Annotated in this window: 51 protein-coding genes (1 of these 51 running past the window's edge); 21 read left to right on the top strand and 30 right to left on the bottom strand. The window is 67.8% G+C overall.

The genetic code is table 11. From position 1 onward, the window contains the following. Positions 1 to 98, top strand: the 3' portion of a protein-coding gene (locus AC5RUH_RS00255) for a DUF1918 domain-containing protein (protein ID WP_494025179.1). It extends 91 nt beyond the left edge of the window; only the last 98 of its 189 coding nucleotides appear in the window; the start codon falls outside the window, past its left edge; the stop codon is at positions 96 to 98. 119 nt (positions 99 to 217) lie between these two features. Here the strand turns inward: AC5RUH_RS00255 and AC5RUH_RS00250 are convergent, their stop codons facing one another. After that, positions 218 to 859 (bottom strand): SAM-dependent methyltransferase, encoded by a 642-nt coding sequence (locus AC5RUH_RS00250; protein WP_494127585.1) that lies wholly within the window; start codon positions 857 to 859, stop codon positions 218 to 220. Positions 860 to 1,020: 161 nt separating this feature from the next. Here AC5RUH_RS00250 and AC5RUH_RS00245 point away from each other — a divergent pair, with 161 nt between their 5' ends. Beyond that, entirely contained in the window at positions 1,021 to 2,007 is a 987-nt protein-coding gene (locus tag AC5RUH_RS00245) for an LLM class flavin-dependent oxidoreductase (protein ID WP_494127584.1), read from the top strand. A 71-nt stretch (positions 2,008 to 2,078) separates the two neighbouring features. On the opposite strand, the gene AC5RUH_RS00240 is transcribed toward AC5RUH_RS00245, so the two are convergent. Beyond that, the gene (locus tag AC5RUH_RS00240; protein WP_494127583.1) at positions 2,079 to 3,167 is read right to left on the bottom strand and encodes a class I SAM-dependent methyltransferase; all 1,089 of its coding nucleotides are present in this window, start codon (positions 3,165 to 3,167) and stop codon (positions 2,079 to 2,081) included. Positions 3,168 to 3,375: 208 nt separating this feature from the next. Further along, complete coding sequence (locus tag AC5RUH_RS00235) at positions 3,376 to 5,010, bottom strand: LuxR C-terminal-related transcriptional regulator (protein ID WP_494127582.1); 1,635 nt, start codon at positions 5,008 to 5,010, stop codon at positions 3,376 to 3,378. A 153-nt stretch (positions 5,011 to 5,163) separates the two neighbouring features. Here AC5RUH_RS00235 and AC5RUH_RS00230 point away from each other — a divergent pair, with 153 nt between their 5' ends. Together AC5RUH_RS00230 and AC5RUH_RS00225 are read left to right on the top strand one after the other, a co-directional pair. Then, the gene (locus tag AC5RUH_RS00230; protein WP_494000884.1) at positions 5,164 to 5,766 is read left to right on the top strand and encodes a biotin transporter BioY; all 603 of its coding nucleotides are present in this window, start codon (positions 5,164 to 5,166) and stop codon (positions 5,764 to 5,766) included. A 588-nt stretch (positions 5,767 to 6,354) separates the two neighbouring features. Next, positions 6,355 to 6,816, top strand: coding sequence for a uracil-DNA glycosylase (locus AC5RUH_RS00225; RefSeq protein ID WP_494127581.1), 462 nt, complete (start codon positions 6,355 to 6,357; stop codon positions 6,814 to 6,816). A gap of 166 nt (positions 6,817 to 6,982) precedes the next feature. Here AC5RUH_RS00225 and AC5RUH_RS00220 read toward each other — a convergent pair whose 3' ends face one another. The 3 genes from AC5RUH_RS00220 to AC5RUH_RS00210 are packed head-to-tail and all read right to left on the bottom strand — an operon-like array spanning position 6,983 to position 9,625. After that, positions 6,983 to 8,173, bottom strand: coding sequence for an acetyl-CoA acetyltransferase (locus tag AC5RUH_RS00220; protein ID WP_494127580.1), 1,191 nt, complete (start codon positions 8,171 to 8,173; stop codon positions 6,983 to 6,985). Next, complete coding sequence (locus AC5RUH_RS00215; protein ID WP_494127579.1) at positions 8,173 to 8,883, bottom strand: CoA transferase subunit B; 711 nt, start codon at positions 8,881 to 8,883, stop codon at positions 8,173 to 8,175. The genes AC5RUH_RS00220 and AC5RUH_RS00215 overlap by 1 nt, the downstream gene beginning before the upstream one ends. Before the next feature lie 25 nt (positions 8,884 to 8,908). Continuing rightward, positions 8,909 to 9,625, bottom strand: a complete 717-nt coding sequence (locus AC5RUH_RS00210; protein ID WP_494049327.1) for a CoA transferase subunit A — start codon at positions 9,623 to 9,625, stop codon at positions 8,909 to 8,911. Positions 9,626 to 9,888: 263 nt separating this feature from the next. On the opposite strand from AC5RUH_RS00210, the gene AC5RUH_RS00205 reads away from it, so the two are divergent. Then, entirely contained in the window at positions 9,889 to 10,650 is a 762-nt protein-coding gene (locus AC5RUH_RS00205; RefSeq protein ID WP_494013716.1) for an IclR family transcriptional regulator, read from the top strand. Between the two features lie 53 nt (positions 10,651 to 10,703). After that, positions 10,704 to 11,750, top strand: a complete 1,047-nt coding sequence (locus AC5RUH_RS00200) for a Gfo/Idh/MocA family protein (RefSeq protein ID WP_494127578.1) — start codon at positions 10,704 to 10,706, stop codon at positions 11,748 to 11,750. Between the two features lie 191 nt (positions 11,751 to 11,941). On the opposite strand, the gene AC5RUH_RS00195 is transcribed toward AC5RUH_RS00200, so the two are convergent. The 3 genes from AC5RUH_RS00195 to AC5RUH_RS00185 all read right to left on the bottom strand — a co-directional run bounded on the left by AC5RUH_RS00195 (position 11,942) and on the right by AC5RUH_RS00185 (position 15,210). Continuing rightward, positions 11,942 to 12,574 carry a trimeric intracellular cation channel family protein gene (locus AC5RUH_RS00195; protein WP_494000878.1) on the bottom strand — a complete coding sequence of 211 codons (633 nt, stop codon included), beginning with the start codon at positions 12,572 to 12,574 and terminating at the stop codon, positions 11,942 to 11,944. A gap of 109 nt (positions 12,575 to 12,683) precedes the next feature. After that, positions 12,684 to 13,340, bottom strand: coding sequence for a response regulator (locus AC5RUH_RS00190; protein ID WP_494000877.1), 657 nt, complete (start codon positions 13,338 to 13,340; stop codon positions 12,684 to 12,686). Further along, entirely contained in the window at positions 13,333 to 15,210 is a 1,878-nt protein-coding gene (locus tag AC5RUH_RS00185) for a sensor histidine kinase (protein ID WP_494127577.1), read from the bottom strand. The genes AC5RUH_RS00190 and AC5RUH_RS00185 overlap by 8 nt, the downstream gene beginning before the upstream one ends. 160 nt (positions 15,211 to 15,370) lie before the next feature. On the opposite strand from AC5RUH_RS00185, the gene AC5RUH_RS00180 reads away from it, so the two are divergent. Both AC5RUH_RS00180 and AC5RUH_RS00175 read left to right on the top strand, forming a co-directional pair. Next, complete coding sequence (locus AC5RUH_RS00180; protein WP_494127576.1) at positions 15,371 to 16,873, top strand: CitMHS family transporter; 1,503 nt, start codon at positions 15,371 to 15,373, stop codon at positions 16,871 to 16,873. 317 nt (positions 16,874 to 17,190) lie between these two features. Beyond that, the gene (locus tag AC5RUH_RS00175) at positions 17,191 to 17,385 is read left to right on the top strand and encodes a hypothetical protein (protein ID WP_494013782.1); all 195 of its coding nucleotides are present in this window, start codon (positions 17,191 to 17,193) and stop codon (positions 17,383 to 17,385) included. Positions 17,386 to 17,559: 174 nt separating this feature from the next. On the opposite strand, the gene AC5RUH_RS00170 is transcribed toward AC5RUH_RS00175, so the two are convergent. The 5 genes from AC5RUH_RS00170 to AC5RUH_RS00150 form a co-directional block, all read right to left on the bottom strand. Then, on the bottom strand, positions 17,560 to 18,528 hold the full coding sequence (locus AC5RUH_RS00170) for an AEC family transporter (RefSeq protein WP_494024209.1): 969 nt from the start codon (positions 18,526 to 18,528) through the stop codon (positions 17,560 to 17,562). A 120-nt stretch (positions 18,529 to 18,648) separates the two neighbouring features. Further along, complete coding sequence (locus AC5RUH_RS00165; protein ID WP_494127575.1) at positions 18,649 to 19,977, bottom strand: enolase C-terminal domain-like protein; 1,329 nt, start codon at positions 19,975 to 19,977, stop codon at positions 18,649 to 18,651. A gap of 3 nt (positions 19,978 to 19,980) precedes the next feature. Beyond that, positions 19,981 to 21,582, bottom strand: a complete 1,602-nt coding sequence (locus tag AC5RUH_RS00160) for an aldehyde dehydrogenase (NADP(+)) (protein ID WP_494127574.1) — start codon at positions 21,580 to 21,582, stop codon at positions 19,981 to 19,983. A 93-nt stretch (positions 21,583 to 21,675) separates the two neighbouring features. After that, positions 21,676 to 22,620 carry a 5-dehydro-4-deoxyglucarate dehydratase gene (gene kdgD / locus AC5RUH_RS00155; RefSeq protein WP_494000869.1) on the bottom strand — a complete coding sequence of 315 codons (945 nt, stop codon included), beginning with the start codon at positions 22,618 to 22,620 and terminating at the stop codon, positions 21,676 to 21,678. Positions 22,621 to 22,775: 155 nt separating this feature from the next. Further along, positions 22,776 to 23,660, bottom strand: a complete 885-nt coding sequence (locus tag AC5RUH_RS00150) for a LysR family transcriptional regulator (RefSeq protein WP_494076476.1) — start codon at positions 23,658 to 23,660, stop codon at positions 22,776 to 22,778. A 160-nt stretch (positions 23,661 to 23,820) separates the two neighbouring features. Here AC5RUH_RS00150 and AC5RUH_RS00145 point away from each other — a divergent pair, with 160 nt between their 5' ends. From AC5RUH_RS00145 to AC5RUH_RS00130, 4 genes are all read left to right on the top strand, one after another. Next, a complete protein-coding gene (locus AC5RUH_RS00145; protein ID WP_494013724.1) occupies positions 23,821 to 24,825 on the top strand; it encodes a tripartite tricarboxylate transporter substrate binding protein in 1,005 nt (334 codons plus the stop codon). Positions 24,826 to 24,874: 49 nt separating this feature from the next. Then, entirely contained in the window at positions 24,875 to 25,426 is a 552-nt protein-coding gene (locus tag AC5RUH_RS00140; RefSeq protein WP_494076475.1) for a tripartite tricarboxylate transporter TctB family protein, read from the top strand. 87 nt (positions 25,427 to 25,513) lie between these two features. Then, entirely contained in the window at positions 25,514 to 27,040 is a 1,527-nt protein-coding gene (locus AC5RUH_RS00135; RefSeq protein ID WP_494000866.1) for a tripartite tricarboxylate transporter permease, read from the top strand. After that, the gene (locus tag AC5RUH_RS00130) at positions 27,037 to 27,432 is read left to right on the top strand and encodes a universal stress protein (RefSeq protein ID WP_494000865.1); all 396 of its coding nucleotides are present in this window, start codon (positions 27,037 to 27,039) and stop codon (positions 27,430 to 27,432) included. Before AC5RUH_RS00135 ends, AC5RUH_RS00130 begins: the two co-directional genes overlap by 4 nt. Before the next feature lie 108 nt (positions 27,433 to 27,540). Here the strand turns inward: AC5RUH_RS00130 and AC5RUH_RS00125 are convergent, their stop codons facing one another. The 5 genes from AC5RUH_RS00125 to AC5RUH_RS00105 form a co-directional block, all read right to left on the bottom strand. Continuing rightward, entirely contained in the window at positions 27,541 to 28,236 is a 696-nt protein-coding gene (locus AC5RUH_RS00125; RefSeq protein ID WP_494127706.1) for a FadR/GntR family transcriptional regulator, read from the bottom strand. Positions 28,237 to 28,316: 80 nt separating this feature from the next. Beyond that, entirely contained in the window at positions 28,317 to 29,450 is a 1,134-nt protein-coding gene (locus tag AC5RUH_RS00120) for an L-talarate/galactarate dehydratase (protein WP_494013725.1), read from the bottom strand. A gap of 157 nt (positions 29,451 to 29,607) precedes the next feature. After that, positions 29,608 to 30,594: a 2-hydroxyacid dehydrogenase gene (locus tag AC5RUH_RS00115; protein ID WP_494076472.1), complete on the bottom strand. Its 987-nt coding sequence runs from the start codon at positions 30,592 to 30,594 to the stop codon at positions 29,608 to 29,610. 120 nt (positions 30,595 to 30,714) lie between these two features. Next, positions 30,715 to 30,978 carry a PLD nuclease N-terminal domain-containing protein gene (locus AC5RUH_RS00110; protein ID WP_494127573.1) on the bottom strand — a complete coding sequence of 88 codons (264 nt, stop codon included), beginning with the start codon at positions 30,976 to 30,978 and terminating at the stop codon, positions 30,715 to 30,717. Between the two features lie 147 nt (positions 30,979 to 31,125). Then, positions 31,126 to 31,704, bottom strand: coding sequence for a DUF1697 domain-containing protein (locus AC5RUH_RS00105; RefSeq protein ID WP_494127572.1), 579 nt, complete (start codon positions 31,702 to 31,704; stop codon positions 31,126 to 31,128). 557 nt (positions 31,705 to 32,261) lie between these two features. Here AC5RUH_RS00105 and AC5RUH_RS00100 point away from each other — a divergent pair. The 5 genes from AC5RUH_RS00100 (at position 32,262) to AC5RUH_RS00080 (ending at position 41,706) form a co-directional block, all read left to right on the top strand. Next, positions 32,262 to 34,199, top strand: a complete 1,938-nt coding sequence (locus tag AC5RUH_RS00100; protein WP_494127571.1) for an Hsp70 family protein — start codon at positions 32,262 to 32,264, stop codon at positions 34,197 to 34,199. Beyond that, the gene (locus tag AC5RUH_RS00095; protein ID WP_494127570.1) at positions 34,196 to 36,775 is read left to right on the top strand and encodes a LuxR C-terminal-related transcriptional regulator; all 2,580 of its coding nucleotides are present in this window, start codon (positions 34,196 to 34,198) and stop codon (positions 36,773 to 36,775) included. Before AC5RUH_RS00100 ends, AC5RUH_RS00095 begins: the two co-directional genes overlap by 4 nt. Before the next feature lie 194 nt (positions 36,776 to 36,969). After that, entirely contained in the window at positions 36,970 to 38,190 is a 1,221-nt protein-coding gene (locus AC5RUH_RS00090) for an IniB N-terminal domain-containing protein (RefSeq protein WP_494127569.1), read from the top strand. 112 nt (positions 38,191 to 38,302) lie between these two features. Continuing rightward, entirely contained in the window at positions 38,303 to 40,132 is a 1,830-nt protein-coding gene (locus AC5RUH_RS00085) for a dynamin family protein (RefSeq protein WP_494127568.1), read from the top strand. Further along, a complete protein-coding gene (locus AC5RUH_RS00080; protein ID WP_494127567.1) occupies positions 40,129 to 41,706 on the top strand; it encodes a dynamin family protein in 1,578 nt (525 codons plus the stop codon). The genes AC5RUH_RS00085 and AC5RUH_RS00080 overlap by 4 nt, the downstream gene beginning before the upstream one ends. On the opposite strand, the gene AC5RUH_RS00075 is transcribed toward AC5RUH_RS00080, so the two are convergent. The 5 genes from AC5RUH_RS00075 to AC5RUH_RS00055 form a co-directional block, all read right to left on the bottom strand. Then, positions 41,611 to 42,066 (bottom strand): hypothetical protein, encoded by a 456-nt coding sequence (locus AC5RUH_RS00075; RefSeq protein ID WP_494127566.1) that lies wholly within the window; start codon positions 42,064 to 42,066, stop codon positions 41,611 to 41,613. The genes AC5RUH_RS00080 and AC5RUH_RS00075 overlap by 96 nt on opposite strands. A gap of 294 nt (positions 42,067 to 42,360) precedes the next feature. Continuing rightward, positions 42,361 to 44,226 (bottom strand): APC family permease, encoded by a 1,866-nt coding sequence (locus AC5RUH_RS00070; protein WP_494127565.1) that lies wholly within the window; start codon positions 44,224 to 44,226, stop codon positions 42,361 to 42,363. Positions 44,227 to 44,543: 317 nt separating this feature from the next. After that, on the bottom strand, positions 44,544 to 45,293 hold the full coding sequence (locus AC5RUH_RS00065) for a ZIP family metal transporter (protein WP_494013734.1): 750 nt from the start codon (positions 45,291 to 45,293) through the stop codon (positions 44,544 to 44,546). 133 nt (positions 45,294 to 45,426) lie between these two features. Continuing rightward, positions 45,427 to 46,062 carry a uracil-DNA glycosylase family protein gene (locus AC5RUH_RS00060; RefSeq protein ID WP_494001311.1) on the bottom strand — a complete coding sequence of 212 codons (636 nt, stop codon included), beginning with the start codon at positions 46,060 to 46,062 and terminating at the stop codon, positions 45,427 to 45,429. Between the two features lie 212 nt (positions 46,063 to 46,274). Continuing rightward, a complete protein-coding gene (locus tag AC5RUH_RS00055; RefSeq protein ID WP_494127564.1) occupies positions 46,275 to 47,846 on the bottom strand; it encodes a molybdopterin-dependent oxidoreductase in 1,572 nt (523 codons plus the stop codon). A gap of 257 nt (positions 47,847 to 48,103) precedes the next feature. On the opposite strand from AC5RUH_RS00055, the gene AC5RUH_RS00050 reads away from it, so the two are divergent. Beyond that, a complete protein-coding gene (locus AC5RUH_RS00050) occupies positions 48,104 to 48,646 on the top strand; it encodes a YceI family protein (protein ID WP_494000850.1) in 543 nt (180 codons plus the stop codon). A 184-nt stretch (positions 48,647 to 48,830) separates the two neighbouring features. Continuing rightward, on the top strand, positions 48,831 to 49,778 hold the full coding sequence (locus tag AC5RUH_RS00045) for a D-2-hydroxyacid dehydrogenase family protein (protein ID WP_494127563.1): 948 nt from the start codon (positions 48,831 to 48,833) through the stop codon (positions 49,776 to 49,778). A 65-nt stretch (positions 49,779 to 49,843) separates the two neighbouring features. Here the strand turns inward: AC5RUH_RS00045 and AC5RUH_RS00040 are convergent, their stop codons facing one another. Continuing rightward, positions 49,844 to 51,055, bottom strand: coding sequence for an ROK family protein (locus AC5RUH_RS00040; RefSeq protein ID WP_494024228.1), 1,212 nt, complete (start codon positions 51,053 to 51,055; stop codon positions 49,844 to 49,846). Positions 51,056 to 51,137: 82 nt separating this feature from the next. Here AC5RUH_RS00040 and gap point away from each other — a divergent pair, with 82 nt between their 5' ends. Continuing rightward, complete coding sequence (gene gap, locus AC5RUH_RS00035) at positions 51,138 to 52,157, top strand: type I glyceraldehyde-3-phosphate dehydrogenase (RefSeq protein WP_494024229.1); 1,020 nt, start codon at positions 51,138 to 51,140, stop codon at positions 52,155 to 52,157. Between the two features lie 173 nt (positions 52,158 to 52,330). On the opposite strand, the gene AC5RUH_RS00030 is transcribed toward gap, so the two are convergent. The 5 genes from AC5RUH_RS00030 to hpaH all read right to left on the bottom strand — a co-directional run bounded on the left by AC5RUH_RS00030 (position 52,331) and on the right by hpaH (position 56,209). Next, positions 52,331 to 53,083, bottom strand: a complete 753-nt coding sequence (locus AC5RUH_RS00030) for an ArsR/SmtB family transcription factor (protein ID WP_494000846.1) — start codon at positions 53,081 to 53,083, stop codon at positions 52,331 to 52,333. Positions 53,084 to 53,129: 46 nt separating this feature from the next. Continuing rightward, positions 53,130 to 54,197, bottom strand: a complete 1,068-nt coding sequence (locus AC5RUH_RS00025; RefSeq protein WP_494127562.1) for an alcohol dehydrogenase catalytic domain-containing protein — start codon at positions 54,195 to 54,197, stop codon at positions 53,130 to 53,132. 79 nt (positions 54,198 to 54,276) lie between these two features. Then, the gene (locus AC5RUH_RS00020; protein WP_494127561.1) at positions 54,277 to 54,489 is read right to left on the bottom strand and encodes a hypervirulence associated TUDOR domain-containing protein; all 213 of its coding nucleotides are present in this window, start codon (positions 54,487 to 54,489) and stop codon (positions 54,277 to 54,279) included. 131 nt (positions 54,490 to 54,620) lie between these two features. Further along, entirely contained in the window at positions 54,621 to 55,439 is an 819-nt protein-coding gene (locus AC5RUH_RS00015) for an HpcH/HpaI aldolase family protein (protein ID WP_494127560.1), read from the bottom strand. Next, a complete protein-coding gene (gene hpaH, locus AC5RUH_RS00010; RefSeq protein WP_494127559.1) occupies positions 55,424 to 56,209 on the bottom strand; it encodes a 2-oxo-hept-4-ene-1,7-dioate hydratase in 786 nt (261 codons plus the stop codon). The genes AC5RUH_RS00015 and hpaH overlap by 16 nt, the downstream gene beginning before the upstream one ends. A 250-nt stretch (positions 56,210 to 56,459) precedes the next feature. Here hpaH and AC5RUH_RS00005 point away from each other — a divergent pair. Then, positions 56,460 to 57,071 (top strand): MFS transporter (locus tag AC5RUH_RS00005; protein WP_494127558.1); only part of this gene is annotated, 612 nt, incomplete at its 3' end.

Genomic DNA, 57,071 nt, shown 5'->3' with positions numbered 1-57,071 from the left:
ACGGCGGAGCTCCGCCCTACTTCGTGAGGTTCGACGACGGCCATGAGAGTGTCGTCTTCCCCGGCACGGACTGCAGCATCGAGCACGCTGCCGGGTAAGAAGCCGCTGCCGGGTCAGAAGCCCGCTGCAGACGGGGCGCGCTGCCGGGTCAGAAGCCGCCTGCAGGCCAGGCCAGATGCGGGGTCAGAAGCCCGCTGCGGGCCAGGCCCGATGCCGGCTAAACGAGCCGGCGGGCGCGCAGGACGCTGTCCGTGATCGTGGCGGTCTGCCCGTCCGGGCCCGTGACCTCGCGGGGGACGGAGTCGAGCGTGTCGAGGGCCCAGTCCGGGGAACCTAGTCCGAGTGCATCGGCCAGCTCCCCGGCCGTGGGCAGCGGTTCCTCGGGTTCCGGATGTCCCGACCAGGGCGGAAACGATTCGTGGCCGACGACCAGCAACGTGCCGCCGGGTGCTACCGCGCGGGCCGCCGTGGTGAGAATGGCGTTCCGCGGCAGCTCGACCGGCGAGTGCAGGAATTGGGCGCAGACCAGATCGTAGCTTTCCTGCGGTTCCCAGCGGGCCAGGTCCTGTTGGAGCCACCGGATGCGGTCCGCAACACCGGCCTCGTCGGCGTGTTTGGCCGCCCGTTGCAGCGCGAGCCCGGACATGTCGAGGCCGGTGACCGTCCACCCCTTGCCGGCGAGCCAGATGGCGTCTGCGCCCTCGCCGCAACCCAGCTCCAGGGCGGTGCCGGACGGCAGGCCGGAGACCTCGCGGACCAGCATGGCGTTCGGCCGGCCGCTCCACACCTGGTCCCTTTGGCTGTAAAAGGACTCCCAGAACTGGTCGGGCTCTTCCCGGCGGTCGTGATGATGCTCCATGCCTGCAGACTCTACGCCCGCGAGGTGACGGCGGCGACGGCCCTGCAGCCGGTCCCCACGGGCGGGGAGGGAAGAAATAAAGACGGGCACCGCCGTCGTTGTGCAGGATGTGTGCCCGCGGCAACCACCCCGGGCGTCCCGCGACGAAAGGCCCCGCCGACGTGAACGTACCTCTGTCCATCCTTGACCTGGCAACCATCGGCCCGAACGAAACCGTGGGTGAAAGCCTGGCCGGCAGTGTGTCCCTGGCGCAGCGGGCGGAGGAACTGGGCTACCGGCGGGTGTGGTACGCCGAACACCACAACATGGCGTCGATCGCGTCCTCGGCCACCAGCGTGCTGATTGCCCACGTGGCGGCGCACACCAACAGCATCCGCCTGGGCGCCGGCGGCATCATGCTTCCGAACCATGCCCCGCTGACCATCGCCGAGCAGTTCGGCACGCTGGAGGCGCTCCATCCGGGACGGATCGATCTTGGCCTGGGCCGTGCGCCGGGCAGCGACCAGAACACCTTGCGGGCGCTGCGCCGCGATCCGATGAGCGCCGAATCCTTCCCACAGGACGTGCTGGAGCTGCAGGGCTACCTGACCGGACAGTCGCGCATCAAGGGCGTGGATGCGACACCGGGCAAGGGCACCAACGTGCCGCTGTACATCCTGGGCTCCTCGCTGTTTGGCGCGAAGCTGGCCGCGGCGCTGGGGCTGCCGTACTCGTTTGCCTCGCACTTCGCGCCCAATGCGCTGCAGGACGCCGTGTCCGTCTACCGCCGCGAGTTCCAGCCGTCGGAGCAACTCGCCGAACCGTACGTGATCGCCGGTGTGAACGCCATCGCCGCGGACAGCAACGAGGAAGCGCAGGAGCAGTTCCGGGTTGTCCGGCGCAGCCGCGTCTCGCTGCTGTTCGGCCGCGAACGGACCTTTACCGACGAGGAAGCGGACCTCATCCTGGACTCGCCGCAGGGCCAGCACGTGGAGCAGATGGTCAAGTACTCGGCCGTCGGGACGCGCGAGGCGGTGGCGGAGTACCTGGAAGGCTTCGCCAAGCATGCCGGCGCCGACGAGCTGATTGTGGCGTTCCAGGCGCCGACCGTCGCGCAGCGGCTGCGCGCGCTGGAGCTGACGGCCCAGGCCGCCGGGCTGGCCGCTTGAGCCGCCGGCTGCGCGCGCTGGAGCTGACGGCCCAGGCCGCCGGACTGGCGGCCTGAGCCGCCGTCGTCGGGTTACCGTTTGGCCGCGATGTAGTAGGCGTTGAACGGGTCCTGCTCGACGTCCTTGACGACCGTCCCGGAAAAGCCCGCATCCGCCAGCATGGACAGGGCAAGCTGCCGGCCCCATGCGGTGCCCAGTCCCGCGCCACCCTGGCCCAGCGAAACACTCATGCAGTGCATCACCGAAATGGTGTAGAGGAAGCCCGCCCAGGGCAGCGACAAGTTGTCCTCCACATTGCTGGAGGCCTTCATGTCCACCATGAGGAAGGTTCCGCCGGGCCGCAGGGCCGCATGGATCTCGCCGAGCACGCGCGCCGGCTGGGCCTGGTCGTGGATGGTGTCGAAGGCGGTGACCAGGTCGAACCGTCCCGGTTCATTCAGCTCGGCGACGTCCCGGACCTCGAACGAGGCATTGTGCAGGCCCATGCGCGCCGCTTCCTGCCGTGCCCGGGCGATTCCCTCCGGCGAGAAGTCGTAGCCGGTGAACCGGCTGGCGGGAAACGCCTGCGCCATCAGGTTGATGGCGTGCCCGCTGCCGCAGCCGACGTCGGCCACGTCGATGCCCCGGCGCAGGCGTTCGACCAACCCGTCGGCCAGCGGCAGGATCTCCTCGATCAGCTCGGCGTCGAAAACCGCCGAGCTTTCCTCCGACATCAACTGGTGGAAGCGCGGATAGTCGGCATAGGACAGCCCGCCGCCCTGGCGGAATGCGGCGACGACCCCCTCCTCCACGCCGCCGAGCAGCGGGATGTACTGAAGCAGCCGCGCCAGGTTGTCCGGGCCGGCGGCCCTGGTCAGCGAGGCGGCGTGTTCGGCCGGCAGCCGGTAAGTGCGGGCGACCGGGTCGTAGGCCACCACTTGCGACGCGGCCAGGCCGTTGAGCCATTCGCGCACGTAGCGCTCGTCCAGCTCCGCGGCGTCCGCGATCTGCTGGCTGGTGGCCGGCGGCAACGCCGCCAGTGTGTCGAACAGCCCCGTCTGGTGACCGATGCTGGCCAGCATGGCCAAGGCGCCGTCGTTCAGGATGGTCAGGCAGCGCTGCGCGAAGGCTTCGGCGGTCTCGGTGTCGAACTGTCCGGCAGCTTCCTGGATGGTGGTCATGGCTTCTCCCGTGGTCTGGAAGCAGGCACCTGTTGCCTGCTTCAATCCCACGGTAGGGAGCCGGCGGCACCGGGAACATCGGGCAAGTTCTGTGGATTCGGGCGGCGCGGATGGGGCAAAAGATGCAGGCGTCAGGCTCGGGCCAGCCATGCGGGTGTCAGTGCCTGCCTACGTTGCAGGCGTCAGGGTCCAGCCAACGATGCAGGCGTCAGCGCCGGGTCAAGGGAGCGGTAACGCCGTGCTCGTGGGCCCACGCGGCGGCCGCGGTGCGGGACGAGACACCGATCTTGAGGAAAATATTGGCCAGATGCCTACCGACCGTCTTCTGGCTGATGAACAGTGCGGCTGCCGTTTCCTTGTTCGTGGCACCGCGGGCGATGCAGGCAAGTACCTCCGCTTCCCGATCCGTCAGGCCGCCCGGGGACCTTTGGCCGTCCAGGCGGCGCACATCCGGCTCCGCCCCGAGCTCCCGGTAGATGGCCAGGGCCGTCGCCTCTTCCGACGCCGCGGTCTCCGGCTGGCCCAGCTTGCGGTGCACGGCGGCGAGCAGTTCGTACACCCGCGCGGTGTCGTGCCGGTGATGCAGGGAACGATAACCCTGCAGCGCGGACCTCAGCACGGGGAGGGCCTGCGCGGCCTGGCCGCCGGAAAACAGCAGGACCCCGCGGGCATGCCGTGCCCAGGCCAGGAAACCGGGGCTGCTGAAGTCACCGGCAGATTGCTCCAGTTCGCGGCAGTATTCCTCGGCTTCCGCCGTCAACTTCAGCTGCACGGCGAGTTCTACCGCGGGGAGCAGCATTTGTGCCCGGGTCAGCCGATCGTCGGACTCCAGCGCTGCCGACAGGCCGGCCCACGCGGCGTCGAGATGTCCGCGCGCGGCCAGCAGTTTGGCCTCGCCGGGCTGTGGCTCAACACCCAAGTCCCGCGCCCTGGCGTAGGAGTCGGTGGCGCCCTGCAGGTCGCCGCGCAGCCGGCGCAGCTCGCCGAGTTGGTAGTACCCTTCACCGGCGGCCCACACGTTTCGGTCCGCCAGTTCCGAGCTGCTTTGGGCGATCTCGCGTTCCACTCCGTCCCAATTGCCTTCTATGCTGCGGATTTGGAGCCGGTGGATGTGGCACACGCCGGAAAAGACCATGCCGCCCGCCAATTGCTCGCACCAGCGCTCGGTAGCTTCGGTCCATGCCCGCATCCGCGGCAGGTCGGCCAGCTGGTAGCAGGCGTGGAGTACCGTGCAATAGATGTCTCCCGACCAGGTTGGGGGCACCTGCCCGGCGAGGACCGGGAGCATCGCCTCGTCCAAGGCCGCGAAGCCCGAGGCCGTCCGCCCGGCCCGCAGATCGGCCAAACCTGTCAGGGTGAGGCTGAAGGAATGCAGCACGGGCGCGTTGAACCTCCGCCCCATCTGTTGCAGCTCCTCGGCGGCGGCCAAGGCCGGCTCCGGGTCTTCGGCAAACAGCAGCGCGTTGACGGTGTCCAGATACAGCAGGTAACCGTGGACCGGGCTCTGCGGGGCATCCAGCAGCATGCGCCTGGCGCGGTTGATCCAGCCGGAGGCGATCATCAGGTCCCCGCGCAGCGTCCACAGCAGTCCCAGATCCAGGGCCTTCATGGCGGCAGCGAGTTTTTCGCCGTCGTTCTCGTAGCGGTGGAAGACTTCCTCGGAGTCCATTACCGATTCGCGAACATCCCCCACCCACCAGGCGGCGTCGCCCAGCCGGGCCAGATCCTCCACGTCCAGTGGCGAGAGGCTGCGGGCCTGCTCGAATCCGTCATAGGCTGGGCGCCATTCCCCGCGCGCGTAGGCATCGCGTGCAGTAGCCAGCAGTGTTTCGATTGGCTCCATAGCGCTCCTGCATTTCAGGGTAGTCCTCCCGCAGCCGGCAGGGAACTGCGTAATCATCGCCATAATCGGGTTTGCAGCGGAGGGCTGCCGGTACAGTGGTGCCGAAACCGGACCACAGTTTCCGCAAGGAAATGTCCCCAAGAAGGAGCAAACATGAGTTCAGCCGCCGTTGCGCGACAGGGTGTCCTGGCCGACGCCCTGGTCCCCAGCACCGCCTTGGCCAACACCGCGCTGGTTGTGGGCGGGGCAGGCCTGACCGCCGTCATGGCGCAGCTGGCCGTGCCGCTGTGGCCGGTCCCGATCACCGGCCAGACCCTGGCCGTCCTGCTGGTCGGCAGCACGCTGGGCCCGGTCCGCGGCATGCTGTCGATGGCACTGTACTGGGTGGCCGGCGTGGCCGGCATGCCGGTGTTCAGCGACGCCTCCTCCGGCCTGGCCGCCGCCGTTGGCCCGACCGGCGGCTACCTGGTGGGCTTCATCGCCGCCGCGGGGCTGACCGGCTGGCTGGCCAAGCGCAACTGGGACAAGAAGTTCCTGGGCGCCACCGTTTCATTCTTGGCGGGCACCGTGATCACCTTCGTCTTCGGCATGGCCTGGCTGGCCATTTCCCTGGGCGCCGACCTGCAGCAGACGCTCGAGTGGGGCCTGTACCCGTTCATCATCGGCGGCATCGTGAAGTCGCTGATCGCGGCAGCCGCCATGCCGGCAGCGTGGAAGCTGGCGGCCCGACTGCCCAAGGACTCCGCCCGCGCCTAGCGGCTGGGTGGCTAAGCGCCTGGGCGGCGGGCGGCGGGCTTTCGCGCCCGCTGCAGCCTGACAACTTCACAGCGCGACGCCGGTGCCCGGGTGGGGATTCTTCCTCGCCCGGGCACCGGCGTCGTTGTCTGTGGTGTCGGCCGGCGGGCCGGGTGACGCCGGTTGTCTCTCTCCCACGCCTGGTCCCACCAGCGTTCACCGACATGATTCCCATGCGCACTCGACACGCATTCCCCCGCACTGGGACACGTATTCTCCTGCGCATTCGAGTGGTGAGAAGATGCAGCGAACAGGGCCGTTTCGCTGCATCTTCCCGCCACTGGATGGTGAGCGATCCGGGTTCGCGGGTCCAGGTTCCACCGTCGCCTCGCTGATCGCATAGGTTGGGATGGTGACGGCGCAGCAGGAAATCAGGGACTTTGTGGTGCGGCTGGGGGAGTTCGAGACGGGCCCGGCGAGCCGCAACTTCTTCTCGGCATCGGTGCCGGCGAACGCACCGCGCCGGCACAACATCGCCAGGTACTTGGAACAGATGCTGGAACGCCGCCCAAGGTCCTGCTGGTCGGGGAGGCCCCCGGGTACCGCGGCATGACGGTGACCGGAGTCCCCTTCACTAACAAGGCGCTGATTTCAGGGCGTGACCCGTTCGGCATGTTCGGCCCGGGCAACGGTTACGTGGTTCCGCCGGAGGTCCTGACCGTGCCGGCGGAGCCGACGGCAACGGTGATGTGGAACGTGCTGGCTGAACTGGACTTCCTGCCGCTGCTGTGGAGTGCCTACCCGTTCCATCCGCACCAGCCCGGGCGGCCGCAGTCCAACCGCACCCCATCGGCGCCGGAGATCGCGGCCGGCACGCTCTACTGGCAGGATCTGGCCCGGCTGTTCAGCATTGACGCAGTCGTCGCAGTGGGGAACATCGGGCACCGGAGCGTGACCGCCAGCGGGTTGGACGTGCCCAAAATCCGCCACCCCGCCCATGGCGGCAAGGAACTGTTCCGGCAAGGCCTGCAGGACCTGCTGGACACCGGCGTCATCCGGAGGAACCAATGACACCGTCGGCAGCTCCGGGCCCGGATGCTCTGCGGGCGCTCCGGCGCTGCGGTCAATGAATCGGCCGCCCGGGTGACGACCAAAAGGACTGCGCCGATCTGGCCCATCCAGGGCTTCCGGAAGGGCCAGATCGGCGCAGTCAATGGATGGGGGACTGCCGGTCGGGCTAGACGGCTTCGAGCACGCTGACGTAGTTGGCGATCGCCAGGCCGCCCATGTTGTGCACGGCCGCCCGCCGGGCGCCCGGGAGCTGCATGTCGCCGGCAGTGCCGGACAGCTGCATGGCGGCCACCACGTGCTGCGAGACGCCGGTGGCGCCGACCGGGTGGCCCTTGGCCTTCAGCCCGCCGGACAGGTTCACCGGCAGCTTGCCGTCCCGGTACACCCAGCCTTCCTCGATGGCGCGGCGGCCCTCGCCGGCCGGGGTCAGCCCCATGACCTCATACATGATCAGCTCGGCGATGGTGAAGCAGTCGTGCACCTCCGCCAGGTCCAGGTCCTCCAGCCCCACCCCGGCCATATCCAGGGCGCGCTGCCAGGCGGCGCGGCTGCCGGCGAAGGCGGTGGGATCGCGCTTTTCGGCCGGCATGAAGTCGTTCGCGTGGCCGAACCCTGCCAGCCGGACTGCAGCCGCCGCGGCACCGGAACGCGGCGACTCGGTGCTGAGCACCACGGCGGCGGCACCGTCCGAGACCGGAGAGCAGTCCGTGCGGCGCAGCGGCTCGGCGACCACGGGGTTCTTGTCCGAGACCGTCCGGCAAAACTCCTCACCGAGATCCTTGCGCAGCTGCGCGTAGGGGTTGGCCACACCGTTGCGGTGGTTCTTCGCGGCAATCGAGCCGAGGACGTCGCCCACCTCGCCGTAGCGCTTCTGGTAGTGCTTGGCGGTCTCGGCAAACAGGCCGGCAAACCCGGTGGAGCTCGGCTTGCCGGCGGCCTCGTAGTCGGCGCCCAGCAGGGCAGCGCCCACCACGTCGGCGCCGGCATGGGTCATCTTCTCGGCGCCGATCACCAGCACGTTGTGCGCCGTGCCGGCCAGCAGCGACTTGGCACCCTGCTGAACGGCCGCCGAACCGGACGCGCAGGCGTTCTCCACCCGGGTTGCCGGCACGTTCGCCAGATCGTCGGAGACCTGCAGGGCCAGCGAGGACGCAAAGCCCAGCGGCACCATGCCGGAGTTGAACTGGCCCAGGTAGATCTCGTCGATCTGCCCCGGCTCCAACCCGGCGTTGGCGATGGCCTCCCGGGCCACCCCGACAATCAGCGATTCCAGCGTCTCGTCGGCCAGCTTGCCGAAGGGGGAGTGCCCCCAGCCGGTCAGCAGGATGTCCCGGCCGAAATGTTGCTTCAGGCTCATCAGTGAGTTCCTTCCAGCGCTGTTTCCCGTGCGCCGGCCGGTTCGGCGGCGGCTTCGTCCAGTTCAGGGGCGACGGCGAAGTCCGGCTCGGTCTTCTCCCGCACCTCGGCCACGGTGACCCCCGGCGCCAGGCGGACCAGCCGCAGCGGGAGGGCACCGCCGTCGTCGTCAATGTCGAAGACGGCGAGGTCCGTGATGATCCGGTTGACCACCTTCACTCCGGTCAGCGGCAGCGAGCATTCGTTGACGATCTTGGGCGTGCCGTCCTTGGCGACATGCTCGGTGAGCACCACCACGCGCGGGGTACCGGCGACCAGGTCCATGGCGCCGCCCATGCCCTTGACCATCTTCCCGGGGATGGTCCAGTTGGCCAGGTCGCCCACGGCGGAGACCTGCATGGCGCCCAGGACAGCGGTCTTCACGTGGCCGCCGCGGATCATGCCGAAACTGGTGGCCGAATCGAAGATGGAGCCGCCGGGCAGCACCGTGACGGTCTGCTTGCCGGCGTTGATCAGGTCGGCGTCCTCGTCGCCCTCGTACGGGAACGGGCCCATCCCCAGCAGGCCGTTTTCGCTCTGCAGCACCACCCGCACGCCTTCCGGCAGGTTGTTGGCCACCAGCGTGGGGATGCCGATGCCCAGGTTGACGTAGTCTCCGTCGTTCAGTTCGGCGGCCGCGATGGCCGCCATCTCGTCACGTGTCCAAGCCATGATGTGCTCCTTCTGGTCTGAAATCTCAGGCGCCGACGGCGGCGGGGCGGGGGCGGACGGTACGCTGCTCGATGTCCTTGGCGCGGTCCGAGGCCTGCACGAGGCGCTGGACGTACACGCCCGGGGTGACGATGTGGTTCGGGTCCAGCTCTCCCGGCTCCACGATCACCTCGGCCTCGGCGATGGTGACGCGGCCGGCGGTGGCCACCACCGGGTTGAAGTTGCGGGCGGTGTAGCGGTAGACCAAGTTGCCGTCCGTGTCGGCGGTGTGGGCGTGGACGAGGGACAGGTCGGCTACGATCCCGCGCTCCTGCACGTAAAGCTCGCCGTCGAACTCCTCGTGCGGCTTGCCTTCGGCGATCACCGTGCCCACCCCGGTCTTGGTGTAGAAGGCCGCGATGCCCGCGCCGCCGGCGCGGAGGCGCTCGGCGAGCGTGCCCTGCGGGTTGAACTCGACCTCCAGCGTGCCGGCCAGGAACTGCTGGGCGAACAGCTTGTTCTCGCCCACGTAGGAGGCCAGCACCTTGCGGACCTGCCCGGCCTCGATCAGCACGCCCAAACCCTTGCCATCGACGCCCATGTTGTTCGAGACCACCGTCAGGTCCTTGACGCCGGAATCGCGCACCGCGTCGATCAGGTCCGCGGGGATGCCGGAGAGCCCGAATCCTCCCACCGCGATCGTCATCCCGTCATGCAGTACGCCGGCCAGCGCGGCGGCCGGTCCTGCCGTCAGTTTGGACATTGCTTCCTCCTCGTTGAGTGCCGTCCGCAGCCACTCGTCCTGACCTGGCGCGGAACTTGTCCATCTTGTGGACAGCTGTTATCCGGCAGACTAGTGGTGCCGCGGCGCAACCGTCAACGGGCGGCCAAGAACTGCATTCACAGTGTGGACAGCGGCGGGTAGACTGTCCACATTGTGGATCGGCGGGGCGGCATAACCGACCCGGCCCGGCCGCCAGACCGCCAGGAGGACAATTGCCGGACAAGCAGGTACAAGGAGCCCAAGTGGTCGGCCGGGTAGCCCGGCTGCTGCGGATCGTCGGACGCGCCCCGGAGACCGGCGCGGCCCTGGCGGACATCGTCCGGGCCTCGGGCCTGACCCGGCCCACGGTCTACCGGCTGCTGAACTCCCTCGCCGCCGAGGGCCTGCTGGACCATCATGCGGAGACCGGCACCTGGCATCTGGGCCCGGAGCTTTATGTGCTCGGGTCGGTGGCCGCTGGCCGCTTTGCGATCGAGGACCTGGCCCGGCCGCGCCTGCAGCGGTTGGCGGACGAAACGGGCGAGAGCGCCTTTCTGTCCATCCGGCGGGGCGACGAAACCGTCTGCCTGGTCCGGGTGGAAGGCAGCTTTCCGGTCCGCTCCTTTGTGCTGCACGAAGGCGTCCGCTTCCCGCTGGGCATCGCTTCGGCCGGGCTGGCCATCATGGCCTTTCTGGAGGACGGGGAAATCGACCGGCTGCTCGACGACGGCGGTGCCCGGGTTGAGCGCTTCGGCCCGGCGCATGCGCCGGACAAGATCCGCGCGAACCTGGCCGAAACCCGGCAGCGGGGCTATACCGTCAACCCGGGGCTGATCCTGGAGGGCAGTTGGGGGATGGGCGCGGCCGTCTTCGACCGGCACGGCCAGCCGGCCTGGGCGCTGTCGCTGACCGGCATCGAACAACGGTTCCGGTCCGACCGGCAGGAGTTCCTCGGCAAGCTGCTCCTGGAGGAGGCGCACATCCTCACGCAGCAGTTGCGTGAACAGCCCCAGGTCCGCCGTTAGGCTCGAGGCAGCCGGGCACTTTCGGCCGGCACCAGAACACCCTAGGAGCAACGATGGCCGGGCACCACCCGCTGCGCACCGCCGTGATCGGCTACGGACTCTCCGGCAGGGTCTTCCACGCGCCGTTGCTGGAGGCCGCGGGCGGGTACTCGCTGGACGCGATCGTCACGGCCAACCCCGAGCGGGCCGCACAGGCGGCGGCCGGGCACCCGCGCGCCCGGATCGTGGCAACGGCGGAAGAACTCTTCAACGCGCCGGAGCCGCTCGACGTCGTGGTGGTGGCCACCCCGCCGGCCAGCCACTACGCGCTCGCCGACGCCGCGATGGACCGCGGCCTGCACGTGGTGGTGGACAAGCCCTTCGTCCCCGCATCCGCCCAGGGCGACGCCCTGCTGGCCAAGGCCGGACGGGCCGGCGTGGTGCTCTCCGTCTTCCACAACCGCCGCTGGGATTCGGATTTCCTGACCCTGAAACAGCTGATCGGCGACGGCGAACTCGGCCGGGTCCACACCTTCGAGTCCCGCTTTGAGCGCTGGAAGCCGGAGGGTCTGCGGGCCTGGAAGGCAACGGCCGGCGTCGCCGGTGGCGGCGGCATCCTCTTCGACCTCGGCGTCCACCTGATCGACCAGGCGCTCACGCTCTTCGGGCCGGCCGCCACGGTCTACGGCGAAACCGCGCGCCACACCGCCCCCGCAGCATCCGCCGCCGACGAGGATGCCTTCGTCTCCCTGCTGCACGAATCTGGGGTGCGCTCGCGGTTGTCGATAAACCTCATCTCAGCGCTGCCCGCGCCGCGGTTCCATGTGCTCGGCTCGGCCGCCGCCTTCACCTCCTGGGGGCTGGACAGCCAGGAGGCCGCGCTGGCGGCGGGCGCGGTTCCCGGAGCAGCCGGATACGGCGAGGAGCCCGAAGAGCGCTGGGGAACCCTCGGCACGCCGGGCCACACCCGCAGGGTTCGCTCCGTCGCCGGCGCCTACCCGGAGTACTACCGGCAGCTGGCCGCGGCCATCCACGAGGGCGCCCCGGTTCCCGTCGAGCCCGCGGACGCCGTGGCAGCCATCCGCATCATCGAGGAGATCCACCGGCAAAACCGGACATAAGGGCGGGCAGCGGCGCCGACACAAGATGCCCCAGAGCGGCCGTGGGCCCCCAGCCGCGGCTTCCGTCCGGCCGCCGCGTGGGGCCAGGGCCGCCGCTTCCGTCCAGCCGCCGCAGCCGTCCCGCCGCGGCTTCCGCCCAGCCGCGGCTTCCGCCCAGCCGCGGCTTCCGCCCAGCCGCGGGTGTTCCCTGATCAGCCGTCGTCCTGCGGCAGGCGCGATACCGGGGCCGCGTGCGGAATGTGCCAGCCATAGTGCAGGGAGACCACACGGAGCCCGAACACCACCGCGGCCACGCCCACGGCGGCCAGCGTTCCGTAGACCCCGGCAAACCACAGCACCACCACCAAGGCCGAACCCAACATGGCGGGCACGGCATACAGATCGTCCGGGCTGAACAGTTGGGGCACCCGGTTGGCCACGACGTCACGCAGTATGCCGCCGCCCACGGCAGTGGTCAGGCCCAGCAGCGCCGAGGCGACAGGGTTCATGCCCAGGCTCAGGGCCTTGACCGTCCCGGTGATGCAGAACAGTGCCAGCCCGCCGGCGTCGAAGATCAGCAATGGACGCTGCATGCGTTCCACGCTGCGGAACAGGAAGAAGACCACCAGCGCTGCCACCACCGGCGGGACGAAGTACAGCGGATTGTTAAAGGCACTGGGGACGGTATCCAGAATTACGTCCCTGATGATGCCGCCGCCCAGACCGGCCAGGGAGCCAAGGAACACGGAACCGATGATGTCGAATTTCCGGCGGGCCGCCAACAGGCAACCGGACATGGCAAAAAAGAAGGTGCCGAAAAGATCCAGTACCAAGCCAACGGTCATGCCTGCCATCCAATCATTGCCCGCCCCTGTTCCTGCCTTTGCCCGCCGTTGCGCGGCCACAAAAACCAGTCCGGTGGTGCCCCGGACCGGCCGACGGCCCCGCCCTGAGTCACCCGGCCCGGCCGTAACGGTGCTCTGGGCGCCCGGTGCTGCCATAGCGCAAATGGATTTCGACGGCGCCGTCGTCCGCCAAAGCAGACAGGTACCGCTGGGCAGTGGCCCGGGAGATGCCAACCGTCTGCGCTACTTCCGCCGCGGACCGCTGCAGCCCGGGTGCCAACGACTCCAGTACGGCGGCCTCCGTGGCCGACCGGGTCCGGGCCGCCACGGCGGCCTCGGCCGGGTGCAGGGCGTGCAGCGCGCGGTCCACCGTATCTTGGTCCACGGCCGGCTGCTCAGCCAAGAGGCGGCGGTAGCGCGCGTAGGCACGCAGTTTTCTCGCCAGCTGCTCCGACGTGAACGGCTTGATCAGGTAGCCGAGCGCGCCGCGGCGCAGTGCTTTGCGGATGGACGCTGCGTCAGCTGCGGCGGTCAGCATGATCGTGTCCACGTCGACTTTCCGCAGCAGGTCCAGTCCCAACGCATCGGGAAGGTACACATCCAGCAGCATCAGGTCCGGTGCCTGGCCGTGAGCCGAGCGCAACGCCTGCTCGGCGCTTCCGACAGGCGCCAGCGCGCTGAACCCGGGGACGGAATCAACGTATCCGGCATGCAGGCGCCCCACGTGAAAATCGTCGTCGACAATCAGCACCTGTAGATCAGTCATGGTTCCCTCCTGGTGGTACAGGTTCGACCGTGCCCGGCAGCCTCGCGCAGAATACGGCTCCCGGCCCGAACGTGCGCCCTGGATCTGCCACCCAGACGTCCCCGCCGCGGCGCCGAGCCAGCCGGCGGCTCAACGACAGCCCGAAGCCTTGGCCGTGGATGTCGGGCAGGCCCGACACGTCGTCCGGCGGCGCGGTCTTGATCGATGGGTGGTCTCTCGAAGGGTCTGCCGTCGAGTAGCCCTCGGCGAAGATCTGGTCAATGCCGGCGGCCGCTTCTCCGGCGGCCGGGTGGTCGGCGGCGAGGCCGGACAGCCCGTCTCCTGAATCTGCCACCACCAGGTGCAGCGTTCCACCGTCTTCCGTTAACTCGTCCATGACCTCGACTTCCACCCAGCGGTCCGGGTTGCTCCCGAGCACAGCGGCCCGGACGGCGTTGTCCACCAGATTCCCGATCACCGTGGTGACATCCTGCGGGTCGGTGACCCGGCCGCGCACCAGCGTCTCGGGACCGACCCGGAGCACCACGCCGCGCTCGGCCGCCTCCATGCTCTTCGCTCCGATGAAAGCCTGCAGGTAGGCGTCCCGCAGCAGGTCGGCCTGTTCGGCCGGGTAGTTCAGCGGTCCGGTCTGCATGATGGACGTGAGGTATTCCTGGGCGCGGTCCGGGTGCCCCGTGGCGAGCAGGCCGGAAATGGTGTGCAGCCGGTTGGCGAATTCGTGCCGCTGTGCCCGCAGCGCGGTGCTCAACGCGCCTACGGCGTCCAGCTGGCGGGTCAGCGACTGGACGGCCGTGCGGTCGCGCAGCATGATCACCCAGCCCAGTTCGGGTGCACGCGGAACTACGGCGCCGGTGCCCGTTCCGGGACGGTAGCCGCGCCTGCCCGGGGTGCGGCTGGCCTGGACTTCGCGCGCGGATAGGATCAGCACCCGGGAACCAACCACCAGCTCCACGGTGGGCGATTGCGGATCGGCGGCGTCCAGCAGCCCGGCCAAGGCATCGGGCAGCACAGATGCCCCGGCGCCGGGGATCTCCAGCTCGGCCAGCGGCCGGCCGACGAGGTCCGCGTCGATGGGAAAGCCCAGCAGCCGTTTGGCCTCGCGGTTGAACACGGTGATCCTGCGGTCCGCGGAAACACCGATGACGCCCTCGTCCACGCCGCGAAGCACCGCCTCCTGGTCCTGGGCCAGCGCCGCGATCTCCTCCGGTTCGAGTCCGAGAGTCAGGCGCTTGAGCCTGCGGCCCAGCAGCAGGGAAGCGGCCATCCCCAGCGCCAGAGCCCCGGCAGTCGTAAGCGCGATGGGCAGGATGCTCCGGGCCAGGGACTGCAGCACGTCCTGGCTGGAGAAGCCCACACTGACTTCGCCCACCACGGATGCGGACCCGGGAGCGTACACGGGAACCTTGGCCCGCGCGGAATGCCCCAGCGTGCCCTGTTCCTGTTCGGTGACCTCGCGGCCGGCCAGTGCTTCCGATGGGTCGGTGCTGACCATGCGGCCCAGCTCGGCCGGATTGGGGTGGGCCAGCCGCAGGCCTGTGTCGTCGGTGATCACAACGAACAGGGCTCCGGTCCGGAGCCGGACGTCCTCGGCCAGTGCTTGGAGCGGTCCGTTCTCCAGCGCCCTTGCGGACAGCTGATCGGGCCCGGCATCGACCAGCGCGGCGGTCTCGGCGCGGACGTCGCCGGACGCCGCGACGGCCTGTGCCGCGGCGAGGGCCTGGCCTTCGGCGTCTTCGCCCAGCCGCTGGTAGGTCAGCCAGCCCAGAACGGCGGCGGAGAGAAGGAGCACCACGGCCACGACGGCCAGTTGGAGGAACAGCATGCGGGCCGAAAAGCCCATCCGGGGCGGTCGCCTGCCCCCGTTCTCCATGGTGCCTCCCGGGTGCGGCCCTCGGCCTGTGAGCTAAATGAGCAAAACGTGCTCAATAAGCAGTATGCACCTGAAGGGCGTTTAACCGCCATTCGTGACCCGGACCACCCTAATGTCTGTAAAGCCGGTCACACCGGCTGCATTAGACAAAGGAGTTGCTGTGCTGGTTTTCCTCGGCTTCGCAATGATCGCGGTCTTTATGGCGCTGATCATGACCAAGAAACTGACGCCTGTTTTAGCCCTGATCATTGTGCCGACTGTTTTCGGCCTCTTCGCAGGGGCCGGCCTCGGCCTGGGCGACATGATCCTCGAGTCGATGAAGTCGTTGACATCCACAGCGGCGCTGCTGATGTTCGCCATCATCTTCTTCGGCCTGATGATCGATGTCGGACTGTTCGACCCACTGGTGCGCTTCATCCTGCGCACGTTGGGCAACGACCCGGCCAAGGTTGTGCTCGGCACCGCGGTGCTGGCCGCCGTCGTCTCGCTGGACGGCGATGGTTCCACCACCTTCATTCTGACGACGGCGGCCATGCTGCCGATCTACCTGCGGCTGGGCATGAGCCCGGTGGTGCTCACCTGCGTCGCCGGCCTAGCCAACGGCACCATGAACATTGTTCCATGGGGAGGTCCGACGGCACGCGCTGCTGCCGCCCTGGATGTCTCCCCGACCGACGTGTTTGTGCCGATGATTCCATCCCTGCTGGCAGGCATCCTTGTCGTGATGGTCTTCGCCTGGACGCTCGGTTTGAGCGAGCGCAAGCGGTTGGCGGGCGGCAATCCCAAGGCCACCGCCAAGGGCAAGCCCGATCTGTGGACGGATGCTGCCCGGGACGACGACGGCGGTGCCGGCAGCTCCGCTGGAAACTCCGGCGTTGGCAGGGGCCGCGGCAGGCGCGGAGCCGGGTCCGGGAAGCCCGTCCCGGGTACCTCGCCGGTCGGCGCTCCGGCCGGTGGCTCTGTCGCTGTTCTGGAGGCTCCAGAGGAAGGCCCGGTGGGCGGATCCCTGACCGACTCCGCCCTGGACCCCAACCGGGCCACCCTGCGTCCGCATCTGTTCTGGTTCAATCTGGCCCTGACCGTGGCCGTCATGGTGATCCTGGTGCTGGACGTCGTTCCGCTGGCCTACGTCTTCATGGTCGGGGCCGCCATTGCCTTGGTGGTCAACTTCCCGAACGTCAAGGAACAGGCCAACCAGTTGGTCGCGCACAGCAAGAGCATCGTCGCCGTCGTCTCCATGGTGATGGCAGCCGGGGTCCTGACCGGCGTGCTGAACGGCACCGGCATGGTCGACGCCATGGCAGCCTGGCTGGTGGACATCATTCCGGACTCGATGGGGCCGTTCATGGCCGTGATCACCGGGGTGCTCAGCATCCCCATGACCTTCTTCATGAGCAACGACGCGTTCTACTTCGGTGTGCTGCCGGTGCTGAGCGAAACTGCCGCCCACTTCGGCATCGCCCCCGCCGAGATGGCACGGGCCTCCATCACAGGCCAGCCCGTACACATGCAGAGCCCGCTCGTCCCTGCGATCCTGCTGCTGGTGTCGCTGGCCAGCGTGGAACTGGGCGACCACCACAAGAAGGTGCTGTGGCGTGCCACCGTCGTTTCGCTGGTGATGCTGGCCGTCGGTGTCCTGCTGGGCGCCATCCCCTGGGGCTGAGCCGCCAGCCAAATACGACGCGGCGCCGCCGTCTGGTTTCGACCACCGGACAGTGGGCGCCACCGCTCAACCTTGCAGAAAACCGGTCCCGATAATTGTCCGGAAAACCGGTTCCGCGGCCGCAATGAAGGAGGCCCCCCAACCAAGAAAAGGAGAAAGCCGAGAAGTGGGCCGCTGTGACCACGGTGAAGGCTACACGGGCGTTGGCGAGCAAAGACCAGACGCAGCTGAGGTAGGGACCGCTGGCCTGGAGTGCCTAAGGTTCCGGCCCGTCTTGAGCCGCTGCTCGCCGACGCCGGGATAGACCAGACCATGACATCAAGGTCTATCCCGGCGCCGGCCGCGGCTTTCTCAACAACCATGGCCCGTCGGAGCTGACATTCGGGGACAAGGTGCTCGCCAAGCTGGTTGCCGCTGGCTATCACGAGCCGTCTGCCGAGGACGCGCGCAGGCGCATCCTCGCCTTTTTCCAGGAACGCCTGCACCCTGGCCTGAGGGGGGAAGCGCGATGACATACCGCAGCCTGAAGGGAGCGCTACGGGCAGCGCGGGCTGCAGCCGGTTTCACCGCCGGCTACCCGTCAGTTGTGCGGCCACGCCGGCTCCCCTTGGGTCATGCAGACCCGTCAGGTCTTGAACCTCCAACGCCTCGCCGAGTCCACGAGCGTCCGAGTTCCGCCGGAGGGCTCAGCCCAGCAGCAGGGCGACCAGCAGGACGGCGGGCAGCGAGAGCAGGGAGCTCAGGAAGATGATGTCCCGCACCAGCGTGGACTGCATGCGGAACTGGCTGGTGAACAGGAAGACGTTCTGCGCCGTCGGCAAGGCCGCCATGACGACCACGCCCAGCAGCGGGACGCCGCCGACATCGAACACGAAGTGCGCCAGCGCCCACGCGATGGCCGGCATCAGGGCCAGCTTGACCACGGAGCCCAGCGCGACGTCGGCCCGCAGGGCGCGCTGGGTCAGCGGCTTTTGCCCGCGCAGGCTCATGCCGAACAGCATCAGCAGCAACGGAATGGACGCGTTGCCGAGCATTTCCACCGGCGTCCAGAGCACTTCCGGCAGGCGCAGCCCGGTCACGGAGATGAGCGCCCCGACGGCGGTGGCGACGGTGACCGGATTGAGGATGGACTTGATCACGGTGCGCCAGAGCGGGACAGCCGCGGCAGCACCGCCGTCGTCCGGTGAAAGCTTTCCCGCAGCCGCCTTCCGCTGGCACCAGGCGAAGACGGTCAGGTACACGGGCGCGATGACCAGCAGCTGCGCCAGCAGCACCGAAACGACCGGGTCGGCGCTGCCCACGGCGTAGAGGGCGATCGGCACCCCGATGTTTCCCGCGTTGACGTAGGTGGAGGCCATGGCGCCACCGGCCGTCTGCGCTGCCGGGCGGCGCAGCACGAAGCGGCTGAACAGCGCATAGACCGCTCCCGCGAGGGCGGCGGTCATCAGCGCGATCGGAGTGTAGACGCCGACGACCGACGCGAGATCCGCCTCGGACAGCAGCACCAGCATCAGCGCCGGATTGGTGATGTAGTAGATCACCGGCGTCAGTCCGCGCTGCATCTCCGGCGCCTTCTGCGGGACGATGGCTGCGGCGGCAAAGCCGACGGCAACAATCACCAGCACCACGCCGAAGCCGAGCAGCACACCTTCCACGGAACCTCCAGAACTCACGGCTCTGCCCGGGCCGGCGCAAAACGCGCGGCCGGGCAGAGGTCAAACGGCGGGACACAAGAAGACCGCCCGCCCCGCAGGGTGCGGAGCGGGCGGCGGGTACTAGCGGACCAGGCAGGGGCGCTTGGGATCGAACTCCCAGCCGGGCACCAGGTACTGCATGGAGACGGCATCGTCGCGGGCGCCGAGGCCGTGTTCCAGGTACAGGGCGTTGGCCTCGGCCAGGCGTTCGCGGTCCAGTTCGATCCCGAGGCCGGGGGCCTGCGGGACCTTGATCTCGCCGTCGCGGATCAGCAGCGGTTCCTTGGTCAGGCCCTGGCCGTCCTGCCAGATCCAGTGCGTGTCCAGCGCGGTGATTTCGCCCGGGGCGGCGGCGCCGACCTGGGTGAACATGGCCAGTGAGATGTCGAAGTGGTTGTTCGAGTGCGAGCCCCAAGTCAGACCGAACTCGTGGCACAGCTGCGCGACGCGGACGGAGCCGGCCATGGTCCAGAAGTGCGGATCGGCCAGCGGAATGTCGACGGCGTTGGTGCGCACCGCGTGGGCCATTTCGCGCCAGTCGGTGGCGATCATGTTGGTGGCGGTCTGCAGGCCGGTGGCGCGGCGGAACTCGGCCATCACTTCGCGGCCGGAGAACTTGCCTTCGGCGCCGCAGGGGTCTTCGGCATACGCCACCACGCCCTGCATGCGCTGGCCCAGCCGGATGGCGTCCTGCAGCAGCCAGCCGCCGTTCGGATCCAGGGTGATGCGGGCGTCCGGGAAGCGCTGTTTGAGCGCGGTGACCGCGTCGACTTCCAAGTCCCCGGCCTGCACCCCGCCCTTGAGCTTGAAGTCCTGGAAGCCGTAGCGGGCCTGCGCGGCTTCGGCCAGGCGGACCACGGCGTGCGGGGTCATGGCTTCTTCGCGGCGCACCCGTTCCCAGTCGTCGGCGCCGTGGGGTTCGCGCAGGTACGGCAGGTCGGTGGCGTCCGGGTTGCCCACGTAGAAGAGGTAGCCGAGCATCGGCACCGCGTCACGCTGCTGGCCGTCGCCCAGGAGTTCGGCCACGGGAACGCCCAGGAACTGGCCGTGCAAATCCAGCAAAGCGGATTCGATCGCGGTCACGGCGTGCACGGTGGTGCGCAGGTCGAAGGTCTGCAGCCCGCGGCCGCCGGCGTCGCGGTCGGCGAAGGCCGCGGCGATTTCCCGCAGCAGGCTGCGGAAGCGGGCCACCGGGCGGCCGGTGATCAGGGCGCCGGCGTCTTCGATGGTGGTGCGGATTTTCTCCCCGCCGGGGACTTCGCCCAGGCCGGTGCGGCCGTCGGAGTCGGTCACGATGACCACGTTGCGGGTGAAGAACGGCCCGTGCGCGCCGGAGAGGTTCAGCAGCATCGAGTCGTGTCCGGCGACCGGGACCACTTCGACGGCGGCAATGGTGGGTTGGTTGCTCATGCGCTACTCTCCGGCCAATTCCAGCGCGCCGTCGATCCGGCGGTTCAGCTTCCAGGGGTTCTCCTGCTGCACCGGTGCCGGCAGCAAGGCATCGGGAATGTTCTGGTAGGCCACCGGGCGCAGGAACCGCTCGATCGCCAGCGTGCCCACCGAGGTGGTGCGGGTGTCGGAGGTGGCCGGGAAGGGGCCGCCGTGGACCATCGCGTGCCCGACCTCGACGCCGGTCGGCCAGCCGTTGGCCAGGATGCGGCCTGCCTTGCGCTCGAGCACCGGCAGCAGCGGGGCCACGGTGGCGTGGTCCTCGTCGGTCATGTGCAGGGTGGCGGTCAGCTGCCCCTCGAGCCGCTTGGCCGCAGCCAGCAGGTCCTCGGTGGAGGTGTAGCGGACCAGCAGCGAGGCCGCGCCGAAGATTTCCTCGTGCAGCACCTCATTGGTCAGGAAGGTGCGGACGTCGGTGCCGAAAACCGCCGGCGCGGGGGCGTTCTGCGTGGCGCCTTCCTGGCCGCGGGCCACCAGGTCCACCCCGTCCTGCTTCCCGAGGGAGTCGACGCCGGCGGTCCAGGAGTCGGCGATGCCGCGGGTCAGCATGGTCTGGCCGGCGGCCGGGGCCAGGGCCCGTCCCACCGCGGCCGCGAACGCGTCCCCGGCCTCCCCGGCGGGCACGAAGGCAAGCCCGGGAGCGGTGCACAGCTGGCCGCTGGAACCGGTGACCGAGCCGACGTAGGCCGCGGCCAGGGCGTCCAGGTCGCCCTTGAGCGCGCCGTCGAAGAAGAAGACCGGGTTGATCGAGCTCATTTCGGCGTAGACCGGGATGGGTTCCGGCCGTGCCGCGGCCGTGGCCACCAGTGCGGTGCCGCCGGAGCGGGACCCGGTGAACCCGACGGCCTTGATGGCCGGATCGGCGACCAGTGCCTGCCCGATGCTGGCGCCTGGGCCGTAGACCAGGGAGAACACGCCCGGGTGCAGGCCGGCGTCACGGACGGCGTCGGCAATGGCATGACCGACGATTTCGCTGGTGCCCGGGTGGGCGTTGTGGGCCTTGAACACCACCGGGCAGCCCGCGGCCAGCGCGGAGGCGGTGTCTCCGCCGGCGGTGGAGAAGGCCAGCGGGAAGTTGCTCGCACCGAAGACGGCAACCGGGCCCAGCGGGACCTTGCGCTGCCGGATGTCCGCCCGCGGCATCGGCTGGCGGTCCGGCTGGGCCGGATCAATGCGCACACCACGGTGGTCGCCCTGGCGTACCACTGCAGCAAAGAGGCGCAGCTGGCCGGTGGTGCGGCCGCGCTCCCCGTTCAGCCGGGCAGCGGGGAGACCGGTTTCGGCCATCGCGCGTTCGACCAGCTCGTCACCGACGGCTTCGATGTTCTCGGCGATCTTCTCCAGGAAGGCGGCATGCGTTTCCGGCTCCAGCGTGCTGAAGGAGGCGAAAGCTTCCTCCGCCGCGGCAGTGGCGGTCGCCAGCTGGGCCGCGTCGATCAGGCTGTAGGCCGGTTCGAGGACTTCGTTGGTGGCAGGATCGAAACCGTTGACAGTGCCGCCGGTACCGGTCACGGCTTCGCCGGCGATGATCGAATGGCCTGTCAGAGTTGTCTGCGTGCTGGGCATCGGATGCTCCTTCTGGACTGGGGATGGTCTGCGGTGGCTGCTGGGCGGAAAGCGGCCGCCCCGTGGAGGGCGGCCGCTTCCCTGGCGTGGAACCTAGGCGTTCTGCCGGACGTCTGCCGGGCGGATGCCGGCGGCCTCAATCAGGGCCGACAGGTCGGCGATGTCCTTCTCGGTCAGGTCCTGCAGCGGCGGGCGGACGAAGCCTGCGTCGCGGCCGACGGCCTTCAGGCCGCCCTTGACGATGGATACACCGTATCCTTTAACCCGGTCGCGGATGTCCAGGTAGGGGAGCACGAAGCGGTTCAGCTTCTCGGTCACGGCATCGCGGTCTTGGTTGCGGACGTCGCGGTAGAAATCCAGGGCGAACTCCGGCACGAAGTTGTACATCGCCGAGGAGTAGGTGCTCATGCCCAGCTGCAGCAGCGGCAGGGCAAAGGTCTCAGCCGTCGGCAGCCCGCCCAGGTAGAACAGCCGGTCGCCGTTCTTGGCGTAGACCTTGGTGAGGTGCTCGATGTCGCCCAGGGCGTCCTTGAAGCCGATGAAGTTCGCGTGCCGGTCGGCCAGGGCCGCCACGGTGTCCGCGGCGTAGATGGCGTTCGCCCTGTTGTAGACGATGACGCCGATGTTGGTGGCGGCGCATACGGCCGAAACGTGCGCCAGCAGGCCGGCCTGGTCGCATTCGGTCAGGTACGGCGGCAGCAGCAGCAGGCCCTCGGCTCCCGCGGCCTCCGCGTCCTTGGCGTTCTGGATGGCTTGGGCGGTGGAGCCGCCTGCCGAAGCAAGCACCGGAACCCGGCTGCCGGCTTCCTCAACGGCCATCCGGACCACGCGGGCGGACTCGGCCGGAGTCAGGCTGAAGCCTTCGCCGGTGCCGCCGGCGGCAAACAGGCCTGCGACATCGAAGCTGGACTGCCAGTCCAGGTGGTTGCGGTAGGCGGCTTCGTCGATGTTCAACTCCGCATCAAACGCCGTCACTGGGAATGACAACAGCCCGTCCTTGAGCTTGTCTGCGAGTTCATGGGGCGTGTACTGGGCCACGTGCATCTTCCTTTGCGATGGTGCCGCGGGCGGCGGGTTGAATGCGTTGGCTCCACCCTAGGAAGACAACGTGATGCCTGTCCAAGCCCTCTTTTGTATGGATTGATGCACTAAGAGTATTGACGTTCGGAGACGCGGTGGTGGTCGGCTGGCAGCTAGGAGGCTTTGGCCCACACGCTCTCCAGCATCCTGCGTAGCGCGGGGTTGTGCGAGTTCCGGCTCCAAATGGCATGCAGTTCCACCGAGTCCGGCGCGAGTTCGGGCAGATGCAAGTAGCTGACGCCATCGACTCCCAGCAGTTGTGCCGATTCGGGCACGAAGGCCACACCTCGGCCGGCCGCCACCAGCGCCACCATGGTCAGGATCTGGCTGACGGTGTGCACGACGTTGCCGTGCTCGATCGGGATTTGGCGCACCACCAGATCGTAGAAATAGCGCGCCTTGATCGGTGAATGCATGATGAGCGGCACGTCTTTGAGGTCGGCCACGGCCAGCGGACGTGCCAGTTGATCCAGCGGGTGCCCGCTGGGAACTGCGAGCATCAGGTTTTCCGACAGCATCAGGTGCGATTCGAAGAGGTCTGTGTCGAAGGGCGGGCGGGCCAGCCCCAGATCAAGGTCGCCGTCCATAATGGCTTGAACCTGCTCCCCGGTCACCAGTTCCTCGAGTTCGACGTCGACATCGGGCAGTTCCAGTGCAATCTCGGCGAGCAGGGGTCCGAGTACGCTGAAGGCGGTGGCGGCAGTGAAGCCGATCCGGATCTCACCCGCCCGGCCGGCGGCGATGCGGCGTGCCGTTCGGGGCGCCCGGTCTGCCGACACCACCAGCTTCCGCGCCTCGGAGAGAAAGGCGTGTCCGGCGGCGGTCAATGCCACCTTGCGGTTGTCCCGCTCCAAGAGTTCGACGCCGATGCTGCGCTCCAGTTTCTGGATCTGCCTGCTGAGCGGGGGCTGGGTCATGCTCAGCCGTTCGGCGGCGCGGCCGAAATGCAACTCTTCGGCGACAGCGATGAAACTTCGGGCCTGGTCCAGGGTGAACATGATGCCTTTCAAGTATCATTCAATGCACTAATGGGCTTGGACATGCATCATAGTCTCTTTCTAAGCTCGATGTCCGAGCCACTAGTGACCTGTCTCATATGAGTCGGGTCACGGCCGAGACCCGTTCGAACATCGCTGTTCATCGAGCAAGGAGCCCGAAGTGAAAGCACTCTCCATCCGCCGGACCGTTCTAGGTCTGACCGCTGCCTCTGCTGCGCTGGCGTTGACCGCTTGCGGCGGCAACGTTGGGGGCGGCACTGCCGCCGAGGGGGACAGCTTCCCCAACGGCCCCATTACTCTGACCGTCGGCCAAGCTCCGGGCGGGTCGACCGACCTGATCGCGCGCACCGCGGCCGAAGGTATGGCCGACGAGCTCGGCGTCGCTGTTCCGGTGGTGAACAAGCCCGGTGCCAACGGCGCCCTGGCAACGCAGGAAGTCGCGGCAATGGAGCCCGACGGACAGAACCTCGTCCTGCTGAATGCCTCGCTGATCACGATCACTCCGCTGGCAGTATCTGAAGACGAAGCCGTCAGCCTTGACGACCTGGATGTCATCAAGGGCCTCTCTCAGGACGACTACGTGTTGGTTGCCAGCGCCGAATCCGGTTTTGAAAACCTGGACGATATCAAGAACAGCTCCAAGAAGCTGACCTTCGGCACCACCGGCGTGGGCACCGGCTCGCAGCTGTCCCAGGCCATCCTGTTCGCCCAGGCCGAGATCAAGGGCACCGCGGTGCCGTTCGATTCGGGTTCCCCCGCGCTGACCGCTGTCATGGGCAACCAGGTCCAGCTGGCCACCATCCAGCTGGGTGAAGCAAAGCCGCAGATCGACGCCGGCAAAGTCAAGCCGATCGTTGTCTTCTCCGACGAGCGCAACACCTTCCTGCCGGACGTCCCCACCGCCATCGAAGAAGGCTACGAAGTCCCGGTCTCCCAGTACCGCGCCCTGGCTGCCCCGAAGGGACTGCCCGAGGATGTGAAGGCCAAGCTGGTCGAGTCGGTCGAGGCCGCCCAGGCCACCGACACGTACAAGGCCTTCAACGAGAAGAACATGCTGACCCCCAAGGAAATCTCCGGCGAGGAAGTCGTCCAGCAGTGGAACGACTTGGCTGCCAAGTACAAGGAGCTCACCGAGAAGTACGACATCTCGCTGGCCGGCGAGTAGCAACACCCACGTGAGGCCGTCCGGCCTCCACAGCGAATCGAGTTAAACCATGACGCCCCACCGCGAGACGCCAGCAGAAGGCACTGAGTCAGTCGACGTCGTCGACGATGACCTGACACCGGAGGAACTGGCTGCCCAATGGGAAGCCGAGGCCGCGCCGCCGGCAGGGCCCATTGCCAACCTCGCATCATCCCTCGTGGTGCTCGCGCTGGGCGTGGCGGGGCTCGTCATGTCGCTCGGTCTGGGGCTGGGAACGCCCTCCCAGCCCCGGCCCGGCATGTGGCCGTTCGTGGTCAGCCTGATCATCGCTGTCCTCGCGCTCGCCCAACTGGTTGTTGGGCGGCGTGGGGGCCGCGACGGGGAAAAATTCTCCAAACTGTCCTGGCTTGCGGCCATTGGGTTTGCGACCCTGCTGATCATGGTGTTGCTGATGCCGCTGATCGGCTTCGAGGTCCCTGCACTGCTCCTCTGCCTGGTCTGGATGAAGTTCCTCGGCGGTGAATCCTGGCGTGGCGCCATCATCTACTCGCTGCTGATTGTTGCCGCGTTCTACGCCATCTTCATCCTTGCCCTGGGAACGTCGATTCCCCACCTGTTCTAGCGGGTTGTGCACTCCCACGGTGTCGGCTTTGCCGCCAACGTGGGACCCTCGCGCCCCACCCTCGCCCACTGATCCAAAGGTTCTCGCATGGATTTCCTGCAACCGGTCATGGACGGCTTCGGCGTCGTCCTAGAGCCCTCCAACCTGCTGTACTGCCTGCTGGGCGTTGTTATCGGCATGCTGATCGGCGTACTGCCTGGCCTCGGTCCGGCAGCCACCATCGCCATCCTGCTGCCGCTGACCTACGGGATCGAGCCCGTCACGGCCATCATCATGTTGGCGGGCATCTTCTACGGCGCACAATACGGCGGCACTATCACCTCGGTGCTGTTGCGACTTCCGGGCGAAGCCAGCTCCGTCGTCACCGTCTTCGACGGCTACCAGCTCGCCAGGAAGGGCAAAGCCGGAACGGCGCTGGGCATCGCCGCCATCGGCTCCTTCATCGGCGGCACGGTGGCCATCATCGGTTTGACCTTCCTCGCCCCGCTGGTGGCAGGCTTCGCATTGGACTTCGGCCCGCCCGAGTACGCAGCCTTGGCCATGGTCGGCATCCTGCTGGTCGCCACGATCAGCAACGGCGCCAAAATCAAGGCATTGATCGCCGCCGCCTTCGGACTTCTGCTGGCCACCGTGGGCCGCGACATTTTCACCGGTGCCGAACGCTTCACGTTTGGCAACCTGAGTCTGGCCGACGGCATCGACTTTGTCCCGGTGGCCATGGGCTTGTTCGGCGTCGGCGAGATTCTCTACAACCTGGAAGAACGCCACCGCGCGGCCCAAGCGCCGGCAACAGTGGCAAACGTTTGGCCGTCCAAGAAGGACCTCAAGCAGTCGGCCGGGGCTATCGGGCGCGGCTCTGTGCTCGGCTTCTTCCTGGGCATCCTGCCTGGCGGCGGCGCCACGATCTCCTCGCTCGCCGCCTACGCCGTGGAGAAGAAGCGCGCCAAGAACCCGGAACGCTTCGGCAAGGGCGCCGTGGAGGGTGTTGCCGGTCCGGAGACCGCCAACAACGCCGCGGCGACAAGCTCCTTTATTCCGCTGCTGACCTTGGGTATTCCCGCCAATGCCACCATGGCGATCATCTTCGGCGCGCTGCTCATTCAGGGCGTGACCCCGGGCCCGCAGCTCATTGTCGAGAACCCGGATCTGTTCTGGGGTGTGGTCAACTCGATGTACATCGGCAACATCCTGCTGCTGATCATGTCCATCCCGCTGGTCGGCTTGTTCGTCCGCATCCTGCGGGTGCGCGCCGCCATCCTCGCTCCGATCACCGCACTGATCACCTTGCTTGGCGCCTACACCATCCGCAACTCGATGTTCGACGTGCTGCTGGTGGTCCTCTTCGGCGCCGTCGGGTACCTGATGAAAAAATTCGGATTCGAGCCTGGACCGCTGGTGTTGGCCTTCGTGCTCGGTGCGCTGCTCGAGTCCAGCTTGCGGCGTTCGCTGTTGGTGCTCGACGGAGACGTCGCCGGATTCATGGGCCGGCCGATCTCCGGCACGCTGGTAGTTCTGTTCGTGCTGGTCGCTGTCTGGCCGATGGTCAAGTCCGCCATAGAGCGCCGGAAAAACTCCCGTACCCAAGCTCGCACCGAAACCAAGGAGAACGCATGAGCATCCTCGTCGGCTATGTACCCACCCCCGTGGGAGAGGCAGCCGTGTCCGCCGCCATCGCGGAAGCCAAGCTCCGCGGTGAAGACCTGCTGATCGTCAACTCCACCCGTGAAGGGGTGCTGGTGGATAAAACCGTGGCGTCGGAGAACGACCTCCTCCGCCTGAAGTCGGCAGCCAATGAGGCGGGCGTGGCCGCAGAAGTGCTTCGCCCCACCCACCGCGACGACCTGGCCGACGAGATCCTTGAGCTCGCCAGCGAACGCGAGGTCTCGCTCATTGTCATCGGTCTGCGCCAGCGCACGCAGGTGGGCAAATTCATCATGGGTTCGCACGCTCAGCGCATCCTGTTGCAGGCAGACCGGCCGGTGTTGGCCGTCAAGGCAGCCGAGTAGCCACAGCCGGTTCACCCCCGCAACAGCGAAGCGGCAGCAGACTTTGGTCTGCTGCCGGTTCCGTATCCGGACCCAGTGACCTTACGGCGGGTGCAGTTCCCGGGGTAATCAGTGCCCGGATTCGCTCTCCAACCGCAGCCGCGAATTGACCAGGTGGGTGCGCATGGCGGCAGCCGCGGCCAGTGCATCGCCGGCTTCCACTGCGGCCAGCACCGCCGCATGTTCGGACGCCACGGCCGAGAGGCGGGACGTTTCGGCTTCGGATCCGCTGGCCTCCAGCCGGTAGCGGGGCATGGCAATCATGGCCGGGCCGAGGGCCGCGATCGCATCCAGAAAGTAGGGGTTGCCGCTGGCCTCGGCGACGGTGCGGTGAAACTCGAAGTCGTGGGATAAGGCCGCGGCCGGGTTGGAACCGGAGCGAGAGAAGTCAGCGTTTGCGGCGCGCAGGGCCGCCAACTGCTTGTCGGTCCGCCGGACGGCGGCCAAGGCAGCGGCTTCGCTTTCCACGCCGGTGCGGAACTCCACCAGCGCCCTCCGGTCCTCCAGAGTCCGCACGGGCCGGAGGCCGCGGGGGCCTTCCGCTTCCGCCGGTGGCGTCAGCGCGAAACTCCCGCTGCCGCGCCGGGTATGCACAAGTCCCTCCGCCTGCAGCCGGGTGATGGCCTCGCGCACCACTGTGCGGCTCACGCCGTGCTCTGCGATCAGCGTGTTCTCGCTGGGCAGCTTGTCGCCGGGAGCGATATCGCCGTCGACAATGCGCCGACGCAGGTCGTCAACCAAGGTGACCGTCAGGTTCGGTTTCAACAATCGCTCCCGTTTTCTCTAGGGCAGGGTGAGAGGGGAACGACGACGGTGCGCGGCACCGTCGTCGTCAGGGGATAAGGCTAGGCGCGGCCGAACTCCACGCTGTCCGTGGTCCAGGCGCGCGCCTGTTCGCTGAAGGTGAAGCCGAGGCCCGGACGGTCCGGGACGATCATCCGGCCGTCGCGGGTCTCGAGGCGCTCGTTGAACAGCGGGTCCAGCCAGTCGAAGTGCTCCACCCAGGGCTCGCGCGGGTAGGCGGCGGCCAGGTGGAGGTGGATCTCCATCGCGAAGTGCGGCGCGAGGTCCAGCCCGGCCTGGTCCGCCAGCGTGGCCAGGCGCAGGAACTGCGTGATGCCGCCGACCCGGGGAGCGTCGGGCTGGATGATGTCGCACGCGCGGGCGGCGATCAGGCGTTCGTGTTCGGCCACCGAGGCCAGCATCTCGCCGGTGGCAATCGGGGTGTCCAGGGCAGCGGCCAGCGCGGCATGGCCTTCGGCGTCGTAGGCATCCAACGGTTCCTCGATCCAGACCAGGTCGAACTGCTCCAGGCGGCGGCCCATCCGGAGGGCGGTGGCCCGGTCCCACTGCTGGTTCGCGTCCACCATCAGCGGCACGCCGTCGCCGATGTGGTCGCGGACCGCGGCGACACGGCGCAAGTCCTCGGCCGAGTCCGGCAGGCCGACCTTGATCTTGATGCCGCCAATGCCGTCGGCAAGGGAACGGCTCGCGCGGTCCTTGACCTCGTCGATGGAGGCGTTGAGGAAGCCACCGGAGGTGTTGTAGGTCCGGACCGAGTCCCGGTGCGCGCCGAGGAACTTGGCCAGCGGGAGCCCTGCCCGCTTGGCCTTGAGGTCGTAGAGCGCTATGTCGAGCGCGGCCAGGGCCTGGGTGGCGACGCCGGACCGGCCCACCGACGCGCCTGCCCAAAGCAGCTTGTTGTAGAGCTTGGCGATGTCGTTGGGGTCCTCGCCGAGCATCGCCTCGGCGACTTCCGTCGCGTGGGCGTATTGCGCCGGGCCGCCGGCCCGTTTCGAATAGCTGAAGCCCAGGCCCTCGTGTCCCTGCACGGTGGTGATTTCGGCAAAGAGGAAGACGACTTCCGTCATGGGCTTCTGGCGCCCGGTAAAGACCTTGGCGTCAGAGATGGGCGTGGCCAGCGGCAGCGTGGCAGTGGAGAGCTTGACGTGCCGGATGGCATCGGCGGTGTAGGGCATGGCGGTCCTTACGCGGGGATGGCTACTGCGACTGATTGTACAAGTCGCGCACTTGTCATACAAGTATTGCTCCAGGGTGACGCTTGCCAGAGCCAACCCCGGTCTTACCCCGCGTCGAACCCCCCCCGGATTTCCCGGCGCCGGGCCGGGCACGGGGTTAGCCGATCGGGGTTACCAACGAGCCGTCGCGCAGGTAGCTGCGCAGGTTCTCCAATGTCAATGCGGCCATGTCGGCGCGGGTCTCACGGGTGCCGCTGCCGATGTGCGGTAACAGGACCACGTTCTCCAGCTCCATCAGTTCGGCCGGCACATGCGGTTCGTCGGCAAAGACGTCCAGCCCTGCGCCCGCCAGGCGTCCTCCGGCCAAGGCGGAGACCAGGGCATGTTCGTCCACAATGGTGCCGCGAGCGATGTTGATCAGGTAGCCTCCCGCGCCGAGCTTGGCCAGCACCCCGGCGTCGACCAGGTTCACCGTCTCCGGTCCTCCGGCAGCCGCGATGACGAGCACCTCGACGGCCTCGGCCAGTTCGGCGGGGGAGGAGTGGAACGCGTAGCCCGAGTCTTCGACGGCGCGGCGGCTGTGGTAGTGGATCTCGCAGTTAAACGCTTCCAGCCGCTTGGCGATGGCCTGGCCGATCCGGCCCAGGCCGAGGATGCCGACCTTTCTGCCGGAGGCCCGCGTGGTCAGTGGGTAGGACGTGGTTGAGGCCCATCCGCCGAGGCGGACGAACCGGTCGGCGGCGCTGGTTCGGCGCAGTACATCCAGATAGAGGGCCAGCGCGGTGTCGGCCACGCAATCGGTGAGCACATCCGGGGTGTTGCTGACGTGGATGCCGCGTTCGTTTGCCTGCTCGACGTCGGTGGCGTCGTAGCCGGCGCCGAAGTTTACGATGGCTTCGAGGTTCGGCAGCCGGCGCATCAGGTCGGAGCCGACACCATGGCGGCCGGAGCACACCGCCACGCGGATGCCGGGGGCGTGCCGCAGCAGGAAATCGCCGCGTTCCGGGCCGTCCGGGAGCAACAGTGCGCCGAACTCATCCGCCAAGGCGGCGGTGACAACGGGGTTCACCGGTCCAACCTGAAGGACCTGCCGGCCGTTGGAGGGTGTGGAAGCAGCGGCGCGCACGGCCGTACGGGTAGTCATGCCAGAAGAGTAAGGACCTTCGCGGAGGCGCGTCCAACACGGATACTGCATGGACCGATACCCGGCGGGACACGTTCCATCCGTCCCGCGGAACCGCCGGCCGTTTTCGCGGGCGGGCCTTTAGGGAACAAGGGGCCCCGTCGCCTGCTTCACCGGCCCGGTGTCCGGCTGGGCCGTATGAGCGGCGGCCCGGCGCGATGCCGTCCGGAACCACGCCAGGGGGCCAAGGATGGGCACCGCGAGCACCAGCAGGGACCAGCCGGCTTTCGCCGACCGCTTCCGTTTGCTCCGCCCGATGCTGACCAGCGCTCCGACCGCCAGGAAGAGGGCAAATGGACCGGCACAGACGGCAGCCGATATCCACGTGACCGAGTCGAACAGCATAGGATCCCCCTTCCTTGGCCGTGCCCGGCCGCCGGCCATAACAAAGGCCGCAACAAGCACGAGTCTAGAATCGCACCGGCGCCGCGGCTATCCGCCGGGAGGATGAGTTCGGGCGGTTCCACTCCTCCCCCGGTAGCAGGGGCCGCCTCAGCCCTCCGTGCGGAACCTGGCCAGCATCTTGTGCAACGTGTTGAGGTTCCTGGTGGTCGTCACCGGCTTGTACATTGTTTTGGCCATTTGCTTGGACAGTTTGGACTCCAAAGTGTTGCCTTTGGGCACCTCCCAGTACAGGACGTCGCCCCCCGGAGACGCCCGTTCTTCGGGCGAAAGTTCCGGGCAGTCCTCGAGCAGTTGTTCCACAACATCCTCACCCGTGGTGAGCACCGCGTAAGCGTGCCGGGGAACGCCGTCGTCGGCCGGGGTGAACGGGTAGCCCTCGACGATGGCGGCCAGCTCGCTGGGAGTCTTGACGATGACCCAGGCGTCGTAGCCGAAAGCCGTCCGCAAGCTCGCTTCGACTCTTTGCTTGACCACGCCGGGGTCTTGGGTCTCCGCGCGCAGCATGACGTTGCCCGAGGCGAGGACGGTCTCCACCTGCCCGAAACCGGCTTCGGTGAGGACCCGCTGCAAGTCCTTCATGGCAATCCGGACGCCTCCAACGTTGATGCCGCGCAAAAACACGCCATAAGTCCGTAAGAAACCGGATTCGCCGTATTTATTTTTCATGGTGCTCCGGGGTCGGATGGACAGGAAATCATTGTATGCACCGGCCGTGATCGCTTCACGGTCTACCCATTGAGGGACTAGGCGAAGCAAGGTACGCGACTTCGCATATGTATCACCAGGGAGGCGCAAAATCGCGGAAATAGGCCGTCGAAGGACTAAACCATTCACCAAAATTTCGTGTTGCTCATGCTTGTTATACGGGGGATCCATTCCCTTGTCTAAGCACGTCACCCCTCCTAGGCTGAATGTAACGGAACGGCTTTCTGAAGGACGCCGGATCCAAGTGTGGGGAACTGCGGTTGGCGGCGGCTGAGGGCGTCATTTCGCAGCGGCTTCATGGGGACACGGGCGGATGGATACCGCCCGCCTAGGGGGAATCAGAGCATGACTCTGGAGACAGTATAAAGAAGCGGTGGGGGACGTTCCTTTGCTGGACGTACCTGAGGGGATTCATGGCTTATGTACTGAGTGTCGATGTCGGCACAAGTTTCACGGCAGCAGCGACAGCGCGATACGGGAGCGGAGACCGAAAGCCTCAGCAGCCGCAGGCTGTCCACTTGGGTTCACGTGCGGCGGCCGTGCCGTCGGTGATCTATGTAGGCGAAGACGGCGCAGTTCTGGTCGGAGAGGCAGCCGAACGGCGGGGCACGACGTCCCCTGACCGGGTGGTTCGAGAATTCAAGAGGCGGATCGGCGACTCGGTGCCGATGATGGTCGGAGACCTGTTTGTCGCACCTGAGGACATTTTCGCCGCCGTGGTCCGGTGGGTCGTAGACCGCGCCCAGGAACGTGAAGGCGAAGCTCCGGAAGCGGTAGTGGTGTCGCATCCGGCCAGCTGGGGTGACTACAAGACCGGACTGATCCGTGACGCCTTGGCCGGCGTCGGGCTCGCCGACGTCATGTTGTTGAGCGAGCCGGAAGCAGCCGCCCTCCATTACGCCTCCCAGAACCGCGTGGGCACGGGGAGTCTGGTCGCCGTCTATGATTTCGGCGGCGGTACCTTCGACGCGGCAGTCCTGCACAAGGGTGACGCAGCCTCATTCACGCTGCTGGGCAAACCGGAAGGTTTGGAGCGGGTGGGTGGAGCTGATGTCGACGACGTCGTCTTCGCGCACGTCGTCGCCAGCCTGGACGGCGGGCTGAGCGCGGTGGACCCCACCTCCACGCAAGCACGCGTGGCGCTGGACCGTATCCGGCGGGAATGCGTGGAAGCCAAAGAAGCGCTTTCGGCCGATTCCGAGGCAACAATCCCTGTGTTGCTGCCGGAGCTGCAGACAGGCGTCCGCCTGGTGCGGTCCGAATTTGAGGGCATGATCGAGGAGCTGGTGCGGGACACGCTCCACTCCCTGCGCCGGGCTCTCGACACAGCGCAAGTGGCTGCCGAGGACCTCACCGCCGTCCTCTTGACTGGCGGCTCGTCCCGCATCCCCTTGGTTGCCCAATTGCTGTCCGCCGAACTGAAGCGTCCCCTCGCCGTGGATGCGGACCCGAAGGCCGCCATCAGCCTGGGGGCAGCGTACTTCGCGGCCCGAAACAGGCTCGCGGTGCCATCCGGACACGCTGCCGATCCGGAGCCCCGGCCGGTGCCGGAAGCCGTCGCAGTCGAAGGCCGCGCCTTACCGCAACCACACGTCCACGCCCACGCCGCGTCCGCGGTGGAAGGCGCCGGCACCGCACGGAAACCCGTGCTGGCCATGCGCGCCGCTGCCGTAACAGTGGCGGTCGCCGCCCTCACGGCGTTGACGGCAACCGCCGCCCAAAGCCCTCACGAATTCGGCCTGTTCGGTTCCCAACCGGGCGTCGCCCAAGGCAGCGCCGGGGAGCGGAACGGCTACGTACCCGGGGGAGCTCCGGAGGAAAGCGAAGGGGCCGGGCCGGCCAATTCCGTGATGGCGGCTGAACCGGCGCAGCCGGGCATGAGTCCCGTGGTTTTCTGGGAGAACTCAGCTGCAACGTCCTCCGGCGCAGCGGCTCCGAGCACGGAAGGCTCACCGGGCTATGGCGGCACCGCGGGCTTCGCTCAGGACCAGGTGACCTACGCGCAGGACCGGGTGACGACGACGCCGAACGGCCAACCGTCGACTCGCCCGGGAGGCGTATCCACGCCGGCCGTCGATGCCGGGCAGGGCCCGGGATCGAAGCCGGACGACGGCACCAACACTCCTGCCCCGGGACCGACGGGAACCCCCGAGCCGCCCGCGGCTCCACAGCCAGGCACCACTCCCCAACCTCCCGCCCCCGAGCCGGAACCGAGTGTTCCGGCTGTGCCGACAACGGCACCGGAACCGGATCCGGTGCTGCCGCCTCCGGTCCCCGACCCCGCGCCGGAACCTGCCCCGGAGCCCGCGCCGGAGCCCGCGCCGGAGCCCTCATCAACACCGTCAGAGACGGTGGTTGTCGATCCTCCGCCGACCGCGCCAGCCTGGGTGGACCCGACGCAGCCGCCGGCACCGTCGGGTGCCCCCACCGATGCGCCTGCTCCGGGGCCGGCATGACAGGTGCGACACCGGCGCAGCCGGCGGCACGCCGTTTGGTGAACCGGGATGCCGCGCAACTGCTGACGGAAGCCGCGACGGAATCCGAGTCGCGTTTACTGGCTACCGTGTCCGGTCCGGGAGGATCGGGCAAGAGCCTGCTGCTGGAAAACTTGGCGGCGGCCTATGAGGAAGCAGGCGTCCCCGTCAGCTCGGGCAGGCCCGCACTGGGGGAAGACCCTGTGGACGAAGGCACCACGGTACTGATCGACGACGCCCACCAGTTGGACGTCGCCGGACTGGAGCGCGTCCATCGATTGGCCGACGGACAGAACGTGAACCTCGTGGTCGCGTATCGGACGTGGCCGCAGTTGCCCGCCCTGCAGCGGCTGACGGCGGTGATGGAGGCGCATCGGCGGCCGGTGTTGTTGGGCCCCTGGACCCGTAACGATATTGAGCGGCACGCAGCAGCTGTCCGCTCTGACCGGCTTCCTGCTCCCGTCCTTGATCAGGTCTTCCGGCTGACCGGGGGCCTGCCTTGGCTGGTCCAGCATGTGTTGGAAGCGATCGACGATGCCCGCCCAATACCGTCAGATCCGGTGAAGTTCGGCGGGTTGGTCAACCATGTGGGCCACGAGCTCGACCGGCTGGAACCCAACCTTCGGGAGCTGCTGCTGGCCCTGGCCGTCGGTTTCGATCCAGCCGGGCCGCTGCCTTCCGGACTGCGGGAGCTGCCCGGCGGAATCGGGCCGCTGATGTCGCAGGCCACGGCCGCAGGGTTGGTGTTGCCCGAGGGAAACCTTGCTCCGCTCATGCGCAACGTCCTGCTTCATGTCACCCCGCAGCACCACGTCCGGGCCTTCCAGCGGGCCCTGGCCGACTGTTTAGCCAACAACACCGCATCGGCGCCCGTGGACGTGGCCCGCGGACTGGTTCGGGGCGGACTCCAGGATCCACGCGTGGCCCGCGTCCTCGAAGACGCCGGCGACGGCGCCCTGGCTTCCGAGCCCCTGGTGGCCGCGACACTGTACGGTGAAGCGGCGGCAGCCGGCGCCGACGAAGCGGCAACGGCGGCGCGCCGGGCCCAGGCGGCACTGGCCTCCGGAGACCTCGAAGCAGCCGGCCGCATCCTTGACCGTCTCCTGGCTCGGCCGGAGGCACCGGACAGGCTCCGTGGAGCGGACGTGGCGGCGTCGCTGTGGGCGCAGCGGGGCATGCTGGCGCGCAGCGCCCAAGTCTACCGGTGGCTCGGATCGCCCGCCACGGAGGCGTCCCGGGCGCTGGCCGCCGTCGTCATGATCGGTACGGGTGACCCCGACGGGGCTCGAAGCCTGCTTGCCGGCAACCATGCCGACAACTCGCCAACCCTGACGAACGTGGCCGTCTCGATGATGGGACAAGGCATCGCCGCGTCCATCGGCGAGCACACTGAGCAGGCGCTGCCGGCCCTGGTACGCGCTTCCGACATGCTCACGGCCTCCGGCGCCGCCATTCCGCTGCCGGACAGCCCGGCAGCCCTCGCGGCCTTGGTGGCCCTGCACAGCGGTGAGCTCCCCGTAGCGGCAGCCGTCCTCGACGACGCACTGCGCGGACGCCAGGGAGGCCCGGCGGCCCGGTTGAGGCTGCTGCTCCTGCGGGCCTGGGTCTCCATGCTGCAGGACCACCCGGACAGCGCCGGGGCTGCCATCGCAGAGGCGACCGCCAGCGGAATCCGTCCCACCCCGCGCGACGAATTGTTGCTGGACGCCCTGCAGGTCGGGCTGGCGCGGCGAACCGATGACACCGCTGCCTTGGTGCGCGCCTGGGACCGGGCGCGGGGCCGGCTGCTGCACGTCGCCGTCGATCTCTACAGCCTTTTGCCGCTGGGCGAACTGGCAGTGGCCGCCGCCCGCCTGCGTGATTCCGCGAGGCTGCAGCCGCATTTGACGGAGGCGTGGGCGCTGCTGGGGAGATTGGGCGAACCGGCGCTGTGGTCTACCTCGCTGCATTGGTCTGCGGTCCAGGCGGCCCTTTTGGCGGACAGCCCCAGCGAGCTCGCCCCGCATGCCTCGGCGCTGGTCCGGGCCTCGGGGACGTACCGACTGGCGGGCGTGCTCGCGGCGGCCGGCCGGGCGTGGGTGACGGTGCTGGCCGGCAGGATCGATCCAAAGCTGGTGGAGGAGTCCGCCCGCGCGCTCGCATCCGTCGGCCTCACCTGGGACGGGGCGCGCCTCGCCGGGCACGCGGCAGCGCACGCGGACGAGCGCAAGGACATGAGCCGCCTCTTGGCTTGCGCCAGGGACCTGCATCCCGGCACGCGCGGGACCATGGACGCGCCTGCCGACGTCACCGTCACCGAGCCCGGCGGGCAGGCAGCGGTCCCCGCCGGAGCAGCACAGGGACAAGAAAGCGCCGTCTTGAGCGAACGGGAGCGCGAAGTCGCCCGGTTGGTGCTGGAGGGCAAGACGTACCGGGAAATCGGGGCCGCGATTTTCATTTCGCCGCGTACCGCCGAGCACCACATAGCGCGTATTCGACGGCGGCTAGGGGCTTCGAACCGCGCCGAACTCCTGACCCAGTTGCGGCTTGCGCTCGGCGAAGACAGTTCCCCGCAGTAAGTCCGCGGATATCCGGGCCTGGGCCCCTCCCTACCTAGTCCGCGTCCACCGCGATCCCCCTGGAGGGGGCGGGCGGCGGGGGAGGAAGCCCCGATGCGGGCGACAGCAGCCCGGCCGTAGCTTTGAACCAAGCCAAGCAACTCAGCTCGGCGGGCCACCATCCATAATTTTGGCCAGATCCAGTAGGAATAAGAATGGGGATTCACATAATGCCTACGCTCGCAAGCTCTCTTCTCGAATTCATCATGAATCTGCTCCGTGATCCGCGCGCAGCCGCCGAATTCCAGGCAGACCCGGAGGCCGCCCTCGCCGAGGCCGGCCTGGGCGATGTGTGCTCCGATGATGTGGACGCCATCATGCCGGTCATCCTCGACTACGCTCCCGTGGATGCCAGCTCGTCCTTCGACCGCGAGTACAACACCGGCGGCAACCACTCCGGCGGCGACACCGGCGACTGGTCCAGCGACAACTCCGGCAACAATGGCGGTGGCTGGGGCGGCGGCGGCCACGGTGGCGGCGGCCACGGCGGAGGCGGCCACGGTCACGACGGCGGCCACGGGGGTGGCGGCCATGACGACGATGACCACGGTCACGGCGGCGGCAGGGGCAACGATCATGATGACCACGCCCACGCCGTGCAGCAACTGACGCACATCGTGAACAACTACTCGTACACCTCTACGATCGACGATCGCGACACCATCACGGACCAGTCCGTCAACCAGAACATCTGGGCCGACGGCGACGTGAACCAGTGGTTCGACAACGACGCCGTGATCGCCTCGGGCGACGACTCTGTTGCGGCTGGCGGGGACGCCACCGTGGATAACTCGACGGATAACTCCAACGACTACTCGAAGGATTACTCGACCGACAACTCCACCACCGTGACAACCGGTGACATTGAGGGCGATGTGACCGTCGGGGATACCGACATCTCCGTCGAGGACTCCTTCAACGTCGAGGACTCCTACAATGAGGATTCCTACAACGAGGACTCTTACAACGAGGACTCCTACAACACGGATGTCGACCTGGACGTCGAGGTGGAAGACTCCTTCAACGACAACTCCGACCATTCGAAGGATTACTCGACCGACAACTCCACCAACGTGGAGATCGAGGACTCGTACAACGGCAATACCACCGAGATCGAGGTCGAGGACTCGTTCAACGAGGACAATTCCACCACCGATATCGACGTGGAGGATTCCTTCAACGAGGTCGAGGTCGAGGATTCGTTCAACGAGGTCGAGGTCGAGGATTCGTTCAACGACAGCTCCACGAACACGGACGTGCAGGTGGACGACATCAACGCCGAGTTCACCGACAACTCCGTCAACGACTCCGTCATCGTCGCGGACAACGAAGTGGACATCGAAGACAGCGTTGTTGCCGAAGAGGTCGACTTCTAACCGACCCGATAACTGAATCACGACAGATCAGCTGTCCAGCAGGAGGCCGGGGGACCTCCTGCTGGACAGTGTCACGGTCCGGCCGCGGGGCCGGAAGTCAAAAGGGGATACGGTGGTCGAGCTCGTCAAGCTGGTGGATCAGGGCCAGGAATTGGCCAAGAAGGGTGAGCGCGCAGACTTGCAGCGGCGCCTGGAACAGACCCGCAAGCGATTGCAGGATCCGGCCACCCGGGTGATCGTCGTCGGTGAATTCAAGCAGGGCAAAAGCCAGCTCATTAACGCCCTGGTAAATGCGCCGGTTTGTCCCATCGACGACGACGTCGCCACCTCGGTGCCGACGGTGGTCAAGCACGGGGAGCCTGCCTCAGCCGTGATCCTGGTTCCGAAGGAACGCGCCGACTCCGGCGACGGGGACGTTGAACTGGAGCGTCTCCCGGTCGCCTTGGACGAGCTCGCCGAGCACGTCTCGGAACGGGGGAATCCGGGCAACGAGCGCCGGCTGGCAGCCGCGGAAGTCTCCCTGCCCCGGAAGGTCCTGCACGGCGGACTCGCCCTGGTGGACTCGCCGGGGGTCGGGGGACTGGACTCGGCCCATACCCTCACCACGCTGACAGCACTGCCGACGGCGGACGCCGTGCTGTTGGTCTCGGACGCATCCCAGGAGTTCACCGAACCGGAGATCCGGTTCCTGCGGCAGGCGCAACGGATTTGCCCCAATGTGGCCGGCGTCCTGTCCAAGACGGATTTGTACCCGCAATGGCGGCGCGTGGCCGAACTGGACAGGGGCCATTTGAAGCGGATCGGGGCAGACATGCCGCTGATTCCGGTCTCCTCGGAACTTCGCCTCCGGGCGGCCGAAATGCGTGACAGCGAACTGAACGCCGAATCGGGATTTCCGGAGCTGGTGGCCTACCTCCGGCAAAAGATCCTGGGCCAGACCGAGCGGCTCCAGCGGCGGTCCGTGGCGCAGGACCTGATTTCCGCCATGGACCATCTGCGGCTGTCGCTGAAGTCCGAACTGAGCGCGCTGGAGAATCCGGACGGCACCCCGGAGATGCTGGCCGAGCTGGAAACGGCCAAGGAACGCGCCGACGAGCTCCGCCGTCGTTCTTCCCGCTGGCAGGTCACGCTCAATGACGGCATGAGCGATCTCATCGCCGATATGGAATACGACTTGCGAGACCGGCTGCGCAGCATTTTGCGGGACGCCGAGCAGTCCATTGATGCCGGGGATCCCGGTCCGCAGTGGGAACAGTTTGTGCACTGGCTGGAACAGCGTGTGGCCGCGGCCGTCTCCGACACCTTCGTGTGGACGAACGAACGGTCGTTGTGGCTGGCGGAAAAGGTCGCCGAGCACTTCAACCAGGACGACGTGACCCTGCCGTTGCTGCAGGTCGATTCCACGGAGAACGTGCTCGACCCGGTCGAGGAAATCCCGGATCTGGATGCAGGACGCCTTGGAACGGTCCAGAAAATACTGATTGGCATGCGGGGTTCGTACGGCGGTGTGTTGATGTTCGGCCTCCTCACCGGGATCGCGGGCATGGCGCTGATCAACCCGATCTCGGTCGGCGCCGGCCTGCTGCTGGGAGGCAAGGCCTACCGCGAAGACAAGGAAGCCCGGTTGAAGCGCCGCCAATCGGAGGCCAAGGCCCTGGTCCGGAAACAAGTCGATGAGGTCGTGTTCCAGGTTGGCAAGCAGCTCAAGGACCGGCTCAGGATCGTCCAGCGGGCCACCCGCGACCACTTCACCGAACTGGCCGAAGAGCACCATCGCTCGCTGGCGGATTCGGTACTGGCGGCACAGAAGGCGGCAAGCCGGTTCCACCAGGAACGCGACCTGCGGATCAAGGAGCTTAAGGCGTCCCTCGCGCTCGTGGAGTCGCTGCGCAAGCAGGCGTTGGCGCTGGACGCTGCACCGCAAGTGGCTGGACAGGCATGAATACCGCGGCAGCCGGAGCGGATGTCGAAGCGGCGCGCGGGCTGGTCCAGGAAGCGATTGCAGCCTACCGCGACGAACCGGCCGTGCGTCAGGTGTTGGAGGAGTATGCCCGCCGCCTCGACGAGCCGCTGCGGATCGCCATTGCGGGCATGGTCAAAGCGGGCAAGTCAACCCTGCTCAACGCCATTATCGGCGAAGAGATTGCCCCGACCGACACGGGAGAGTGCACCCGGGTGGTCACCTGGTACCGCTTCGGCGACACTCCGCGGATTACCCTGCACCCGCGTTCTGGAGCGCCCCGGGACCTGCCGACCAAGCGCACCGACGGCCGGTTGGTGTTCGAGCTCGGCGGGGTCCAGGCAGAGGACGTCGACAGGCTCGTGGTGGACTGGCCGTCCCGAACCCTGCGGGACGTGACGTTGATCGACACGCCGGGCATTGCCTCGCTCTCCCGGGACGTGTCGGCCCGCTCCACCGATTTCCTGACGCCGGCCGACGCGCCCTCGGAGGCCGACGCGATCATCTACCTGCTGCGGCACCTGCACGCGTCCGATTTGGGTTTCTTGGAGTCCTTCCGTGATACCGCGGCCGGCCAGAGCGGTACCGTCAACGCGCTGGCGGTACTGTCCCGTGCGGACGAGGTTGGGTCCGGCCGGATCGACGCCATGCTCTCCGCCCGGGACATCGCTGCGCGGTACCGCCGTGACGGCGCGTTGCGTTCACTGGCCCTCGGGGTAGTGCCGATCGCCGGCCTCCTGGCCCAGTCGGCGCGCAGCCTGCGTCAGGCGGAATACGCCGTCCTCGCCGAGCTCGCTTCCTTGGACAGGCGGGAACGGGAGCTGCTCCTGCTGTCCGCCGACCGCTTCGTCCGTCCGGGAGGCCCGCTGTCCGCCACGCCGGAAGCGCGGGCCAAGTTGCTGGACAGGTTCGGGCTCTTCGGGCTCCGGCTGGCAGCCGCGCTGCTCCGTGGAGGCATCTCGGAGCCGACCGCGCTGGCCCACGAACTGGCCCGCCGCAGCGGGCTGGACGAATTGCTAACCGTGATGACCGGGCAGTTCCAAGCCCGGGCCGGACAGTTGAAAGCCCGGACGGCCCTGGTCGGCGTCGAAAAGCTGCTGAACGACCACCCCCGCCCGGGCGCCGCGGGAGTCGCGGCCGGCTTGGAACGGCTGCTCGCCAGCGCCCACGCCTTCCGTGAACTGCGTCTGCTGGCGGCCGCCCGCACCACCGGGCTGCCGCTGGAGCCGGAGTTGGCCGCCGAAGCTGAACGGATGATCGGCGGCGAAGGCGTCTCGGCCCCCGAACGCCTGGGGCTTCCGCGTGACGCCCCGGGCGAGGTCCTGCGGGAGCACGCCGTGGCGTGCCTGAGACGTTGGCACGCCGTGGCCGGCGACCCGCTGCGCGGCCGTGCCGTCGCCGAGGTCTGCCAGACCGTCATTCGCAGCTGCGAGGAACTGTTGGCCGGAATGCAGCCTGCTTCAGGCAGGCGGCCTGCCTCGCCGCCCCTGGTGCTCGGCACGGAACCATTGGTTGGCCCCGCTCAGGACGCTGGCGATTACCGCCGCGCCGGCTAGCACCAGCTGCAGAACCAGCATGATCCTGATGCCCAATTCCTGATCGCCGGGAGCGGCCAGGAATTCGTCGGCCAGCAGGGTCACCGCCCCGTGGACGAACAGCATGGCGAGCAGCACGAAGCGCACCTTGCCATGCCGGCGCATAAGGGCCCGCAGCAGCACGGCCTCGATCAGCATGACGAGCGCCAGCACGCACAGGGTTCCCCAGAAAACCACGACCGCGAGCGCTTCCACGGTCTCCTCGTCGGCGCCCTGCTCCAAACCGTCGATGAGCCCGCGCAGGTGCTTGAGGATCTCCTCCTGCGCGAAATACGCGAAGATCCCCGCAATCAGTCCCGAAACAAAACTGAGGATCCACAAGGCGCGGACCCTCTTGACAGCAGGCGGCGGCACCAAAGTCCCGATGATCGGAGGCGGCGTGAGGTCGGACATCTGCGGACGCGGTGGCGCGGGACGTTCCGGTTCGCCGGACATTCCCCCGGTTCCCTGAGCTCCAGGCGCCCCCATCCCTGGTTCCTGAGACATGCAGATAATCTAGCCGCCACCCAAAGCGACCGCAATGCTCGTGCCCGGGCGTGACCGCCCTCCGGCCGCCGTGCCCACGACGACGGCGGCGTGCGGCATCTCAGCGGTCAGGGCGGGCTTCCGCCGCCGCTATCCGCCCACATGGATCCCGGGCCGGTGGGCAGGGTCAGGCTCATTCTGCCTGATGATTTCGCGCACTACGGGAGCCGTGTCTCCCTCTCCCAGGAGCAGATAGCGGAAGAGGTGGCCGAGCGGATTGCCTTCAGACCATTCGAAATAGGCATGGGGGCGAACACCCGTTGCATCCCGCACGGCCAGGAGGATGGCGGCAATAGCATTCGGGGCCGCGGGGCTTTCCGCACGAAGCACCCGGTACCCGCCGACGTCGATGCCGCGGACGCGAAGCACCTTGGCGAAGGCCGAAGGGTCCACGATGTCGATTTCGAGGAACAGGACGTCAGCCGTCCCCGGGACCGGATTCATGTGCCGCTGCGCGTCTTCCTTGGCACTGTAATCGTCGTGGTTTCCGGGCCGGCGCTTGGCGATGATGTTCAGCGAGCCGTCGTTGTCCAAGGAATCGCTGATGAACCGCCGGGCAGTCTGGTCGAATTCGATACGTTCGGCGCGGAGTTCTATGGTGCGGGCGACGCGGGAGACGAGCGAGACGCCGACCATGCCGACGATGAACAGCCCGCAGATGCCGATGCCGTCGGGTTTTTCCAGGACGTTGGCCAGCAGTGCGTAGAGCAGCACCAAACTGAGGGCGCCGTACCCGGCAGCGGTGCGGCGTTTGTGGCGGCGTGCAGTCGTGACGGCGACAGCGACGGCCGCTGACACCATCATGGCCAGGATGCCTGTGGCGTAGGCTCCGGCCTGGGCGTTGACATCCGCCCCAAAACTCACGGTGAGCAGGATGCTGACCCCGGTGTAGACCAGGACGACGGGCCGGATCGCACTGGTCCATTCGGGGGCCATTCCGAAGCGCGGCAGGTAACGCGGGACGATGTTGATCAGCCCGGCCATCGCCGAGGCTCCCGCGAACCACAGGATCAAGACCGTTGCCGCGTCATAGATCGTGCCGAACCCCTCGCCGAGCAGTGCGTGCGCAAGATAGGAGAGGGCCCGGCCATCCGCGGGGCCACCCGCGGCGTAGGCCTCGGGCGGGATGAGGACGGCCGTCACGAAGCTGCTGCCCATCAGGAAACCGCTCATAACAGCCGCAGCACACGTCAGCATCTTCCGGGTATTGCGGACCCGTGAGGCGAGGCGTTGTGCGGGAGTGTGCCCCTCGGACGCCACGAGCGGCATCATGCTCACGCCGGTCTCGAATCCAGACAGGCCCAGGATCAGCAGAGGAAATGCCAGCAGCAGGGACAAGGTTAGGTTGCCGGGGCCGGGGCTGGCAACGGCCATGGCCTGCGCCCAGTCGCTGATGCGGCCGGGGTCCTGCGCGATGAGCGACAGGCCGGCCATGATGACGGCCGCATTCAGGATCACAAACGCGGTCACCAGGGGCACGGCAATGGCTACAGCCTCGCCGAATCCGATCAGGAAGATGCCCCCGAGGACCAACAGCAGCACGACGGTGACTGGAACCGGGTGGCCCTGCAAGAAGCCGGGAGAGTAGGGATTCTCGAGCAAATGCACCGTTGCGTCGGCGGCCGAGAGTGTGATGGTGATGATCCACGATGTGGCAACGAAACCGAGCAGGACGAGGATAACAACTTTCCCCTTCCAAAACGGCAGGAGCCGGTCGAGCATGGCCACCGAGCCTTCCCCGTGCGGGCTCTCCGCCGCCACGCGCCGGTAGAGCGGGAGCATTCCCAGCAAGGTGAGCCCCACAATGAGCAGCGTTGCCAGCGGCGACAGCGGTCCCGCAGCGATCAGGGCAATTCCGGGCAGGTAGGAGAGCGTGGAGAAGTAGTCAACGCCGGTCAGGCACACGACCTTCCACCAGGGATGGGGCGTCCCGCGCGCTGCGCTTTCGCGGCCCACCGGCGGAACTTTGTCCATCAACAGCCAGCGGCTAAGCGCGCGGCGAAGCGGCGGCGGGGGAGCCGGCCTCGGGACAACAGCCGGGACCGTATGTTCGAGCGACCAGCGCACCGATTTTCTCCTGTCGCCCCGGCCGGGCGGGCCCCGTTGCCCGGGGCCCTGTCGCAGGGCGCTCCCACAGTATAGATCCGTCATTGACCGGGAACGAGAGAATTTTGTGGATTCCGCATCCGGTTCCCCGCAATGGCGGGCCTGCTGATTTTCACCGTGATTGGTCCTGGTGGCAGCGTGGCCGGGGGATTGCCGCAGGGGCCGGGTTACAGCGCATCGAGGCCCAGGGCCGTGACGAACCCGAGCGCTGCCGTGAGGCCGGTGAGGATGTGATGCTCTTCGAAGGCCTCGGGGATCATGGTGTCGGCGACCATGGCCAGGATGGCGCCCGCCGCCAGCGCGTTGATGAACGCCACGAGCTCTTCCGGTGCGTCTTGCAGCGCAAGGTAGCCGACCAGTGCGCTGGCTCCGGAGAGCACGGCGATGGTGCCCCACACGCCAAAAACATAGCCCGCGCCCCGCCCGGCCTTCTTCATGCCGGCGCTGCTGGAGAGCCCTTCGGGGATGTTGGAAATGAACACGGCTCCCAACATTGCGGGGCTGACTGTTCCCCCGGCGACGAGGCCGAGGCCCAGCACGAGGGATTCAGGGATACCGTCCAGCAGGGCGCCGGCGGCGATCGCCAGGCCGCTGCCCGGGGTATCTCCTTCGGCGGGCTGCTGATTGCCGGACCGTTTGCGGTGCCTGGCCCCTTTTGTGGCCAGCAGGGCGTTCGTTGCCACGAAGAGACAGGCGCCGACGAGGAAACCTCCGATGGTCGCGCCGATCCCGCCGGTCGTTACCGCTTCGTCGACCAGTTCGAAGGCGAGCGCCGAAATAAGGACGCCGGCGCCGAAGGCCATGACCGTCGAGACAACCTTGACGGGAATGTCCCATTTCCAAGCGACGGCACAGCCGAGCACCAGCGCGGCACCGCCCATCGCCCCTACGGAAAACGCGGTCATCCACAACGGCATGGCTGTTCCTCCCGTCCAGGCTCAGGCTAGCCGCGGGAAGGCGCAGCCGCCATGGCGGGAGAGGGATTGTTTAGCCGGATGGGAGGGATGGACGGCCGGGCGCCGGCGGTGCCCGGCGAGCCGGGTCGCAGTGCTACTTGGCGGGCCGGCCCAATCCGGTCCGCGCCATGGCGTCGGCATAGGCTTCGTGCATCGCGTCCAGCCATTCCTGCTGGCGGGCAGGCGAACCCGCGAAGGCCCGGCCGCTGAGCGCCCGAACCTTGTAGGTCTTGAAGCCGCGCCGCCAGAGCAGCGGGTTCTCGGTCTTCAGCAGCAAGCCGGCGAGCCGCTGGGCTTCGGTTCCGTGTGCCACGAGCACCGAGGCCCGCGGCACCAGCGTCAGCATCTTCAGCAGCGGCTTGAGGCCGGCGTTGATCTGGTCGGGGGTGAGCTTGCCGTTGGCCTCGCCCGGGGTGAACCACGGATGCACGTTCCACGGCATCACGTATTGGGGCCGAAGGCCGAGCTGCCACTGCAGCCCGAGCATCCGCGTCGTTGCCTCCTGGTCTCCCGGCCAGATGAAACCCGTGTCCGAGGCGTGCCCGATGTTCGAGTAGAGCGAGACGATCCGGCATTCATCGGCGTCGTGGATCGGATCCACGTAAGGGACCTCGGTACCCGGCTTCAGGTCCCGCAGTTCGTCGCAGAGACGGTTAATGTCGGCGACGCCAGAGTCGTACCTGCGGTCCATGAGGTCCTTGTGCTGATCGGATACTGCCGGGCTGGTCATCGGGGTGCGGGTCTCCTGGAGGGAAGGGAAGGTGAACGGTAGGAAATCGGTGCGCCGGGGAACGACGGCGGTGCCGCCGAGGGAACGGGCAGCCGCCTGCGGCGACGGGAGGCGGCTATTGAGCATAGCAACCGAAGCTGGGCGCCTCCTGCAGACCGGCGGCGGAATCCCGGGCATCGGGCGCGGGTCCTGTGACGAAGATGACCCGGCGGTTAAGCAACGGTGAAATCAACGCTGTGCCAGCCGGTGGCGCCGTCCGGAGCAGGCGGTGCCGCCGCCTCGGTCTGCAGCGTTCCGTCCGCCTCCCAGGCACGCACCCGGAGCCGGTGCGGCCCGGCCGGAACCTCGTCCTGCACCGAGTACCACTGGCGCCAGGTGTCCACGGAAGCCTCCGCCGCCAGTTGGGCGTCCACCCAGTCGCCGTCGTCCAATTGCACCTGGACTTTTGAAAGGCCCCGGTGTTGGGCCCAGGCCGTTCCCCCAAAGGCCAGGGTCCCGGCCGGCAGGCGGGCTCCGGGCCGAGGCACCTCGATTCTCGAGGCCGTCTTGATCGGACCGCGGTCCGACCAGCCGCGGGTGGTCCAGTAGGCGGCCTTGTCCGCAAACCGCGTGAGCTCCAGGTCGACCACCCACTTGGTCGCGGACACGTATCCGTACAACCCCGGCACCACCATCCGCACGGGGAAACCGTGCTGCAGCGGCAGGGGCTCCCCGTTCATCCCGACCGCGAGCAGCGCGTCCCTCCCGTCGGTGAGCACTTCCAAGGGGGTCGAAGCAGTGAAGCCGTCGACGCTGGTGGACAGGACCATGTCCGCCTCCGGCAGGGGGCGTGCACGCGCCAGCAAGTCGCGCAGCGGATACCCCAGCCAGCGGGCGTTGCCGGCCAGGTTCCCGCCCACCTGATTCGAAACGCAGGTCAGCGTGGTGTAGCTCTCCACAAGGTCGGCCTTTAGCAACTCCTGAAAGTTAATGCTGAACTCTTCCTCAACCAGTCCGTGAACGCGCAGCTGCCATTGCCCCGGATCTACCGACGGGACGATGAGCGCAGTGTCGATGCGATAGAACTCCTCGTTGGGGGTTACGAAGGGAACCACCCCGTCCACCGGTGCCTGCACATCCTCCGGCAATGGCCCGGCAGGCCGCGCGGGGACCGGCAGCCCCAATGCCTGGCGCACCTGCCGTGCGCTGTTCCGCGCCGCCGAAACTGCGCCGGCCGCGATCTCCATGACGACGGCGACACCCGCCATCGCCGCGGCGTTCGCCAGGAAGCGGCGGCGGTCCGGAACCTCCGGCATGATGGCCGCGTCGCCCACGGACATGGGCGCGGGCCGGGGCAGGAGCCTGATCAGCCGGCGCAGGCAGAGCAGGCCAGCCGCGGTTCCCAGCGCCGTCGGAATGGCATCGGCCGGCACAGCCCCGGCGCGGGTGAGCACGCAGGCCGCCATGCCCGCCGCGAGCATCACCACCACCAGCGCGCCGGCGGTCCAGCGCCGGGCTGCGAGCAGGCCGGCCGCGGCGGCGATCAGCACCGCAACGATCGCCATCGCAATGAACAGCACGAGTTTGTCCGCCGTCCCGAAAGTCGAAATGGCGAATTCGGTCAGCCAGGTCGGGGAGAGTTCCACGACGGCGGCGCCCACCGAGCCGAAGGGGGAGGCGGCCGGGCCGAAAAAAGCTGCCGCCAGTTCAGCCGTGCCAAAGAGTGCGGCCGCGGACGCGACGCCCGCCAGCATGGCCGGCGACCGCCCGGTCAGCGTGGCCTTCGTGGCTGGCGGTGCTGCCATGCCGTGTCCTTCGCTCGATGACGGGCCGGATGTCTCCGAACGGGTGGCATCGTGCCCTGCTCCGATCATCTACCCGAAGCAGGGCGCAGGACAACCACCGTGGGTGTTGGCAGGGCGGCCTCCCGCGCCGGGCGAAACAATGTTGCCTGCCGTTCACCGGCCATTAGTTGACGCTTCAACTATCAGCTGCTACGGTAGATGCATAAGCATGAAGTTCACCCGGGCTTCACATCCTAACTTCAACCAGGAGGCACCAAATGGCCGTACAGCTCACCCCCGGAACCTGGAATCTCGACCAGTCCCACACCGAGGTCGGCTTCTCCGTCCGCCACGCCGGCATCAGCAAGGTGCGCGGCCAATTCACCGACGCCGACGCCACCCTCGTGGTCGGCGACAGCCTGGCCACTTCCTCCGTCGAAGCCGTCGTGAAGACCGCCTCGTTCGACTCCAACGATGACAACCGCGACGCCCACGTCAAGGGTGAAGACTTCTTCAACGTGGAGCAGTACCCGGAGATGACCTTCAAGGCCACCAGCGTCGAAGGCACTCCCGAAGAGTTCCGGCTGGCCGGCGAGCTGACCATCAAGGACACCACCAAGCCGGTGGTCTTCGACGTCGAATTCGGCGGCATGGCGGTTGACCCGTTCGGCGCCACCCGCGCCGGCTTCTCTGCCACCACGCAGATCTCCCGCAAGGAATTCGGCATCACCTGGAACGCCGCCCTGGAAGCTGGCGGCGTGCTGGTGGGCGACAAGGTCACCATCACGGTTGACTCGGCCTTCGTGCTGCCGGCCAACTAACCCACGCGACACCCAAAGGCAGGGCCCGGATCCGTTCCGGGCCCTGCCTGCTGCGTTAACGCCCGGGCGTAACTGCGCTGATCCGGAGCTTGCCCGGCTGCGCAGCTCAAAGCACCCGGCACCGCGCCCGCGAAGCAGGGGCTCCCCGGCTCTCCCGGGGGCCCTGTGCGGATACGCTGGCATCGTGAAGATCGCCATCCTCGATGACTACCAGGACGTCGCACTGGGCAGCGCCCAGTGGGAGCAGTTGCCGGCGGGCACCGCCGTCGAGCGTTTCACGGACCATTGTGACGACGTCGGCGTTCTCGCCGAGCGCTTGGAAGGGTCGCAGGTGGTGGTCACCATGCGCGAGCGGACACCCATCACCGCCGAACTGATGGACCTGCTGCCCGGCTTGGAGTTGGTGACCACTACCGGCATGCACAACGCATCGATCGACCTGGACGCCGCGCGCGCCCGCGGGGTGACCGTGTGCGGGACACAGAAAACGACGCAGGCTCCGGCCGAGCTGGCCTGGGCGCTGGTGATGGCTGTGGCCCGGGAAATCCCGCAGAACGACAGGGATGTGCGGGCCGGGATCTGGCAGGCCCGGATGGGGGTCGACCTGGCCGGGTCCACCCTCGGGCTGCTGGGCCTGGGCAGGCTGGGGCAGCTGATGGCCCGCTACGCGCAGGCGTTCGGGATGGACGTACTGGCGTGGAGCCCGCACCTGACCCGGGAACGCGCCGCCGGCCACGGGGCGGAGTGGGTGTCCAAGCAGGATCTGTTCCGGCGCTCGGACATCGTCAGCGTCCACCTGAGGCTGGCGGAGTCCACCCGCGGGATTGTCGGCGCCGCCGAGCTGGACCTCCTGGGTTCCGGCGGCCGGCTGGTCAACACCTCGCGCGGACCGCTGGTGGACGAGGACGCCTTGGTGGCTGCGCTGGCGGGACGGCGGATCGCCGGCGCCGCGCTCGACGTCTACGACGTGGAGCCGCTGCCGCAGGACAGCCCGCTGCTCGACGTGCCTAACCTGATCCTCAGCCCGCACGTCGGCTTCGTCACCGAGGAGGCCCACAGGCGGGGGTACACGCAGATGCTCGAGGACATCCTGGCCTACCTCGACGGCGCGCCCATAAACGTCCTCACCTGACCGGCGGCGGCACGCGGGAGGCCGTCGTTTCCGCCAGCTTGGGGGAAGTCTCCTACGAATCGCCCCTAGCTCGCCGCCATGCCGGCCGGGACAAGTTCCATGGCGTGCTCCTCCACGTAATCCAGGGCCAGCCGCACGGCTCCGGTGGCCACAATCGCATCGCCGAACCCGGAGACCGCCACCCGCGGCGGCGTCGCGGTGAGCTTGGGGAGTTCCCGGTTGATGGTGGGCAGCAGGGCCGACGCCGAGGCGGCCACCGCACCGCCGATCACCACGAGTTCCGGGTTGAGGAAGGTGCCCAGTATCGCGACCACGCGGGCCATCCGTTGGCCGATGCGCTCCAGGATTTCCTGTGCCACCGCGTCTCCCCGGGCCGCGGCCTCGAAGACGAAACGGGCCGACACGCGCGTGGTGCCCGGCCCCACCAGTTCGCGGATCAAGGTGGGCCTGCCGGAGGCCAGGGCCTCGTTGCCCCAGTAGCGGGCCAGCCGCGCGATGCCGTCCTGGCTGCCCACCCCGTCCACCAGTTCCAGGGTGCCCACTTCGCCGGCGCCGCCGTTGCAGCCGTGCAGCAGCCGGCCCGATTCGATCAGGCCGGTGCCCAGCCGCTCGCCGGCCAGCATGACGGCCAAGTCGTCGACGCCCTTGCCGGCGCCGCTCCAGCGCTCCGCCAGGGCCGCCAGGTTCGCGTCGTTCTCCAGCAGCACCGGCCAGCCGTAGCGGGCAAAGACCTCGGTCTGCAGGCCAATGTCGAAGTGCTCGGAAAGTTCATGTCCGGGTGCCACGTTGCCGTGGCGATCGACGACGGTGGACACCCCGATGGCCGTCGCCAGCACCGATTCCGGCGGCAGTCCGGCCTCGGCCAGGGCGGCGGCTACTGCCCGCTTAATCGTGGAGCGGCGCGAGTCCGCCGGAGCCGGCGGCTTCTCGAACCGCTCTGAGATGCGGGCCAGCACCAGGCCGTTCAGGTCCGCCACCAGCACGGTGGCGGTGGCCATGCCGACGTCCAGTCCCAGCACGCAGCCCGCCCCGGGGTTGAACTGGAACCGCCGGGCGGGCCTGCCCTTCGCCGTGCCGAGCACGCGTTCGCCGGCCACCTCGCGGGCCCAGCCCCGGGACACCAGGTCGTCGCAGACCGCGATGACCGTGGCACGCGTCAGCCCGGTCGCCTCGATCAGGTCGCTCCCGGTCACTGCGCCGTTCTCGCGCATCACCGACAGGACGGCTTTCAGGTTGGTCAGCCGCAGGACCTGCGGAGTGGTGGCGGTGGTGCTCACATCGATCCCCTTGACCTCGTCCGGCAGTATCAGGATAATAATAATGGAACATAAATTTAGAGGCTAAATAAAAGGAGTTCCCATGGCAGTACGGATTGGCATCAACGGTTTCGGGCGCATTGGCCGCAACTACTTCCGGGCGGCCATGGCGCAGGGCAAGATCGGTGCAGACCTCGAGATCGTGGCGATCAATGACCTCGGCTCGCCGGAAACCCTGGCGCACCTGCTCAAGTACGACTCCGTGGTCGGCCGGCTGGGCGCGGACGTCAAGGTTGCCGACGGCGACCTGGTGGTCGACGGACGGACCATCAAGGTGCTGGCCGAGCGCGACCCCGGAAACCTCCCTTGGCGCGAGCTCGGCGTAGACATCGTGATCGAGTCCACCGGGCGCTTCACCAGCTCCACGGATGCCGAAAAGCATTTGGTCGCCGGCGCCCGCAAGGTCCTCATTTCCGCTCCCGCGAAGGGCGATGTGCTCAGCGTTGTAATGGGCGTCAACGACGGCGAGTACGACGACGGCGCCCACCACCTCGTCTCCAACGCCTCCTGCACCACCAACTGCCTGGCCCCGCTGGCGAAGGTGCTGCACGAGAACTTCGGGATCGAGCAGGGCCTGATGACCACCATCCACGCCTACACCGCGGATCAGAATCTGCAGGACGGGCCGCACCGCGACCTGCGCCGGGCCCGGGCCGCCGCGATCAACATGGTTCCCACCTCGACCGGGGCAGCGAAGGCGATCGGGCAAGTGCTGCCCGAGCTCAAGGGCCGGCTGGACGGCTTCGCCATCCGCGTGCCGGTCCCCACCGGTTCCGCCACGGACCTCACCGTCACGGTCGGCCGCGAGGTAACGGTGGAGGAAGTCAACGACGCGTTCAAGGCGGCAGCCGCGGATCCCCGCCTGGCTGGCATCCTGACCTACACCGAGGACCCCATCGTCTCCTCGGATATTGTCACCGACCCGGCCTCGGCCATCTTCGACTCCGGCCTCACAAAGGTCATGGGCAACCAGGTCAAGGTCGTGGGCTGGTACGACAACGAATGGGGCTACTCCAACCGCCTGGTGGACCTGACCTCGCTGGTGGCGTCCAAGCTCTCCTGATTCCGCTCCGATCCCGCTCCCGGACACTGACTCCGGACTGACTATTCAGCAGGCGCCCTTTCCAGTCGTGAAAAGGGCGCCTGCTGATTCTTTGATGGGACTAGGGGGGTGAGAGCGCCGGCCAGCCAGAACTTCCGGGGCGCTCTGATGTCCGAAGTGCTCTCTAGCCGGTATCAGGTGTACATCAGCGAGCCGGGTGTGGTGAGTTTCTCGCCGGTCTCCAGCCACGTCTTGAGGCCGGACAGGACCATCGGCCAGCCGCCGTACACCTGCTCGTTGGCCCCCTCGCGCAGCTGATCGTGCGTCACGGTGAGGCGGCAGGAGTCCTCCACCTGTTCGATCTCCCACGTCACCCGGGACGTGCCTTCGGCCGCGACGTCCTCGCCCCACAGTGCGCGCATCGTCTGGACCAGCCGGCGCGGCGGATCGACTTCCAGGTTCTCGCCTTCGCTCAGCGGCGCATCGGCCCGCGGGTTGGTCACCGCGTACCCGGACCCTGGCGTCCAGTCCGTCTCGATCCGGTTGCCGAACTGGTACTTGCTTCTGGTCTCGCTGTCCGTGATGGCTTCCCAGAGCTGTTCCGGGGTGGTGCGGATATAGATCTCGAAGATTTTCTCCATGGGACTTTCCAATCGGGATTTGAGGTCGCTGAGGGCAGCGGCCCATGGTTGTGCATACTTGCTTACCCAGCGGTCGTGGATGAGCCGGATGGGCACCGGATTCAGGAAGTGCAGTTTCTCCCGGCCGCGGCGGCGGGTCACCACCAGGCCGGCCTCTTCCAGTTGCTTCAGGTGCTTCATGACGCCGAAGCGCGTGATGCCGAACCGCGCTTCGAGTGCGGTGAGGGTCTGCCCGTCCTCGCGGAACAGTTCGTCCAGCAGCCCGCGCCGGGTGGGATCCGCCAGGGCCTTGAACACGGCATCCATGCGCCCATAATAGGTGACTGTTTAGTCACATGTCGAGAGAGCCCGCTCAGGCATCGGGGATGAGGACCGCTTTGACCAGCGGCCGCCCGATGGCGTCGGTGCTGGCTTCGGCTGTCAGCCGCAGCGCTTCGACGGCCCGGCCCATGGGGTAGGTCGTAATGAGGCGCTCGCCCAAATCCGGACTGGTGGCAAGGAACGCCAGGGCCTGCTCGAAATCCGGCCGTGTGGAGATGAAGCTATTCAGGACCGCAAGGTTCTTGCTGGTCCGGACCACGGGCGCAGGGGCGGTCCCGGTGGCGTACATCGCCACCATGACCAGGCGGCCCAAGGGCCGCAGTTCCTGAACGGCACGTGCCAGGTTGATACCAGCACCGGTCGCTTCAATCCACACATCGTAGGTGTTGGGTTGCTGCTCGGTCGTGCTGCCCAAGCCAAGGCCTTGGGCCAACTCAACCCGAGCCGCGTGGCCGGGACCTTCACGGCCAATCATCGTCACCTCAGCGCCGGCGCGCTGCGCCATCAGGCCGGCGAGCAGGCCGATGCTGCGGGTGGTCGAGACTGCCACGCGCTCGCCGGGCTGGATGCGGGCGACAGTAGAGACCGCGCGCCAGGCGATGGACGCGGGCTCTGCTAGAACTGCCGTGGTGTCCGGAACCGACTCCGGCACCGGCACCAGATTGCGCCACGGAACGAGAGCCCGTGAAGTGGCTTGGCCATGCTGGGTCAGCCCCAGACCGGAGCGCTCGGCGCAAAGATGCGGCTGGTCCGCCCGGCACGCCTCGCAGTCGCCGCAGCCCACGGTGGAAATGGGCACTACCCGGGTGCCCGGCGCGAGCCATTCGGGAACCAGCAGCCCGGTGCGGACCACCGTGCCGACCGACTCGTGCCCGAGCACCATGCCCAGCGGAACCGGCGCCGCTGCCGCGTCGGCACGGTAGACGATAACGTCCGAGCCGCACAGCCCGCAGAGGCTGACCCGCAGTTCCACCTCGTCCGCTGTCGGCGCCCGCAGCAGGTGGTCGATCAGCCCGACGCCCCCGTGCGTGTGGGAAATCCGCGCCAGCGCCCGAACGGTCGGTTGCCGGCCGGAAAGATTGCTGGAGACAGTTGCCACGTCTTGTTTCCTCGAACTTCTGTGGAGCCTCAAACGGCCGTGGAGTCCCAGCCCTGAGAGCCTTTGGCGGCGTCGCCGGTTAGTCCGTTTTGCGCAGCGCCGAGCCCTTGTGGACAGCCGCGTGGTCCGTCTTGTCGCTCTGGACTTCGTACTGTGGCTCATCCTCGGAGCAGCGCCTCGTGCGGCCCCGGAATTCAAAGTCCTTGGTGTGGATCTTGGTGACTCTGCCGTGGATTTCGCCGGCCTCTGAATTCCAGCGCACTCTATCCCCAACCTTGAATGAAGCAGCCATGCTCAAGTCTTAGCATTTTTAGCCGAAGGACGCTTCCCCAACCAGCAGTTGCTGCACCTCAGCGCGTAGGACGGCGGCGCTTTAGGTGGGCTGCGAAGCCCGCCCAAGCGCCGCCGTCGTTCTGCAGAGGATCAGTAGCTGGCCGGGGTGCCGGCCGTGCCGTCCCCGTTGGAGGGGATGTACTTGGCCGCCAGGGCCTCGGAGCCGCGGGCCAGCAGCGCCACGTCGGCGCCGACGCCGACGAAATCGGCGCCCCACTCCATGTAGCGGCGGGCGGAGGCTTCGGCGAAGGCGTTGACCCCCACGAACTTGCCGGCCGCCTTGGCGGCCTTCAGCGCCTTCTCCACGCCGCCGACCACGTCCGGGTGCTCCTGCTGGCCAATCACGCCCATCGAGGCGGCCAGGTCGGACGGGCCGATGAACACGCCGTCCACGCCGTCCACCGCGGCAATCTCCGCGGCGTTCTCCACGGCCTCGGCGGACTCGATCTGGACAATGACCGTGAGCGTCTCCTCCGCGCGGGTGAGATAGTCCGGGATGCGGTTCCAGCGGGCCGAGCGGGCCAGCGCGGAACCGACGCCGCGCACGCCGGCCGGCGGGTAGCGGGTGGCCGCGACGGCGGCGCGGGCCTGTCCGGCCGTGTGCACCATCGGAATGATCAGTGACTGCGCGCCCAGGTCCAGGTACTGCTTGATCAGCACGGTGTCGTTGACGGGCGGGCGAACCACGGGAATGCCGGGGTAGCCGCGCACGGCCTGCAACTGCGCCAGCACAGACTCCAGCCCGTTGGGGGAGTGTTCGGCGTCGATGAAGATCCAGTCGAAGCCGGCCCCGGCGCAGAGTTCGGCCACCAGGGGCGAGCCGGAGCAGACCCAGATGCCGGCCAGCGGCCGGTCGGCGGTGGACAGGGCGTCCTTGAAGGACGGGTCGGGCTCTACTCGAAACGACACGTGATGGTTCCCAACTGCCCGTAGTCGGCGAAGACGGTGTCCCCCTTGTGTACCCACATGGGTCGGGTGAACGAGCCGGCGAGGATGGTTTCACCGGCCTTGAGGTGGTCGCCGTGCGGGGCAATCTTGTTGGCCAGCCAGTAGACGCCGGCGGCCGGATGGTTGAGCACGCCGGCGGCGACGCCGGTCTCCTCCACGGTCTGGTTCTTGTACAGGATGGCGGAAATCCAGCGCAGGTCCACGTCCTGCGGGCGGACCGGGTTGCCGCCGATCACCATGGCGCCCATGGCGGCGTTGTCGGAGATGGTGTCAACGATGGTGCGGCCCTCCATCTCGATCCGCGAGTCCAGGATCTCAAGCGCGGGAACCACGTACTCGGTGGCGTTCAAAACGTCGAAAATGGTGGCGTTGGGGCCCTTGACGTCGCGGTTGAGCACGAAGGCCAGTTCCACTTCGATGCGCGGGTGGGTGTACTGGTCCCACCTCACCGTGCAGCCGTTCTCCAGGATCATGTCATCGAAGATGATCCCGTAGTCCGGCTCGCTGATGCCGGTGGCGTACTGCATGGCCTTGGACGTCAGGCCGATCTTCCGGCCCGCCAGCGTACGGCCGGCGGCCTCGCTGCGCTCGCGCCACAGGTTCTGCACCTTGTAGGAGTCCTCAATGGTCATCTCCGGGTAGCGGGCGGTCAGCCGTTTCACCGGCGTCCGTGTCCGGCCGGCTTCCACCAGCTCGTCGGCGATGGACTCGATCGTTGACGGGTCAAGCATCCTTGGCACCACTTCCTAGTTCTTCGCAGGCCGCAGCCGCCCGGGGCGGGCGTTCGGCAGTCCGCGGCGCCGCACGGGAAGGGCGCCAGCACCATCTTACGGCGGCGCCTGTCACCGCCCGGAAGTTGGTTACAGGGGGAGCGGACAAGGACGGCGACCGCGGGCAGGAACTGCCGTCATCCGGCCCGACTGTTGCGCCGCGAACCGTATCCGGCGGGGTAAGCGGGCGGGCCGCGGCTAGGGTAGGCGGGTGAACTACTTCCTCCGCAGGCCGTGGACCGGGCGGATCGGCGCGCTGCTGGGCATCCTGCTGATGGCGCTGAGCCTGCGCGCCGCGGTCTCCGCCGTCGGTCCGCTGCTGGGCCGGCTTGGCCCCGAACTCGGCTTCGACGCCACCAGCATCGGCGTGTTGGCGATGCTGCCGCCGCTGGTGTTCGCCGCCGCCGGCCTGGGCACCCCGGCGCTGATCCGCTGGCTCGGGCTGGAAAAGGTGCTGGTGGCCGCCGTGCTGCTGGCGGTCGCCGGCCAGTTAGGCCGCGCCGCCGTCGACGGCGTGTGGCCGTTCCTTTCCCTGAGCGCGGTGGTGATGGCGGGGTACGGAATCGGCAACGTCGTGCTGCCGCCGCTGGTCCGGAAATACTTCCCGGACCGGGTGGGCGTGGTGACCGCGGGCTATGTGACCCTGCTGGCGGTCAGCACCGCGATGAGCCCGCAGCTGGCGGTCCCGGTGGCGGACGCCGCGGGCTGGCGGACATCGATCGCGCTCTGGGCCTCGGTCAGCGCCGTGGTGCTCATCCCGTGGGCGGTGCAGGCGGCACGGGACCGCCGCAAGCGCCGGATGGACGACGCCGGCGGGCGGGCT

This window comes from Arthrobacter sp. Y3223166, assembly GCF_059090935.1.
Note: the sequence above shows the minus strand (reverse complement) of the source record. Positions and strands in the feature narration are given on the sequence as shown.

Coding starts and splice junctions, on each gene's coding strand:
- AC5RUH_RS00150 (WP_494076476.1), bottom strand. CDS start 23,660: ATGTTCACCCTGGACCAGGCCCGAAGTTTCATCGCTGTCGCCGAAGAG.
- AC5RUH_RS00120 (WP_494013725.1), bottom strand. CDS start 29,450: ATGCCCTACACCGCCGATGCCATCCGGCACGTCAAGCTCTCCACTGCC.
- AC5RUH_RS00230 (WP_494000884.1), top strand. CDS start 5,164: ATGAGTTCAGCCGCCGTTGCGCGACAGGGTGTCCTGGCCGACGCCCTG.
- AC5RUH_RS00090 (WP_494127569.1), top strand. CDS start 36,970: ATGGGGATTCACATAATGCCTACGCTCGCAAGCTCTCTTCTCGAATTC.
- AC5RUH_RS00060 (WP_494001311.1), bottom strand. CDS start 46,062: ATGACCAGCCCGGCAGTATCCGATCAGCACAAGGACCTCATGGACCGC.
- AC5RUH_RS00020 (WP_494127561.1), bottom strand. CDS start 54,489: ATGGCTGCTTCATTCAAGGTTGGGGATAGAGTGCGCTGGAATTCAGAG.
- AC5RUH_RS00200 (WP_494127578.1), top strand. CDS start 10,704: ATGGCCGGGCACCACCCGCTGCGCACCGCCGTGATCGGCTACGGACTC.
- AC5RUH_RS00140 (WP_494076475.1), top strand. CDS start 24,875: ATGACGCCCCACCGCGAGACGCCAGCAGAAGGCACTGAGTCAGTCGAC.
- hpaH (WP_494127559.1), bottom strand. CDS start 56,209: ATGCTTGACCCGTCAACGATCGAGTCCATCGCCGACGAGCTGGTGGAA.
- AC5RUH_RS00105 (WP_494127572.1), bottom strand. CDS start 31,704: ATGAAAAATAAATACGGCGAATCCGGTTTCTTACGGACTTATGGCGTG.
- AC5RUH_RS00110 (WP_494127573.1), bottom strand. CDS start 30,978: ATGCTGTTCGACTCGGTCACGTGGATATCGGCTGCCGTCTGTGCCGGT.
- AC5RUH_RS00080 (WP_494127567.1), top strand. CDS start 40,129: ATGAATACCGCGGCAGCCGGAGCGGATGTCGAAGCGGCGCGCGGGCTG.
- AC5RUH_RS00190 (WP_494000877.1), bottom strand. CDS start 13,340: ATGACTGATCTACAGGTGCTGATTGTCGACGACGATTTTCACGTGGGG.
- gap (WP_494024229.1), top strand. CDS start 51,138: ATGGCAGTACGGATTGGCATCAACGGTTTCGGGCGCATTGGCCGCAAC.
- AC5RUH_RS00160 (WP_494127574.1), bottom strand. CDS start 21,582: ATGCCCAGCACGCAGACAACTCTGACAGGCCATTCGATCATCGCCGGC.
- AC5RUH_RS00235 (WP_494127582.1), bottom strand. CDS start 5,010: ATGGAGCCAATCGAAACACTGCTGGCTACTGCACGCGATGCCTACGCG.
- AC5RUH_RS00050 (WP_494000850.1), top strand. CDS start 48,104: ATGGCCGTACAGCTCACCCCCGGAACCTGGAATCTCGACCAGTCCCAC.
- AC5RUH_RS00210 (WP_494049327.1), bottom strand. CDS start 9,625: ATGTCCAAACTGACGGCAGGACCGGCCGCCGCGCTGGCCGGCGTACTG.
- AC5RUH_RS00185 (WP_494127577.1), bottom strand. CDS start 15,210: ATGGAGAACGGGGGCAGGCGACCGCCCCGGATGGGCTTTTCGGCCCGC.
- AC5RUH_RS00095 (WP_494127570.1), top strand. CDS start 34,196: ATGACAGGTGCGACACCGGCGCAGCCGGCGGCACGCCGTTTGGTGAAC.
- AC5RUH_RS00065 (WP_494013734.1), bottom strand. CDS start 45,293: ATGCCGTTGTGGATGACCGCGTTTTCCGTAGGGGCGATGGGCGGTGCC.
- AC5RUH_RS00240 (WP_494127583.1), bottom strand. CDS start 3,167: ATGACCACCATCCAGGAAGCTGCCGGACAGTTCGACACCGAGACCGCC.
- AC5RUH_RS00220 (WP_494127580.1), bottom strand. CDS start 8,173: ATGAGCCTGAAGCAACATTTCGGCCGGGACATCCTGCTGACCGGCTGG.
- AC5RUH_RS00130 (WP_494000865.1), top strand. CDS start 27,037: ATGAGCATCCTCGTCGGCTATGTACCCACCCCCGTGGGAGAGGCAGCC.
- AC5RUH_RS00115 (WP_494076472.1), bottom strand. CDS start 30,594: ATGACTACCCGTACGGCCGTGCGCGCCGCTGCTTCCACACCCTCCAAC.
- AC5RUH_RS00250 (WP_494127585.1), bottom strand. CDS start 859: ATGGAGCATCATCACGACCGCCGGGAAGAGCCCGACCAGTTCTGGGAG.
- AC5RUH_RS00135 (WP_494000866.1), top strand. CDS start 25,514: ATGGATTTCCTGCAACCGGTCATGGACGGCTTCGGCGTCGTCCTAGAG.
- AC5RUH_RS00195 (WP_494000878.1), bottom strand. CDS start 12,574: ATGACCGTTGGCTTGGTACTGGATCTTTTCGGCACCTTCTTTTTTGCC.
- AC5RUH_RS00030 (WP_494000846.1), bottom strand. CDS start 53,083: ATGGATGCCGTGTTCAAGGCCCTGGCGGATCCCACCCGGCGCGGGCTG.
- AC5RUH_RS00225 (WP_494127581.1), top strand. CDS start 6,355: ATGACGGTGACCGGAGTCCCCTTCACTAACAAGGCGCTGATTTCAGGG.
- AC5RUH_RS00055 (WP_494127564.1), bottom strand. CDS start 47,846: ATGGCAGCACCGCCAGCCACGAAGGCCACGCTGACCGGGCGGTCGCCG.
- AC5RUH_RS00215 (WP_494127579.1), bottom strand. CDS start 8,883: ATGGCTTGGACACGTGACGAGATGGCGGCCATCGCGGCCGCCGAACTG.
- AC5RUH_RS00165 (WP_494127575.1), bottom strand. CDS start 19,977: ATGAGCAACCAACCCACCATTGCCGCCGTCGAAGTGGTCCCGGTCGCC.